52 protein-coding genes and 2 pseudogenes (1 of these 54 running past the window's edge) are annotated in these 56697 nt (G+C 66.0%); 41 read left to right on the top strand and 13 right to left on the bottom strand.

From position 1 onward, the window contains the following. Positions 1–290: 290 nt before the first annotated feature. From RS899_RS27925 to cls, 7 genes are all read left to right on the top strand, one after another. Positions 291–1100: an energy transducer TonB gene (locus tag RS899_RS27925; protein WP_315808567.1), complete on the top strand. Its 810-nt coding sequence runs from the start codon at positions 291–293 to the stop codon at positions 1098–1100. Between the two features lie 49 nt (positions 1101–1149). After that, a complete protein-coding gene (locus RS899_RS27920) occupies positions 1150–1866 on the top strand; it encodes a MotA/TolQ/ExbB proton channel family protein (RefSeq protein ID WP_024766993.1) in 717 nt (238 codons plus the stop codon). Position 1867: 1 nt separating this feature from the next. Beyond that, positions 1868–2269, top strand: coding sequence for an ExbD/TolR family protein (locus RS899_RS27915; protein WP_024766994.1), 402 nt, complete (start codon positions 1868–1870; stop codon positions 2267–2269). Between the two features lie 409 nt (positions 2270–2678). After that, a complete protein-coding gene (locus RS899_RS27910) occupies positions 2679–3332 on the top strand; it encodes a gamma-glutamylcyclotransferase (protein WP_024766995.1) in 654 nt (217 codons plus the stop codon). A 118-nt stretch (positions 3333–3450) separates the two neighbouring features. Next, the gene (locus RS899_RS27905) at positions 3451–4032 is read left to right on the top strand and encodes an alpha/beta hydrolase (RefSeq protein WP_045213435.1); all 582 of its coding nucleotides are present in this window, start codon (positions 3451–3453) and stop codon (positions 4030–4032) included. Between the two features lie 93 nt (positions 4033–4125). Continuing rightward, complete coding sequence (locus RS899_RS27900) at positions 4126–5523, top strand: amidase (RefSeq protein WP_315808566.1); 1398 nt, start codon at positions 4126–4128, stop codon at positions 5521–5523. A 42-nt stretch (positions 5524–5565) separates the two neighbouring features. Next, positions 5566–6999, top strand: coding sequence for a cardiolipin synthase (gene cls, locus RS899_RS27895; RefSeq protein ID WP_054910279.1), 1434 nt, complete (start codon positions 5566–5568; stop codon positions 6997–6999). A gap of 178 nt (positions 7000–7177) precedes the next feature. Here cls and ahpF read toward each other — a convergent pair whose 3' ends face one another. Together ahpF and ahpC are read right to left on the bottom strand one after the other, a co-directional pair. Further along, positions 7178–8743 (bottom strand): alkyl hydroperoxide reductase subunit F, encoded by a 1566-nt coding sequence (gene ahpF, locus RS899_RS27890; RefSeq protein ID WP_315808565.1) that lies wholly within the window; start codon positions 8741–8743, stop codon positions 7178–7180. Between the two features lie 197 nt (positions 8744–8940). Beyond that, complete coding sequence (gene ahpC, locus RS899_RS27885) at positions 8941–9504, bottom strand: alkyl hydroperoxide reductase subunit C (RefSeq protein ID WP_037016170.1); 564 nt, start codon at positions 9502–9504, stop codon at positions 8941–8943. Between the two features lie 468 nt (positions 9505–9972). Here ahpC and xdhA point away from each other — a divergent pair, with 468 nt between their 5' ends. The 5 genes and pseudogenes from xdhA to RS899_RS30915 all read left to right on the top strand — a co-directional run bounded on the left by xdhA (position 9973) and on the right by RS899_RS30915 (position 16623). Further along, positions 9973–11397, top strand: a complete 1425-nt coding sequence (gene xdhA / locus RS899_RS27880) for a xanthine dehydrogenase small subunit (protein WP_315808564.1) — start codon at positions 9973–9975, stop codon at positions 11395–11397. Further along, positions 11390–13729, top strand: a complete 2340-nt coding sequence (xdhB, locus tag RS899_RS27875) for a xanthine dehydrogenase molybdopterin binding subunit (protein ID WP_315808563.1) — start codon at positions 11390–11392, stop codon at positions 13727–13729. Before xdhA ends, xdhB begins: the two co-directional genes overlap by 8 nt. Next, on the top strand, positions 13726–14586 hold the full coding sequence (gene xdhC / locus RS899_RS27870; protein ID WP_315808562.1) for a xanthine dehydrogenase accessory protein XdhC: 861 nt from the start codon (positions 13726–13728) through the stop codon (positions 14584–14586). Before xdhB ends, xdhC begins: the two co-directional genes overlap by 4 nt. Before the next feature lie 108 nt (positions 14587–14694). After that, a pseudogene (locus RS899_RS30920) lies at positions 14695–15708 on the top strand (cache domain-containing protein); the annotation flags it as partial. A 177-nt stretch (positions 15709–15885) separates the two neighbouring features. Further along, positions 15886–16623 carry a methyl-accepting chemotaxis protein gene (locus RS899_RS30915; RefSeq protein WP_401236519.1) on the top strand — a complete coding sequence of 246 codons (738 nt, stop codon included), beginning with the start codon at positions 15886–15888 and terminating at the stop codon, positions 16621–16623. Positions 16624–17105: 482 nt separating this feature from the next. On the opposite strand, the gene RS899_RS27860 is transcribed toward RS899_RS30915, so the two are convergent. Both RS899_RS27860 and RS899_RS27855 read right to left on the bottom strand, forming a co-directional pair. Then, positions 17106–17696: an IMPACT family protein gene (locus RS899_RS27860; RefSeq protein WP_054910285.1), complete on the bottom strand. Its 591-nt coding sequence runs from the start codon at positions 17694–17696 to the stop codon at positions 17106–17108. Further along, positions 17693–18364 carry a TetR/AcrR family transcriptional regulator gene (locus RS899_RS27855; protein WP_054910286.1) on the bottom strand — a complete coding sequence of 224 codons (672 nt, stop codon included), beginning with the start codon at positions 18362–18364 and terminating at the stop codon, positions 17693–17695. The genes RS899_RS27860 and RS899_RS27855 overlap by 4 nt, the downstream gene beginning before the upstream one ends. A 198-nt stretch (positions 18365–18562) precedes the next feature. Between RS899_RS27855 and RS899_RS27850 the strand changes: the two genes are divergently transcribed. Further along, a complete protein-coding gene (locus RS899_RS27850; protein WP_315808560.1) occupies positions 18563–18922 on the top strand; it encodes a hypothetical protein in 360 nt (119 codons plus the stop codon). A 267-nt stretch (positions 18923–19189) separates the two neighbouring features. Here the strand turns inward: RS899_RS27850 and RS899_RS27845 are convergent, their stop codons facing one another. Next, on the bottom strand, positions 19190–20026 hold the full coding sequence (locus RS899_RS27845; protein WP_054910288.1) for an outer membrane protein OmpK: 837 nt from the start codon (positions 20024–20026) through the stop codon (positions 19190–19192). A gap of 573 nt (positions 20027–20599) precedes the next feature. Between RS899_RS27845 and RS899_RS27840 the strand changes: the two genes are divergently transcribed. The 18 genes and pseudogenes from RS899_RS27840 (at position 20600) to siaD (ending at position 40464) form a co-directional block, all read left to right on the top strand. Then, complete coding sequence (locus RS899_RS27840; RefSeq protein WP_054910289.1) at positions 20600–21391, top strand: AraC family transcriptional regulator; 792 nt, start codon at positions 20600–20602, stop codon at positions 21389–21391. Positions 21392–21803: 412 nt separating this feature from the next. Continuing rightward, complete coding sequence (locus RS899_RS27835) at positions 21804–23111, top strand: MFS transporter (protein ID WP_045213459.1); 1308 nt, start codon at positions 21804–21806, stop codon at positions 23109–23111. A gap of 143 nt (positions 23112–23254) precedes the next feature. Then, entirely contained in the window at positions 23255–23878 is a 624-nt protein-coding gene (locus RS899_RS27830; RefSeq protein WP_315808559.1) for an ABC transporter ATP-binding protein, read from the top strand. Then, positions 23875–24675, top strand: coding sequence for an ABC transporter permease (locus RS899_RS27825; RefSeq protein ID WP_054910291.1), 801 nt, complete (start codon positions 23875–23877; stop codon positions 24673–24675). Before RS899_RS27830 ends, RS899_RS27825 begins: the two co-directional genes overlap by 4 nt. A gap of 48 nt (positions 24676–24723) precedes the next feature. Beyond that, entirely contained in the window at positions 24724–25407 is a 684-nt protein-coding gene (locus RS899_RS27820) for an SDR family oxidoreductase (protein WP_315808558.1), read from the top strand. A gap of 278 nt (positions 25408–25685) precedes the next feature. Next, positions 25686–27044, top strand: coding sequence for an 8-oxoguanine deaminase (locus tag RS899_RS27815; RefSeq protein WP_233296943.1), 1359 nt, complete (start codon positions 25686–25688; stop codon positions 27042–27044). Between the two features lie 426 nt (positions 27045–27470). After that, a complete protein-coding gene (locus RS899_RS27810) occupies positions 27471–28673 on the top strand; it encodes a methyl-accepting chemotaxis protein (protein WP_315808557.1) in 1203 nt (400 codons plus the stop codon). Positions 28674–28857: 184 nt separating this feature from the next. After that, entirely contained in the window at positions 28858–29223 is a 366-nt protein-coding gene (locus RS899_RS27805; protein WP_054910295.1) for a response regulator, read from the top strand. 11 nt (positions 29224–29234) lie between these two features. Further along, a complete protein-coding gene (locus tag RS899_RS27800) occupies positions 29235–31136 on the top strand; it encodes a chemotaxis protein CheA (RefSeq protein ID WP_315808556.1) in 1902 nt (633 codons plus the stop codon). Continuing rightward, positions 31123–31608: a chemotaxis protein CheW gene (locus RS899_RS27795; protein WP_037012409.1), complete on the top strand. Its 486-nt coding sequence runs from the start codon at positions 31123–31125 to the stop codon at positions 31606–31608. Before RS899_RS27800 ends, RS899_RS27795 begins: the two co-directional genes overlap by 14 nt. A 21-nt stretch (positions 31609–31629) precedes the next feature. After that, the gene (locus RS899_RS27790; RefSeq protein ID WP_054910297.1) at positions 31630–33654 is read left to right on the top strand and encodes a methyl-accepting chemotaxis protein; all 2025 of its coding nucleotides are present in this window, start codon (positions 31630–31632) and stop codon (positions 33652–33654) included. 371 nt (positions 33655–34025) lie between these two features. After that, a complete protein-coding gene (locus RS899_RS27785; RefSeq protein ID WP_315808555.1) occupies positions 34026–34868 on the top strand; it encodes a CheR family methyltransferase in 843 nt (280 codons plus the stop codon). After that, positions 34868–35461 carry a chemoreceptor glutamine deamidase CheD gene (gene cheD / locus RS899_RS27780; RefSeq protein WP_054910299.1) on the top strand — a complete coding sequence of 198 codons (594 nt, stop codon included), beginning with the start codon at positions 34868–34870 and terminating at the stop codon, positions 35459–35461. Before RS899_RS27785 ends, cheD begins: the two co-directional genes overlap by 1 nt. Before the next feature lie 15 nt (positions 35462–35476). Then, the gene (locus tag RS899_RS27775; protein WP_233296939.1) at positions 35477–36532 is read left to right on the top strand and encodes a protein-glutamate methylesterase/protein-glutamine glutaminase; all 1056 of its coding nucleotides are present in this window, start codon (positions 35477–35479) and stop codon (positions 36530–36532) included. A 190-nt stretch (positions 36533–36722) separates the two neighbouring features. After that, positions 36723–38711: a biofilm regulation protein phosphatase SiaA gene (gene siaA, locus RS899_RS27770; RefSeq protein ID WP_315808554.1), complete on the top strand. Its 1989-nt coding sequence runs from the start codon at positions 36723–36725 to the stop codon at positions 38709–38711. A gap of 10 nt (positions 38712–38721) precedes the next feature. After that, positions 38722–39264, top strand: a pseudogene (siaB, locus tag RS899_RS27765) (biofilm regulation protein kinase SiaB). A 25-nt stretch (positions 39265–39289) separates the two neighbouring features. Next, positions 39290–39670, top strand: a complete 381-nt coding sequence (siaC, locus tag RS899_RS27760) for a biofilm regulation phosphoprotein SiaC (RefSeq protein ID WP_065348217.1) — start codon at positions 39290–39292, stop codon at positions 39668–39670. 5 nt (positions 39671–39675) lie between these two features. Further along, positions 39676–40464, top strand: coding sequence for a biofilm regulation diguanylate cyclase SiaD (gene siaD / locus RS899_RS27755; protein ID WP_054910626.1), 789 nt, complete (start codon positions 39676–39678; stop codon positions 40462–40464). 56 nt (positions 40465–40520) lie between these two features. On the opposite strand, the gene RS899_RS27750 is transcribed toward siaD, so the two are convergent. After that, complete coding sequence (locus tag RS899_RS27750; protein ID WP_315808553.1) at positions 40521–40766, bottom strand: hypothetical protein; 246 nt, start codon at positions 40764–40766, stop codon at positions 40521–40523. A 36-nt stretch (positions 40767–40802) separates the two neighbouring features. Then, entirely contained in the window at positions 40803–41078 is a 276-nt protein-coding gene (locus RS899_RS27745; RefSeq protein WP_315808552.1) for a hypothetical protein, read from the bottom strand. Positions 41079–41280: 202 nt separating this feature from the next. Here RS899_RS27745 and RS899_RS27740 point away from each other — a divergent pair, with 202 nt between their 5' ends. The 5 genes from RS899_RS27740 (at position 41281) to RS899_RS27720 (ending at position 45164) form a co-directional block, all read left to right on the top strand. Continuing rightward, positions 41281–42084, top strand: coding sequence for an NYN domain-containing protein (locus RS899_RS27740; RefSeq protein WP_024766246.1), 804 nt, complete (start codon positions 41281–41283; stop codon positions 42082–42084). An 87-nt stretch (positions 42085–42171) separates the two neighbouring features. Next, positions 42172–42486, top strand: a complete 315-nt coding sequence (locus tag RS899_RS27735) for a DUF2845 domain-containing protein (RefSeq protein ID WP_024766245.1) — start codon at positions 42172–42174, stop codon at positions 42484–42486. 105 nt (positions 42487–42591) lie between these two features. Next, positions 42592–43017, top strand: coding sequence for a GNAT family N-acetyltransferase (locus RS899_RS27730; protein WP_315808551.1), 426 nt, complete (start codon positions 42592–42594; stop codon positions 43015–43017). A 1033-nt stretch (positions 43018–44050) separates the two neighbouring features. Then, a complete protein-coding gene (locus RS899_RS27725; RefSeq protein WP_315808550.1) occupies positions 44051–44503 on the top strand; it encodes a BRO family protein in 453 nt (150 codons plus the stop codon). Between the two features lie 133 nt (positions 44504–44636). Then, positions 44637–45164: an REP-associated tyrosine transposase gene (locus RS899_RS27720; RefSeq protein ID WP_054910631.1), complete on the top strand. Its 528-nt coding sequence runs from the start codon at positions 44637–44639 to the stop codon at positions 45162–45164. A 128-nt stretch (positions 45165–45292) separates the two neighbouring features. Here RS899_RS27720 and RS899_RS27715 read toward each other — a convergent pair whose 3' ends face one another. The 3 genes from RS899_RS27715 to RS899_RS27705 form a co-directional block, all read right to left on the bottom strand. Beyond that, entirely contained in the window at positions 45293–46789 is a 1497-nt protein-coding gene (locus tag RS899_RS27715) for a CoA-acylating methylmalonate-semialdehyde dehydrogenase (protein WP_054910632.1), read from the bottom strand. 173 nt (positions 46790–46962) lie between these two features. Beyond that, a complete protein-coding gene (locus RS899_RS27710; protein WP_054910633.1) occupies positions 46963–47274 on the bottom strand; it encodes a cupin domain-containing protein in 312 nt (103 codons plus the stop codon). Further along, positions 47275–48621, bottom strand: a complete 1347-nt coding sequence (locus tag RS899_RS27705) for an aspartate aminotransferase family protein (protein ID WP_315808549.1) — start codon at positions 48619–48621, stop codon at positions 47275–47277. 137 nt (positions 48622–48758) lie between these two features. On the opposite strand from RS899_RS27705, the gene RS899_RS27700 reads away from it, so the two are divergent. The 5 genes from RS899_RS27700 to argE all read left to right on the top strand — a co-directional run bounded on the left by RS899_RS27700 (position 48759) and on the right by argE (position 53988). Further along, on the top strand, positions 48759–49679 hold the full coding sequence (locus RS899_RS27700; protein ID WP_024763735.1) for a LysR family transcriptional regulator: 921 nt from the start codon (positions 48759–48761) through the stop codon (positions 49677–49679). Positions 49680–50195: 516 nt separating this feature from the next. Further along, on the top strand, positions 50196–51527 hold the full coding sequence (locus RS899_RS27695) for an NAD(P)/FAD-dependent oxidoreductase (RefSeq protein WP_315808548.1): 1332 nt from the start codon (positions 50196–50198) through the stop codon (positions 51525–51527). 3 nt (positions 51528–51530) lie between these two features. Beyond that, positions 51531–51941 (top strand): RidA family protein, encoded by a 411-nt coding sequence (locus tag RS899_RS27690; RefSeq protein ID WP_015474916.1) that lies wholly within the window; start codon positions 51531–51533, stop codon positions 51939–51941. 107 nt (positions 51942–52048) lie between these two features. Further along, a complete protein-coding gene (locus RS899_RS27685) occupies positions 52049–52723 on the top strand; it encodes a DUF1028 domain-containing protein (RefSeq protein WP_169935217.1) in 675 nt (224 codons plus the stop codon). A gap of 113 nt (positions 52724–52836) precedes the next feature. Next, positions 52837–53988: an acetylornithine deacetylase gene (gene argE / locus RS899_RS27680; protein ID WP_139093097.1), complete on the top strand. Its 1152-nt coding sequence runs from the start codon at positions 52837–52839 to the stop codon at positions 53986–53988. A gap of 467 nt (positions 53989–54455) precedes the next feature. On the opposite strand, the gene RS899_RS27675 is transcribed toward argE, so the two are convergent. The 3 genes from RS899_RS27675 to RS899_RS27665 all read right to left on the bottom strand — a co-directional run. Next, positions 54456–55100: an HAD family hydrolase gene (locus RS899_RS27675; protein WP_054910637.1), complete on the bottom strand. Its 645-nt coding sequence runs from the start codon at positions 55098–55100 to the stop codon at positions 54456–54458. Positions 55101–55186: 86 nt separating this feature from the next. Then, the gene (locus tag RS899_RS27670; RefSeq protein WP_315808547.1) at positions 55187–56326 is read right to left on the bottom strand and encodes a hypothetical protein; all 1140 of its coding nucleotides are present in this window, start codon (positions 56324–56326) and stop codon (positions 55187–55189) included. 248 nt (positions 56327–56574) lie between these two features. Then, on the bottom strand, positions 56575–56697 hold the 3' end of the coding sequence (locus RS899_RS27665; protein ID WP_315808546.1) for a gamma carbonic anhydrase family protein. 420 nt of this gene lie beyond the right edge of the window; only the last 123 of its 543 coding nucleotides appear in the window; its start codon lies beyond the right edge, outside the window; it ends in the stop codon at positions 56575–56577.

Genomic DNA, 56697 nt, shown 5'->3' with positions numbered 1-56697 from the left:
CCCGTTCGCTAGCAAGCTCGCTCCTACAGGCAACCGTCTATTTCGGCGCTTCTGGACAAATTTTCGCCAACCTTCCCTGCATATTTTCCATGCCGCAAAGGCATCGGTTTTTTTCGATTTCGCTCAAAGGCGCGAATGGCGGGGCCTGCAGCGACCCAGCAAAACCATATAGTTCAGAAAGTTATTTCAATAACGAAAATAATCACTTCAAGAGCTAAGACGCTCCACCAATCATGCAGGTCCGTTTCAAGCGCGACGCAGAGCCGCGCAGACCTGCAAGGAGATCGTTCATGGCTCAACCCCAGCATGCCCTCGCGCCGGATGCGTTCCTGCGCCACGTGCCCGGCGGCGACCTGGTCGATCTCGGCCGCCCGCTGCGCCACGCGCTGGAACTGAGCCGCCACGTGCCGGCGAAAGCCCGCGCGCTGAGCCGCCGCGAAGGTGTGCTGCTCGGCCTGTTCGCCCTGACATTGCACGGCGCGGTGATCTACTGGCTGAGCCAGCAGCCTACGCCCAAGCTGCCGGAGGTACCGCCACAGGTGCCGCCGATGACCATCGAATTCACCGCGCCGACACCGCCGGTAGTTGAGCCACCACCGCCCGAGCCGATCCCCGAGCCAGTGGTGCAGGAGCCGCCACCCCCGGTGGTGGACGAAAACGCGGTGAAACCGCCGCCGCCCAAGCCGATCCCCAAACCCAAGCCGAAACCGGTTCCCAAGCCCGTGCCCAAGCCGGTCGAGCAACCGGCGCCGCCCAAGGCTGAAACTCCGCCGCCGCAACCGGCGCCACCTGCTCCGCCAGCGCCGGCTCCGGCCCCACTGACGCCGCCCTCGGCCAGCGCCGGTTACCTGAAGAACCCGGCGCCGGAATACCCGCCCCTGGCCCAGCGTCGCGGTTGGGAAGGCACCGTGCTGCTGCGTGTGCACGTGCTTGCCAGCGGTAGCCCGAGCGAGATCCAGGTGCAGAAGAGCAGCGGCCGCGACGCCCTGGACGATGCCGCGGTGCGCGCGGTGAAACGCTGGAGCTTCGTCCCCGCCAAGCGCGGTGATGTGGCCCAGGACGGCTGGGTCAGCGTACCCATCGACTTCAAATTGCATTGATTCCACTTGCCCAGATCAGCCGCACAAGAATCGCGGAAGGAGAACACCCATGAGTCTGCCCCTGAACCCCCTGGAATCCGTCGAAGGCGCAGTCATCTGGCTGCTGGTCGGCTTCTCCGTCGTCACCTGGGCGCTGGCCCTGGTGAAAGGCGTCCAGTTCACCCGCCAGAAGTCCCAGGACAAGCGCTTCCAGAAGCAGTTCTGGAGCGCCACCAGCCTCGAATCCGCCGGTGACCAGGCCGCCGGCAAGCCCGGCGCCGGCGCCCGTGTGGCCCAGGCTGGCTTTGCCGCCATCCAGGTACAGGACAACGGCCAGCCGGACCTGGCCCAGTCGATCAACCACCAGGACCGCCTTGAGCGCGCCCTGCGCCAGCAGATCCAGCGCGAGCGCCGCTCCCTGGAGTCCGGCCTTGCCGTGCTCGCCTCGATCGGCTCCACCTCGCCCTTCATCGGCCTGTTCGGCACCGTGTGGGGCATCATGGAAGCGCTCAAGGGCATCAGCGCGGCCGGCTCGGCCAGCCTGGAAACCGTCGCTGGCCCCATCGGCAGCGCGCTGATCGCCACCGGCGTGGGTATCGCCGTCGCCGTGCCGGCGGTGCTGGTCTACAACTACTTCCTCCGTCGCCTGAAGCTCACTGCGGCCGACCTCGACGACTTCGCCCACGACTTCTACAGCCTCGCGCAGAAGAGCGCCTTCCGCGTCGTCGCCTTGCCCACCGCTGCACGCAAGCCGGCTGCCGGCGCCAGCGTGAAGGAGGCGAGCTGACATGGCCTTCTCGACCCAGGACAGCGACGAGGTTCTCTCCGAGATCAACGTCACCCCGCTGGTAGACGTGATGCTGGTGCTGCTGGTGGTGTTCATCGTCACCGCGCCACTGCTGACCAACGCCATCCCGATCAACCTGCCCAAGACCGAGGCGGTCGCCCCGCCGGAGCAGAAGGACCCGTTGGTGGTGAGCATCGACGGCGCCGGCAAGTGGTTCATCAACAAGGACGAGATCCAGCCGGACCTGCTGCAAAGCAATCTGGCGGCAGCCAAGGCCAAGGACGCCGAAGTCCGCGTGCAACTGCAGGCCGACGAAACCGTGAACTACGGCCAGGTGGCCAAGGCGATGGCCTCCATCGAGAAGGCCGGCATCACCAAACTGGCGGTCATCACCGCGCGCTGAGGAACCTGTAAGACGCCTGAAACAGAGCGGGTGTAGAAAGGGACCTCCACAACGTACCGAGCTTCAAGGCCGCTCTCCCAATACTCAGGCAGGGGTGAGCGGCCTTTTTTTATTCGCGATTCCCAGGGGCCGAGCCGCCGGTAGCACCCTCTCCCGAACCCTGGCTGCGCGCCCCGCTCCGCAGGGAGAGGGGACTGAATGGCATCAAGCGGAACTCCGTACCTCCCGGCAACGCCAATCGGCTCCCTCTCCCTTAAGGGAGACGGGCTTTGGCGCTAACATCCACAGCCTCGCCGCCGCCGTTCGTCGTCATCCCCGCCTCGGCAATAAACCTATGCCTTTCAGGCCCTTCCGTGGCCGCCGCTCTTCCACTAAGTTGAAGACAGTTCGGAGACCTGAGGGGTACCGCATGACATCGTCTCCCGCTTCGGAAGGCCCGTTTTATCCGCCGACACTGGGGGTGCCGGAACGCTTCACACCACAACAGCTGCGCGCCTCGCTCGACATCACCATGAGCGAACATGGCGCTGGCCCTGTGTGGCTGTTCGCCTACGGCTCGCTGATCTGGCGCCCGGAGTTCCCGGTGGCCGAAGCTCGCCGCGCGCGGGTGCACGGCTATCATCGCGGGCTCTACCTGTGGTCCCTGACCCACCGCGGCACCCCGGAAGCACCCGGCCTGGTACTCGGCCTGGATCGCGGCGGCTCCTGCTCAGGCTTCGCCTTCCGCCTGCCGGAAGATCACCTCGACGCCAACCTCTACGCGCTCTGGGAAAGGGAGATGCCCTACGCCTCCTATCGCCCGGAATGGCTCAACTGCCGCCTCGACGACGGCACGCGCGTGCGCGCCCTGGGCTTCGTCCTCGAACGCCATCTGCCCAGCTACGCCGGCTCCCTGCCCGACAACATCGTCGAGCACGTGCTGGCCAGCGCCCAGGGCCACTTCGGCACCACCCGCGACTACGTCGAGCAGACCGCCCGCGCACTGCGTGAATACGCCATGCCCGACCTCAATCTGGAAGGCATCCTGGCGCGCTGCTGCCCGTTGCGCCGGGCGCAGGAATAACCGCTTATAGCCATTCGTTTAGCTTAAATACTGCATAAGCAAAGAATTTCTTATTCCTTAACGAATATTAAAACCCTCCCTAGAATGCCTTCTCATGACGATTCGAGAGGGCCGCTCCATGCGCAACGACCGCATCCGCTACCTGATCGTGCCGGGCTGGCACGGATCCGACGACGCCCATTGGCAGAGCCACTGGCAGCGCGCCCTGCCGAACGCCGCGCGGGTGCAGCAGCAGGACTGGATCACCCCGCAGCGTGCCGACTGGGTCGCCGAACTCGACCGCGAAATCCGCCGCGAGCCTGGCCGCGTGGTGCTGATCGCCCACAGCCTGGGCTGCGTCACCGTCGCCGCCTGGGCGGCCCGCGCCGACCGCCGCGCGCTGGCCCAGGTATCCGGCGCCCTGCTGGTTGCGCCAGCGGATGTGGAACGGGAAACCTGCCACGACGCGCTGCGCAACTTTGCCCCCATTGCCGCCCAGACGCTGCCGTTCCCGACGGTGCTGGTGGGCTCGGACAACGACGCCGCCTGCAGCCCGCAGCGCGCCATGGCGCTGGGTCGCACCTGGGGCGCCGAAACCGTGATCCTGCCTTCCGCCGGGCACATCAACGTGAAATCCGGCCACGGCGCCTGGGAAGCGGGCTACCGTCATCTGTATCGCCTGCAGTACCTGATCGACCAGCAGTCGCGTCAGCGCGCCTGAGCCACGCAAGCGGGTGCGGCATGAGTGCCGCACCCCATCCCCTCGGCGCGCGGATTCGGTTAGGGTGAGGCACAGCCCCCGCCGGAGACCGCCATGCCACCGTTGCACGATCTGTCCGCCGTCGAACTGCTTGCCCTCTACCGCTCGCACCAGCTTTCCCCGGTCGAGTACCTCGACTATCTGATCGCCCATATCGAACGCTGGGAACCGCAGCTCTGCGCCCTCTATGCCTTCGACCCGCAGCGCGCGATCGAGCAGGCACGGCGCTCCGAGGCGCGCTGGATCCGCTGCGCGCCCTGCGGCGAGCTGGACGGCGTACCGGTGACCATCAAGGAACTGATCGCCACCACCGGCGACCCGACTCCGCAGGGCAGCGCCGCCACCCTCCTGCAACCGGCGACCGGCAACGCCCCACCCGCCGCGCGGATGAACGAGGCCGGCGCCATCCTGCTGGGCAAGACCACGGTGCCGGACTTCGGCATGCTCTCCTCCGGGCTTTCCAGCTTCCACAAGCTGGCCCGCAACCCCTGGGACCTGCGCATGAATCCGGGCGGCTCCAGCGCCGGTGCAGCCTCGGCGGCCGCGGCCGGCTACGGGCCGCTGCACATCGGCACCGACATCGGCGGCTCGGTGCGCCTGCCGGCGGGCTGGTGCGGGCTGGTCGGCTTCAAGCCGAGCCTGGGGCGCATCCCCATCGATCCCTACTTTACAGGGCGCTGCGCCGGCCCCATGACCCGCACGCTGGACGACGCGGCGCTGATGATGAAGCACCTGGCACGCCCCGACTGGCGCGACGCCACGGCCCTGCCGCCAGCCGATCTCGACTGGCATATCGACTATGCCGAGGTGCGCGGACTGCGCATCGGCCTGCAGCTGGACCCCGGCTGCGGCCTGCGCCCCGAGCCCGAGGTGTGCGCTGCGGTGGAAGCCGCCGCGAGACAATTCGCCGATGCCGGCGCGGAAATCATCGAGGTTCGGCCGATCCTCGACCGCGAGCTGCTCGAGGGCCTGGACAGGTTCTGGCGCGCGCGCCTGTGGGCCGAGCTGGAGAACCTGCCGGCGGACCGCCAGGCCAAGGTGCTGCCCTACATCTTCCAGTGGGCCGAGGGCGGCGCGGCGGTGAGCGGTGCCGAAGCAGTACGCGGCTTCAACCAGACGTTCGAGATGCGCCGCCGGGCCGCCGAGCAATTCCACGAGATCGACTTCCTGCTCTCGCCGACCAACCAGGTCGCCGCCTTCCCCGCCGAGTGGGCCTCGCCCACCAACGACCCGGCGCAGCCCTTCGAGCACATCGGCTTTACCGTGCCATGGAACATGTCCGAGCAACCGGCACTCTCAATCAACTGCGGCTTCACTGCCGAAGGCATGCCCATCGGCCTGCAGATCGTCGGCCCGCGCTTCGCCGACGTCGAGGTGCTGCGCCTGGGCAAGGCCTACGAACATTGGCGCGGCCCCATCCACCGTTGGCCGCAGTATCCGGCAGCCAGCTAAGCTCAGCCCAATCGCCGACCACAAGGAACCGATCGCGCGCCCATGCATTACTCTGCCTACATCGCCCACTTCCTGGTGGTGGTCCAGCTACTCGGGATCATCGCTGCGGTCCATGCCGTGCTCAGCGTGCGCACCGCGCAGGGCGCCATTGCCTGGGCGACCTCGCTGGTATTCATGCCGCTGCTGACCCTGGTGCCCTACCTGGTCTTCGGCCGCAGCCGCTTCGACGCCTACATCGGCGCGCGCCGGCAAGCCAACGAGGAGATGCACGTGGCCGCCGCCGAACTGGACTGGCGCCCCTGGGTGGAAGAGGCCCTCGCCGCACGCCAGTACGATGGCTACAAGGCGCTCAAGGCGATGGTCGGGCTGGCGCGCATGCCAACGCTGGCGAACAACGAGGTGCGCCTGCTGGTGAACGGCAAGGCGTCCTTCGATGCGATGTTCGAAGCCATCTCGGCGGCGAAGAAAGTCGTGCTGGTGCAGTTCTTCATCATCCGCGACGACGCCCTCGGCCAGCGCCTGGCGCAGCTGCTGCTGGAGCGCGCGGCGAATGGCGTCGACGTGTTCCTGCTGTACGACGGCATTGGTAGCCACTCGCTGCCGCGCCGCTACATCGACAAGCTGCGCCAGGGCGGCGTGCAGGTGCATGCGTTCAGCACCGGCAGCGGGATGATCAATCGCTTCCAGGTGAACTTCCGCAACCATCGCAAGATAGTGGTCGTCGATGGCCTGCGCGGCTTCGTCGGCGGGCACAACGTCGGTGTCGAGTACCTGGGCGAGAAGCCGCCGCTGGCGCCCTGGCGCGACACTCACATCGAGCTGCGCGGGCCGGCGGTAGCCTGCCTGCAGGAGTGCTTCGCCGAGGACTGGTTCTGGGCCACCCATACCCTGCCGACACTGATCCTGCCCGATGGCTACGACGACGCCGGGATGCTTTGCCAGGTCGTTCCCAGCGGCCCGGCGGACACCCAGGAAACCTGCTCGCTGTTCTTCGTCGAATCGATCAACGCGGCGGTTGAGCGGGTGTGGATCACCACGCCCTACTTCGTCCCGGACGAAGCCGTCGCTGCTGCCTTGCGCCTGGCGGTACTGCGCGGCGTGGACGTGCGCATCCTGTTGCCCTCTCGGCCGGACCACAAGACGGTGTACGCCGCCTCCAGCCTTTATGCGCTGGAGGCCGTGCGTGCTGGCGTGCGGGTATTCCGCTACCAGCCAGGGTTCCTGCACCAGAAGGTGGTGCTGATCGACCACGACAGCGCCGCGGTGGGCAGCGCCAACCTGGACAACCGCTCGTTCCGCCTGAATTTCGAGATCATGGTGATCACCGTCGACGAAGGCTTCGCCCGCGACGTGGAAGCCATGCTGGAAGAGGACTTCGCCCAGTCGGTGGAGATGACCCTGGACGACCGCAGGCGCGTGCACCGGTTGCAGCAACTGGGGATGCGGGTGGCGCGACTGGTGTCGCCGATTCTCTAAAGGCTCTGGTGCGGGCCATGTTCGCGAGCAAGCTCGCTCCTACAGGCTCATGGTGGGCTCGCACTTCGCAGGACCGAGGGGGACGCCTAGTCCTTGCTCGCGAATGCTTTTGCCGCACAAAAGAAAACGCCCGACTCACTCTCGTGAGCCGGGCGTTTCTTTCTCTAGCGCGAGGTCATCAGGCTGGCGCGGAGGAGCGGATCAGGTGATCGAAGGCGGAAAGCGACGCCTTGGCGCCTTCGCCGACCGCGATCACGATCTGCTTGTACGGTACGGTGGTCACGTCGCCAGCGGCGAAGATGCCGGGCAGCGAGGTTTCACCACGGGCATCGACGATGATCTCGCCACGCGGGCTCAGCTCGATGGTGCCCTTGAGCCATTCGCTGTTGGGCAGCAGGCCGATCTGCACGAAGATGCCTTCCAGGTCGATGGACTTGAACTCTTCCGAGTTGCGGTCCTTGTAGACCAGGCCGGTGACCTTCTGGCCATCGCCTTTCACTTCGCTGGTCAGCGCGCTGGTGATCACGTCCACGTTCGGCAGGCTGAACAGCTTGCGCTGCAGCACGGCATCGGCGCGCAGCTTGCTGTCGAACTCCAGCAGGGTCACGTGGGACACGATACCGGCCAGGTCGATGGCCGCTTCGACGCCGGAGTTGCCGCCGCCGATCACCGCCACGCGCTTGCCCTTGAACAGCGGGCCATCACAGTGCGGGCAGAAGCACACGCCCTTGGCCTTGTACTCCTTCTCGCCCGGCACGCCCATTTCACGCCAGCGGGCGCCGGTGGCCAGGATCACGGACTTGGCCTTCAGGCTGCCGCCGCCCTCGAACTGCACTTCGTGCAGGCCGCCGACGCTCTTGGCCGGAATCAGCGCGCTGGCGCGCTGCAGGTTCATGATGTCGACTTCGTAGTGCTTGACGTGCTCTTCGAGCTGGCGCGCCAGTTTCGGGCCTTCGGTCTCGGTCACCGAGATGAAGTTCTCGATGGCCATGGTGTCCAGCACCTGGCCGCCGAAACGCTCGGCGGCAACGCCGGTGCGGATGCCCTTGCGGGCGGCATAGATGGCAGCCGCAGCGCCGGCCGGGCCACCGCCGACAACCAGTACGTCGAACTCTTCCTTGGCCGACAGCTTCTCGGCTTCGCGGGCCGCGGCGCCGGTGTCGATCTTGGCGAGGATTTCTTCCACGCCCATGCGGCCCTGACTGAACACTTCGCCGTTCAGGTAGATGCTCGGCACCGACATGATCTGGCGCTGCTCGACTTCATCCTGGAACAGCGCGCCGTCGATGGCGACGTGGCGGATGTTCGGGTTGAGCACGGCCATCAGGTTCAGCGCCTGCACCACGTCCGGGCAGTTCTGGCAGGACAGCGAGAAGTAGGTTTCGAACTCGAACTTGCCCTGCACGCCCTTGACCTGCTCGATCACATCGGCCTCGAGCTTGGACGGGTGGCCGCCGACCTGCAGCAGCGCCAGCACCAGGGAAGTGAATTCGTGGCCCATGGGGATACCGGCGAAAGTCAGGCCGATGTTCGCCCCCGGGCGGTTCAGCGAGAACGACGGCTTGCGGGCATCGCTGCCATCTTCTCGCAGGGTGATCTTGTCGGTCAGGCCGACGATGTCGTGCAGCAGTTCGCTCAGTTCGCGGGATTTGTCGCTGTCATCGAGGGAAGCGACGATCTCGAACGGCTGCTGAACCTTTTCCAGGTAGGCCTTCAACTGGGTTTTAAGAGTGGCGTCCAACATGATCCAGATCCTCGGAATTTGAGCAAAGGGGTTCCCCGGCGAGCCTTCTGGCCCACCCTACGCACGCTTTTGGCTTTAGGCAGGGAGGATGCCGGTAGGCATCCTCGGGGTACTGCAAAACGGTGGGGGAAGCGCTGTGGGCGGGCGCCCGGTGGTTGCGCGGCAGGAGCTGCCGCGCAACCGCTTCCCGGCCGTTCTTAGATCTTGCCGACCAGGTCCAGGGACGGAGCCAGGGTCTTCTCGCCTTCTTTCCACTTGGCCGGGCAGACTTCGCCCGGGTGAGCGGCGGTGTACTGGGCAGCTTTCAGCTTGCGCAGGGTCTCGCCGACGTCACGAGCGATCTCGTTGGAGTGGATTTCGACGGTCTTGATCACGCCTTCCGGGTTGATCACGAAGGTGCCGCGCAGGGCCAGGCCTTCTTCCGGGATGTGCACGCCGAAAGCGTTGGTCAGCTGGTGGGTCGGGTCGCCGATCAGCGGGAACTGAGCCTTGCCAACAGCCGGGGAGGTTTCGTGCCACACCTTGTGGGAGAAGTGGGTGTCGGTGGTCACGATGTAAACCTCGGTACCAGCGTCACGGAACGCAGCGTAGTTGTTGGCGGCGTCTTCGATCTCGGTCGGGCAGTTGAAGGTGAAGGCTGCCGGCATGAAGATCAGTACCGACCACTTGCCCTTCAGGGACTGCTCGGTGACTTCGATGAACTTGCCATTGTGGAAAGCGTTGACCTTGAACGGTTGGACTTGGGTGTTGATCAGGTTCATTAGGCAATTCCTCGTAGAGAGTTGTCGTTTAATCGAGTGGGTCGATCGTTAGAAATTCGACAGGTAGAAGATTATCGTCTGATGACAAAAAAGGCCCATTGATTTAGGGCATTAGGAATATTGAGTATTTCTATGAGGGTAGCTATAAAAGGAAGAAGTTTCCTATCGAGCGAACCGCGGGATCCTACACCTGAATACCCGCTTCAAGGGCTCTGCCTGGCGGCTTCAAGCCCTCCCCCCTGAGTCCGGCGGCTGGCGCCGGTCTTCACACCTTGGCGCGAAAGCCGCTCGAGGGCAACGGCAAACGCGACGTACGGTGCCTCACCCTGCCTTGCCAGCCCCTGCTTTTTTGCCCTGCCCGCCCACGCGCCTATGCTTGTTTGCGTGGGCCGCTAACGCAGGGTTCTCGCCCGTTCCGGTCAGCCTTCGCGAAGCGGCACGCCGCACGCATGACGACGAGGACTCCCGATGATCCAGTTCCTGCTCGGCGAAGAAGCAGTCCAGGCCGACGGATTCGCGCCCGAGACCAGCCTGCTCGACTACCTGCGCATCTACCGCGCCCGCACCGGCGCCAAGGAGGGCTGCGCCTCGGGCGACTGCGGCGCCTGCACCGTGGTGCTCGCCGAGCCCGAGGGCGAAGCCCTGCGCTACCGTGCGGTGAACGCCTGCATCACGTTGCTGGGGGCGGTCCACGGACGCCAGGTGCTGACCGTTGAGCACCTGGGCGAACCCGGCGCGCTGCACTCGGTTCAACAGGCCATGGTCGATTGCCACGGCTCGCAGTGCGGCTTCTGCACACCCGGCATCGTCATGTCGCTGTTCGCCTGGCGCCATTCACCGCCGCCACATAACCGCGAGACGGCGCTGACGGCACTTTCGGGCAACCTGTGCCGCTGCACCGGCTATCGGCCGATCCTCGATGCTGCCGCGCAGATCGCCGGGCAGCTGTGCCTGGACAGCTTCGAGCAGAACAGTGCCCTGACGGCAGCTCGCCTGCGGGACATCTCCACAGCCGGCGCCCTTTGCGAAGGCTCCGCGCAGGCCTGGTTGCCCGGCTCGCTTGATGAGCTGGACGACTTGCTTCAGCGCCACCCGCAGGCGCGGCTGATCGCCGGCGGCACCGACCTGGCGCTTGAAGCGACGCAGAACCTTAAAGCCTTCCCGGCGCTGATCCACCTCGACCGCGTCGACGAGCTGCAACGCCTGGAACGCCATGCCGACCACCTGCTGATCGGTGCCGCACGCCCCTATGCCGACTGCCTCGCTGCACTGGACGAATTCCCCGGCGTGAGCGCCTTGCTGGAACGCCTCGGCTCCCTGCAGATCCGCCAGCGCGGTACCCTGGGCGGCAACATCGCCAACGCCTCGCCCATCGGCGACATGCCGCCGGTATTGCTGGCCCTGGATGTGACGTTGCGCCTGCGCCAGTCGGGAGCCGTGCGCGAGGTGCCTGTCGATGGATTCTTCACCGGCTATCGCAAGACCGTCCTGCAGCCCGGCGAGTACATCGAAGCGGTGCTGATCCCGCGCCTGGGCAGCCACCAGCGGTTCCGTGTCGACAAGGTGTCCAAACGCCGCGACGACGACATTTCCGCCGTGTGCATGGCGCTGCGACTGGATCTCGATGACAACGCCATCGTCACCGACGTGCGCCTCGCCTGCGGCGGTATGGCGGCCACGCCCCTGCGCGGCGTGCGGACTGAAGCGGCGCTGCGCGGCAAGCCATTCGACACGGCGGCCATCGCTGCGGCGCAGGCCGCGATCCCGGAGGATTTCCAGCCCATCGACGACCTGCGCGCCAGCGCCGCCTATCGCCTGAAGGTGGCGCAGAACCTGCTGCAGCGCGCACTACTGGAATGGTCCGACAATGCCGCGGAGGTGCGCCATGCGTAGCCTGCCACCGCTGGCCAGCAATGGCGTCGCGGTCGCCATCCACAGCGCGGGCAAGCCCCGCGAACACGACAGCGCAGCGCTGCACGTCAGCGGCGCCGCACGCTACGTGGACGACCTGAAAGAGCCGCGCGACCTGCTGCACGCCGCCGTCGGCGTCACGGAAATCGCCTGCGGCGCTGTTCTTTCCCTCGACCTCGACGCGGTGCGAAGCGCCCCCGGCGTAGTGGCCGTGCTGACCCTGGACGACGTGCCCGGCCACACCGACATCGGCCCGGTGTTCCCCGGCGACCCGTTGCTGGCCGGCGAGCGGGTGAAGTACCACGGGCAGGCACTGTTCGCCGTCGCGGCGCACAGCCTGATCCAGGCACGCCGGGCGGTACGCCTGGCGAAGGTCGGATACGCGCCGGAAGACCCGCTGATCGATCCGCTCAAGGCCAAGGCCGAGGAACGCTTCGTGCGCCCGCCGCACCACATGCGCCGGGGCGATGCGCAAACGGCGCTGGAGAAAGCCCCGCACCTGCTGGAGGCCCGCCAGTTCATCGGCGGCCAGGAGCATTTCTACCTCGAAGGCCAGGCTTCGCTGGCGCTGCCCGGCGACGACGGCGGCATGCTGGTGCACACCTCCAGCCAGCACCCCAGCGAAGTACAGAAACTGGTGGCCGAAGTGCTGGCGATCCCGTTGGCCAAGGTCACCGTGGAGGTGCGGCGCATGGGCGGCGGTTTCGGCGGCAAGGAAACCCAGGCCGCGCCCTTCGCCTGCCTCGCTGCGCTGCTCGCACGCAAGACCGGACAAGCCGTGAAGCTGCGCCTGCCACGCGCCGACGACATGCGCCTGACCGGCAAGCGCCACCCCTTCCACAACCGCTACCGCGTCGGCTTCGACGATGAGGGCCGGTTGCTCGCCGCGCAACTGGAAGTGGTGGGCGACTGCGGCCATTCGCCGGACCTCTCCGACGCCATCGTCGACCGCGCGATGTTCCACGCCGACAACGCCTACTTCATCCCCGACGTGGCCATCTCCGGCTACCGCAGCTTCACCAACATCGTCTCGCACACCGCCTTCCGCGGCTTCGGCGGGCCGCAGGGGATGATGGTCATCGAGCGCGCCATGGACGACATCGCCCGCGCGGTGGGCAAGGACCCGCTCGATGTGCGCAAACTCAACCTCTACGGCGGAATGGGGCGCGAGCTGACGCCCTACCACCAGAAGGTCGAGCACAACCTGCTGGGCGAGCTGATCGCGCGCCTGGAAACGAGCAGCGACTACGCCGCGCGCCGCTCGGCGATCCATGACTTCAACGCGCGGAGCCCAGTGCTGAAGAAAGGCCTCGCCCTGACACCAGTGAAATTCGGCATCTCCTTCACCGCGCAGCACCTGAACCAGGCCGGCGCGCTGATCCACCTCTACACCGACGGCAGCATCCAGCTGAACCACGGCGGCACCGAGATGGGCCAGGGCCTGAACACCAAGGTCGCGCAGATCGTCGCCGAGGAATTCCAGGTGCCGCTGGAGCGCGTGGTGATCACCGCCACGCGCACCGACAAGGTGCCGAACACCTCGCCCACTGCCGCTTCCAGCGGCACCGACCTGAATGGCATGGCTGCCCGCGATGCGGCGCGGACGCTGAAGAAACGGCTGGTCGACTTCCTTGCCGAACGCGACGAGGTGAAGCCGCAGGAAGTACGTTTCGAACACGGCGGCATAACGGTGGGAACCCGGCACCTGGACTTCGTCGAGGCCATCCAGGCTGCCTACTTCGCGCGCATCCAGCTTTCCGCCACCGGTTTCTACCGCACGCCGAAAATCTTCTACGACCGCGAGAAGGGCCAGGGCCATCCGTTCTTCTACTTCGCCTACGGCGCGGCGGTGTCCGAGGTGGAAGTGGACACGCTGACCGGCGAGTACCGCGTACTGCGCGTGGACATCCTCCATGACGTCGGCCGCAGCGTTAACCCGGCCATCGACATCGGCCAGATCGAGGGCGGCTTCATCCAGGGCATGGGCTGGCTGACCACCGAGGAGCTGCGCTGGGATGACGCGGGCAAGCTACTCACAGTGGGGCCGGCGACCTACAAGATCCCAGCGGTGAGCGACACGCCAGAAGACTTCCGCGTGGCACTGTTCGAGCGCCCCAACGAGGAGGACAGCGTGTACCTGTCCAAGGCCGTGGGCGAGCCGCCGTTCATGCTGGCGATCTCGGCGTGGTCGGCGCTGCGCGATGCCATTGCCAGCCTCGCGGATTACCGCCTGAGCCCCGACCTGGATACGCCGGCGACGCCGGAGCGGGTACTCTGGGCCTGTGAGGCGATGCGCCAGGAGAACCGAGTATGACCCGCACCTGGATGGACGCCGTCGCCCGCCTGCGCGACAGCGCCGAGGGCTACGTGCTGATCACCGTGGTCGGCGTGCAGGGCTCCACGCCCCGCGAGTCCGGCAGCAAGATGCTGGTCACCGCCGGGGAAATCTTCGACACCATCGGCGGCGGTCACCTGGAGTTCGCTGCCATCGAGCACGCCCGCCAGTTGCTGCTGGCCGGCAAGGATCGCCAGGCGCTGGAACACTTCCCCCTCGGCGCGCGGCTGGGCCAGTGCTGTGGCGGGCGCGCCAGCCTGCTGTTCGAGTGTTTTGCCGCGCGAGGGCCACAGGTGGTGCTGTTCGGTGCGGGGCACGTCGGCCGCGCCCTCGCGCCATTGCTGGCAGGTTTGCCGTTGCGCCTGGAATGGGTGGACAGCCGCGCGGCGGAGTTTCCCCAGTCCGTCCCCGGGGGCGTGCGCATGCGCCTGCTGGAAGAGCCGGAAGACGCCGTGCACGAAGCGCCACCGGGCAGTTACTTCCTGGTCATGACCCACAACCATCCACTGGACTACGCCATTGCCGAAGCCGTGCTCAAGCGCGGCGACGCCGGCTTTCTCGGCATGATCGGCTCGCGCACCAAGGCGCGGCGCTTCCAGATGAGGCTGGAGCAGCACGGTTATCCACAGCAGGTGATCGAGCAGATGCATTGCCCCATCGGCCTCTCCGAAGTACCCGGCAAGCGCCCGCTGGAAGTGGCCATCTCGGTCGCCGCCCAAGTCATCGCCCGCTATCACCAGGACGCCCCCGCCCGGCAGACGCGTGACGGCGTGGAATGGGCCGCGCTGTGTAGCGAAGGTGCGTGCAATGACACGCCAGCGGGCGCAAAAACCTGACCAGTGGGACAACAGTTTTCCCCGCTACCGCCGATACACTCAACGACCCCGTCTCTTCGCCCGCCGCCCGGCGGGCGTTTCGTTGTGCGTTCGGAGGAAAACAAGAAAATGCGCCTGCGAAGTATCCAGACCCAGCTCATCCTCAGCATGGGCGCCGCCCTGCTCATCAGCCTGCTCATCGTCCTCGGCCTGTATGCCGTGCTGGTCAACCGCCTCAGCGAGCGTTACCTGCTCGAACAGGCGCTGCCCGCGAGCATCCAGGCGATTGCCAATGACTTCGAGAAGCGCCTCACCGGCCCCATCACCGCAGCGGCCGGCATCGCCGACAACACCCTGGTGCAGGACTGGCTGGCCGCCGGCGAAAGCCCCGCGCAACTGGCCGAGTTCACCCGCTACCTGGGCGGCATCCGCGCCTCGCAGAAGGCCTTCTCCGCGCTGATCACCTCCAACGCCAGCGGCGCCTACTACAGCGACAAGGGCAAGGAACGCACGCTGAGCCGCAGCGAGCCGAAGGACAGCTGGTACTTCCAGTTCATCGACAGCGGCAAGCCGCGCATGTGGAACATCGACACCGACGGCAGCACCGGCGAACTGGCGCTGTTCATCGACCAGCGCGTGGAGCGCGACGGCAAGCTGCTCGGCATTGCCGGCCTGGGCCTGGAGATGCGCGAACTGTCGACGCTGATCAGCGACTTCCGCTTCGGCCAGTCCGGGCGCGTGTACCTGGTGAAGAACGACGGCCAGGTGCAGATTCATCCCGACGCCACGCTGCCCAAAGGGCGCAGCCTGGGCGACCTGATCGGGCCCGTCGCGGCGAGCGCACTGCTCGGCCAGCAGGGTTTCCACAGCGCTCGCTTCGAACGCAACGGCGAGGCCTACCTCGCCGCCAGCCTGCCGCTGCATGACCTGGGCTGGACCCTGGTGAGCGAAGTGCCGGAGGCGGAAATCTATGCCGACGCCCGCGAGGCGCTGGCCTTCTCCGGCCTCGCCGGAGCAGTGGTCGCCCTGCTCTGCCTGGCGCTGGTGGTACTCATGGCGCGCAGCCTCGCCAGGCCGATCCGCCAGGTGACCAGTGCGCTGCTGGAGATCGGCGGTGGCGGCGGTGATCTCACCCGCCGCCTGGACGACAGCCGCGCGGACGAACTGGGCGACCTCGCACGCGGCTTCAACCGCTTCCTCGAAGGCCAGCGCGCGCTGATCAGTGCCGTGCTTGGCACCAGCCAGCAACTGCTGCGCACCGTCGGCGAAGTGGCGCAGGTGGTGGACAACACCGCCGACCGTGCCGGCCGCCAGCAGGAAATGACCGACATGGTCGCCACGGCAGTGAACGAGATGGGCAGCACGGTGCAGGAAATCGCCCGCAACGCCGAGCAGGCGGCCAGCGCATCGCAGCAGGCGCGCGACGAAGCCGGCGAAGCGCGGCGCGTGGTCGGCGGCTCGCTGCAGGTCGGCCAGCGCATGTCCGGGGAGATCGGCGAGGCGGCCGGCGCGGTAGGCGAACTGGCCGGGCAGGTGGCGAGCATCGACCAGGTGCTGGCAGTGATCCGCGGCGTCTCCGAGCAGACCAACCTGCTTGCCCTCAACGCCGCCATCGAGGCGGCGCGCGCCGGCGAACTGGGCCGTGGCTTCGCCGTGGTCGCCGATGAGGTACGCACGCTGGCCAGCCGAACCCAGGGCTCCACCGACGAAATCCTCACGATCATCCAGCGCCTGAAGGGCGGCGCGGAGGCCGCAGTGCGCTCGATGCAATCCAGCCAGCAGACCACCGGGCAGAGCCTGGCGGCCAGCGAACAGGCCGGCGCTTCCCTGGGCGCCATCGCCGACCAGGTGGAGCGCATCAGCGACATCAACCACCAGGTCGCCACGGCCACCGAGGAGCAGTCGGCGGTGACCGAAGAGATCAATCGCAACGTGCAGGGCATCGCCGATCTCGCCCACGCCACCACCCGCGAAGTGCAGCATGGCCGCGAGCAATGCCGCGAGCTGCGCACCCTGGCCGACGACCTGGCGCGGCAGATGGCGCAGTTCCGTCTTTGAAGACGTTGGCGCCGGCAATATGCCGGCGCCTTTTCCCCAGAGTTACCCACAGATTTTCAAAGCGAAGCGGCAGCCTTTCCGCCATGGCTGGCGGTGGATGACGACCGATCAGCGCACGACATGTCTCAAAGACGAGACACCTTGCCCATATGTTGCCCACATGTTGCCCACAGATTGTCCAGAGACTTGCCCCCAACCTGTCGGGTGCCGTCCGCCCATCCAGCCAAAAGCCCGGGCCCAGGCCCCGCAAGCCCTGCATCAATCCAGTGAATAATTTACCGAATGGCCAGGAGTGATCCCAAGCGGCGTTCCCGGCGCAATTCATCCACAACTTTTCCACAGCTTGTTCATATTTTGCTCAACAGGCTGGCAACGAATTGCTCAGAAAATGAGCGATGCCCTGCAGCCTCCGGACGACGTAGGCAGGAGCCGACCAGCCACAGGTTATCCACAGGTGGTTCCACGGGGATTGGGGAGAAGAATCAGGCGTCCAGCAAGCGCGCCTGGATGCGACCGCGGCTGAGGTCGCCGAGCAGCTTCTGCAACGGCTCGATCTGCGTGGTCGGCAGGACCGCCGTCACCTGCACGCCCTCGCCACCGAAGGATTCGCCCTCGATGCTGGCACCGAGCGCAAGGATTCGCGCCTTGAACAGCGCGTGCTCGGCAAAGGTGCAATCGAAGGCCACTCGCCTGCTGGGCACCAGTTCGATCCGCTCGGCGTCCTGCAGGCATTTCGCTGCGCAGCCCCCATAGGCGCGGGCCAGGCCGCCGGTACCGAGCTTGATGCCGCCGAACCAGCGGCTGACCACGACAACTACGCGGTCCATGTCCTGCCCCTCGATGGCCACCAGCATGGGCCGGCCGGCGGTGCCGCCGGGCTCACCGTCGTCGCTGAAGCGGTACTGGTTGCCCAGCTTCCACGCCCAGCAGTTGTGCCCGGCGCTGGCGTCCCGGTGCGCGGCGAGGAAGGCCTGGGCCTCGGCCTCGCTGGCAATCGGTGCGGCCACGCACTGGAAGCGGCTCTTGCGGATGTCTTCTTCGTAGCGGGCGAGGCCGGCCAGGGTGAAACTCATGCGGAGGTCGACGGCGGCGTCAGCCCGCAACCCTTGAGGATGATGCGGATGAGGTTGTCGCTGGCGTCGCTGAAATCCTGCCTGGACATGCGCTTGCGACCGGTGACGAAACCGATCTGGGTAGCGAAGTCGGCGTAGTGCTGGGTGCTGCTCCAGATCAGGAAGATCAGGTTCACCGGGTCTACGGCGTCCATCTTGCCGGCCTCGATCCAGGCCTGGAACACCGCGGCGCGGCCAGCGAACCAGGTGCGGTAGTCCTGGCTGAAGTGCTCGGAAAGGCATTCGCCGCCACTGATGATCTCCATGGCGAACACCCGCGAGGCCTGCGGGTAGCGACGGGAGAACTCCATCTTGGCGCGGATGTAGGTCGCCAGCGCAACCGCTGGATCATCATCCACCGTAAGGTGGTTGAAGGTGCTGTCCCACAGCTCGAGGATATTGCTCAGCACCGCCACATACAGCCCCAGCTTGTTGCTGAAGTAGTAATGCAGGTTGGCCTTGGGCAGGCCGACGCGCTGGGCGATGGTGTTCATGCTGGTGCCCTTGAAGCCGTGGCGGGCGAACTCCTCCTCGGCGGCGGCGAGGATGGCTTCCTCGTTCTTCTGGCGAATGCGGCCAGCGGGCTTCTCGCCGTTGGGCGCGGTATGGGCGGGTACCTGGAGGGTCATGCGGGATATCCGTGCATTGAGCGGTGGCGCTGCATGGATAACCCAGGCGGGTAGCGGGATTCAAGCAAAAGCAAGGAAAAAGCTGGGAACCGGCACCTGCGCGGCAACCGGCTCCAGCCTTCCGGAGACAACGCCCTCGGCGTAGACCGAGGGGCGTCGACGTTACCGGGTAGTGCCGGTGGTACCGGACGAGCCGTGGTGGCCACCACCGCCGCCGGAATTGCCGACGGCAGCGCCCGCCGCCACGACAGCTGCGCCAATGCCTACAGCGGCCCCAACAGTGAGCGAACCCACCAGCGGCGTAGCCAGGCTCAAGCCAGCGCCAGCACCCGGAACAGCTGCCGCCACTTCGCCTGCCGCCGCTGCACTACCAGCCCCAGCGGCGCCTGCGCCAATACCCGCGCCAGCATCGACGCCGGACTCGACAACTGTGCCCTCGGGAATCGGGCGCGTCACCGTGCCCTGGTAAAAGCCGCCCTGGTGAGTTTGCTCATACTGTTCGAGCGGTTTGATCTGGCCTGGGCGCTGCGAGTACTGCGAGTGCTGCGAGCGGTGTGACTGCTGGTGGCGGTCGGTCGCCAGAACGGGGGTACAAAGACTCGCGGCGATTGCCGCGATCAACAATTTCTTCATGGCTCACATCTCCTAGGTGAAGCGAAAGAGATGCAAAGCTAGAGGCTGGCGGAGGCGCGACCAATTGGCCGCTAGCCGGATTAAGCGTCGGCCATTTCCGAAAAATTTGCAGACATTGGAATGCAGCGCACGAAACCGATGTAAGCGCCCCAGAAAGACCGACCCCGCCAGGCGGCGGGGTCAGTCGGAACGTCAGAAGTGGTACTTGACCAGTGCGCTGACGGTGTTCTGGTCGGTGGTGAAGAACTGCGAGTCCTTGATGCCGTACTTGTCGGACCAGTAGTCGTACTCGATACCGACGTACAGGTGCTTGGCCTCGTAACCCATGGCCTTGCCCAGGTCGTACTTCACCTGCGGGTTGAAGTGCAGGTTGGCGTGGTAGTCCGACTGATTGCGCTCGCTGGAGCTGGCGCTCTTGTTGTTCACGACCCAGTCCATGAAACCGTCGAACAGGATGTCGGAGTTGCCCACCGGGATGGTGATGGCCCAGGCCGGGGTGATCTGCCAGGCGCCGGACGGCACACGGTTGCCGTCGGGCTTGCGGTAGTAGAAGTTCAGCTGGAAGTAATCGAAGCCCGGCAGCGCCAGGTCGAAGCCCGGGCCGAGCAGGTAGGACTCGACGTCGCCTTCGCCGAACTCGTAGGTGCTGGCCAGGAGCACGTCCTTGATCGGGCCGAAGGACAGGTCGGTGCCGGTGATCTTGCCGAACGACAGGCGCGGGCTGAACTCACCGTAGTAGGTGTTCTTGCCGTTGGTGGCGCTTTCCTTGCCGTTGTAGTTGATCTGGTCGACGAAGAACCAGATGTCACCCCAGGTCCAGGCGCTCGCGCTCTCGAAGGTGAAGGTCTGCTGGATCGGCGGGTCTACCTTGAAGTTCTTGCCCCACAGGTAGGTCAGGCTTTCGTTGTGCCAGATCAGCGGGCCGTCATTGGATGCCGGAGCCGGGGTCAGGTCTTCACCGCCAGCCATGGCCTGCCCGGCCGCGAGCAGCCCGCCGGCGAGCAGCAGGGATGCGAGAGTGCGAGTCATGCGTTGCTCCTAATCAGTGCAGTCGTGTTGCGTTTTTTAATTGTCGGTGGAACCTGTCCGGTCGGTCAGGCCTGGCGAGGAAAAGCAAGATTGGAGCCAATCCTGACCAGATGTTCCATTTTTATGACGAACCCCTCGGGATCCGCTCCTTTGGCAGAGAAGACGCGGGTGCACGGGCCGGGCCATTTCTTGACTCACAGGACAACTTCGCCTGATTGAAGGGCATCGCGCCATCGGGAAGCACAGGAATGGCAACCGCCATCCGGAAGATTGGATACATGACAAACCTGTGTTGAAACGAATCAACACAAATTGTGTATACAACTCCCTTGTGGGAAATCTACCCAACAGCCGTCGGAATACACCACGCGTTTTTCCGGGCGCGGATGATGCCAGACAAGGGCGGTGACTACACCTGTCAGGTTGACTCGGGCCGCCGGGCGGTCGCGCTTTGCGGCGCTGCCGGAGGCCATGGGCACAGCGGTTTCCCGGCACTGCCAAGGGCCACGCTTGAGGCTCCAGGGCAGGCCTGCCAGACTTTGGCCATCAGCGACACTTTCCGAAGATGTACCGATGAAGGGACAACCCCCCGAGCTGCAACGCCTGATTCCTGTACTCGACCGCCTGCCGCGGCCGGTCTACGCGCGGGCCGAGCGGCTACGCGCAGGCTCCTGGACCAGCCGGCACCACCACGCGTGGGTGCAGCTGTCCTATGCCATCACCGGCGTACTGGGCGTACACACCGCCGAGGGCAGCTTCTTCGCCCCGCCGCAGCGGGCCATCTGGATTCCGGCCTTCCTCGACCATGAGGTGGTGACCTCGACCCAGGCGGAAATGCGCAGCCTGTACATCCGCGACGACGCCTGCCGCTGGGCCCCGGACCGCTGCCGGGTGTTGGAGGTCACGCCGCTGGCGCGCGAGCTGATCAAGAGCTTCTGCGAGCTGCCGGTGGATTATCCACAAGGCGACAGCGCCGAATCGCGGCTGGTGGAAGTGCTGCTGGACCAGCTGCGCGATCTGCCGGAGGTCGCCTTCTCCCTGCCGATGCCGCAGGAGGGACGGCTGCTGCAACTGTGCCAGACGCTAATCGACCACCCCACCGACAGCCACACCCTGGGTGACTGGGCGCAGCGCATCGGCACGTCGGAGAAAACCCTGTCGCGGCTGTTCCAGCGTGAGACCGGCATGACCTTCCGCCTGTGGCGCCAGCGCCAGCGTCTGCTCGCCTCCCTCGGCTCGCTGGAGGCGGGCGACAGCGTCACGGCGGCGGCGCTGGATTGCGGCTACGACTCCACCTCGGCCTATATCGCCTCGTTCAAGGGGTTGTTCGGCTTTACGCCGGGGGATTTGTTCCGCCAGCGGTGACCGTGCCAGCGGGTGGCGATCGCGGACGAAGTCCGCTCCTACGCCAAGCCAGCCCCCGCGTGGGTGCGAACTCCCTCCGCGATTGGCTGAACCCCACACCACCGTCTCTGGTGTAGGAGCGAGCTTGCTCGCGAATCGCCCAACCTCGGTGTCGCCGGAAATTCGTTCGCGAGCAAGCTCGCTCCTACAGGTACATGCATCGGCGGATTTCCGCTCAACACCCTCGCCAATCGGCGCCGCTTCGCCTGCCGTCACCACCCCATGAATCGATCAAACCCTAGTGCCACGTGGCTTTCGCGCCTTGGCACGGTGCCTGCTATCGCCCTCGGCACTGCGCCGCCCTCGCGGCGCGCCGGCGTGACGTAACCCGTAGTCCGCACGCCTGACGACAACAACGACAAGAGGAATACCCATGGATAGCGCAAGCGCCGTCTCCGCTTCTGCCGCACCCCGCACGACTTCCCAGCGCATCAAGTCGATCTTCAGTGGTTCGGTCGGCAACCTGGTCGAGTGGTACGACTGGTACGTCTACGCCGCCTTCTCGCTGTACTTCGCCAAGGCATTCTTCCCCCAGGGCGACATGACCGCCCAGTTGCTGAACACCGCCGCGATCTTCGCCGTGGGCTTCCTGATGCGCCCGATCGGCGGCTGGCTGATGGGTATCTATGCCGACCGCAAGGGCCGCAAGGCTGCCCTGCTGGCGTCGGTCCTGCTGATGTGCTTCGGCTCGCTGATCATCGCCCTGACCCCCAGCTATGAAACCATCGGCGTCGGCGCACCGATCCTGCTGGTGCTCGCGCGCCTGCTGCAGGGCCTCTCGGTCGGCGGCGAATACGGCACTTCCGCGACCTACCTGAGCGAGATGGCCAACAAGGAGCAGCGCGGCTTCTTCTCCAGCTTCCAGTACGTGACCCTGATCTCCGGCCAGCTCATCGCCCTGGCGGTACTGATCGTGCTGCAGCAGACCCTGACCGTCGAGCAGTTGGAAAGCTGGGGCTGGCGTATTCCGTTCTTCATCGGCGCGCTGTGCGCGGTCGTAGCCATGTTCCTGCGTCGCGGCATGGAAGAGACCGAATCCTTCAGCACCAAGAAGGACGAGCCCAAGGAAAGCCTGATCCGCACCCTGTTCCGCCATCCCAAGGAAGTCCTGACCGTGGTCGGCCTGACCATGGGCGGTACGCTGGCCTTCTACACCTACACCACGTACATGCAGAAGTACCTGGTGAACACCGTGGGCATGAGCAAGAACGACTCGACCATGATCTCGGCGGCCACGCTGTTCCTGTTCATGCTGCTGCAGCCCATCGTCGGCGCGCTGTCGGACAAGATCGGCCGTCGCCCGATCCTGATCGCCTTCGGCGTGCTGGGCACCGTGTTCACCTACCCGATCCTCAGCACCCTGCACACCATCGACACCTGGTGGGGCGCGTTCTTCCTGATCATGGCCGCGCTGGTCATCGTCAGCGGCTACACCTCGATCAACGCCGTGGTGAAGGCCGAGCTGTTCCCCACCGAAATCCGCGCCCTGGGCGTGGGCCTGCCGTACGCACTGACCGTGTCCATCTTCGGCGGCACCGCCGAGTACGTGGCGCTGTGGTTCAAGAGCGTCGGCATGGAGAGCGGCTTCTACTGGTACGTCACCGCGTGCATCGCCTGCTCGCTGCTGGTCTACGTGACCATGAAGGACACCCAGAAGCACTCGAAGATCACCACCGACTGATTGGGCTCCTTGCCCAGGCCCCGGCGCACACTCGCCGGGGCTTTTTATCCACAAGGCCCGGCGCATGCCGGGCCTTGTCGTTTCTACGGTGACGCGCGACGCTGCGCTATCCTCGCCAGCGTCACGGTCGCGTAGCCAATCCCATGAGCCCTTCTCCCTTTCCCGCCGGCACGTTGAGCGCGCGCGCTCTGCGCGGTGCACTCAGCGGGCCATTCGATCTCGACCTGGAACCCGGCCACTGCACGGTGCTCAGCGGCCCTTCGGGGGTCGGCAAGAGCCTGCTGCTGCGCCTGCTTGCCGACCTCGACCCGAACCAGGGCGAGGTCAGCCTCGGCGGGGTGAACCGCGAGAGCCAGCCGGCCCATGTCTGGCGACGCTGGGTGACCTATGTGCCGGCCGAATCCGGCTGGTGGGAAGACGACGTTGCCACGCACTTCAGCGACCTCGACGGCGCCCGCCGGCTGCTCCCGCAGCTCAATCTCGACCCGGCGCGGCTGCAGGCGCAGGTCGCGCATCTGTCCAGCGGCGAACGGCAGCGCCTGGCCCTGCTGCGCGCCTTGCTGCAACGCCCGCATTTCCTGCTGCTGGACGAACCCACCGCCGCGCTGGACCCGGACAATCGCGAGCATGTCGAACGCCTGTTGCTGGCGGCCAAGGTGCAAGGCATGGGCCTGCTGGTGGTGACCCACGATGCCGAACAGGCGCGGCGCCTCGGCGAGCGGCAACTGCACCTGGACCACGACGGACTGACGGAGCTGCACCCATGACGCCGCTGCAATTGAGCGTGCCGGAGCTGGCCCTGGCGGGGCTGCTGATCGTCGCGGCGGCGGCGCTGTCCTGGGCGCTGCGCCTGGGCCTGCAACGCACGCTGCTGATCTCCGCCGCGCGCCTGGTAGTACAACTCGTGCTGGTGGGATTCTTCCTTCGCCAGGTGTTTGCACTGTCCTCGCCCTGGCTCACGGCGCTGGTAATCGCCGTGATGCTTGGCGCGGCGACCTTCGAGGTTGGCTCGCGGCAGCGCCGGCAGCTGACCGGCCTCTGGCACCTGGGCATCGGCGGCAGCGCGGTCGGCATCGCCACCCTGGGCATCGCCCTGTTCGCCCTGGCCGGTAGCCTGCGGCCAACCCCGTGGTACGACGCGCGCCACGCCATTCCGCTGGTGGGCATCATCCTCGGCACGGCGATGAACGCCGCCAGCCTGGCGCTGAACCAGGTGTTCGCCAACGTCACCCGCGAGCGCGCGGCCATCGAGGCGCGCCTGGCCCTGGGCGCCGACCGCCACACGGCACTCAGCGGGCCAATCCGCCGCGCGCTCTACACCGGGCTGATTCCCACGCTGAACCAGATGGCCGCCGCCGGCATCATCACCCTGCCGGGCATCATGACCGGCCAGATCCTCGCCGGCATGGACCCACTGGATGCCGCGCGCTACCAGATCCTGCTGATGTTCCTGCTCGCCGGCGCGGGGTTCATCGCCGCACTGGGCGCGGTGTACCTGTCGCTGTGGCGGCTGACCGACCCGCGCGAGCGCCTGCGCCTGGATCGCCTGCGTGCCGACGACTGAGCGGCGCTGGCGTATGCTGGGCACCTTTCCCCGCCACAGGAGCCTGCCATGACCACCCCGAAATCCGCCTTGATCATCGGCGCCTCGCGCGGCCTCGGCCTGGGCCTCGTGCGCGAGTTGCTGGACCGCGGCTGGGACGTCACCGCCACCGTGCGCGACGCCAACCAACCCGGCGAACTGGCCGCACTGCCGGTACGTGTCGAGTCACTCCTGCTGGACGACGTGCACTCCCAGGACCGCCTCGCCGAAACCCTTGCCGGCACACGCTTCGATCTCATCTACATCAACGCCGGCATCTACGGTCCGCCGCACCAATCGGCCATCGACGCCAATCTCGCCGATGTCGGCCAGCTGTTCATGGTCAACGCCATCGCCCCGCTGCGCCTGGCCGAACGCCTGCTGCCGCGCCTGGACGGCGACAACGGCGTGCTGGCCTTCATGACCTCCGAACTGGGCAGCGTCGCCGGCAATGAATCCGGCGGCATGGCGCTGTACCGCGCGAGCAAGGCGGCGCTCAATTCGCTGACCCGTAGCTTCGTCGCCGAACTGGGCGAAACCGGCATCACCGTGCTCAACCTGCATCCGGGCTGGGTGCGCACCGACATGGGCGGCGAGTCCGCGCCGCTGGACGTGCAGACCAGCGTGAAAGGCCTTGCCGACCAGGTCGAAGGCCACGCCGGCCGTGGCGGCCAGTTCTACCTGGACTACCAGGGAACGACGATCGACTGGTGACGACGGCATTCGAGCCCGTTACTATGAGCGTTCTCTTGACCCCCATGTCAGGTTCTGCGAGCTAGAGCCAGGCAAGGCGGCGGTTGGCGAGAAAGCGCAGTTGACTCCAGTCAATGAGCATTTCTCGACAATCGCCAACGCCGCATGGCCGACGCGCAGCGAACCGCTAGGGTGCGAGGGAACCTGGATCAGCAGACAGGGTGAACACTGAGCTGGCTTCCCATGAACCCATGGAGCCGGCTCGAACGAACGGCTCCGTCCGTTTGGAGAATTCATCCATGTCTTCCCCGCGTCTCTGGCTGCGCAACCCGCTGGCCATCTTCACCGCTAATGATCAGGACGCCCGAGGCGGCATCGTCGTCCAGGACGGCCGCATCGTCGAACTGGTCGCTGCCGGCCAGCAGCCCTCGGCTCCCGTCCAGCAGACCTTCGACGCCAGCCAGCATGTGCTGACGCCCGGCCTGATCAACACCCACCACCACTTCTACCAGACCCTCACCCGCGCCTGGGCGCCGGTGGTGAACCAGCCGCTGTTCCCCTGGCTGAAGACCCTGTACCCGGTATGGGCGCGCCTGACTCCTGACCAGCTCGGCGTGGCCACCAAGGTTGCCCTGGCTGAACTGCTGCTCTCGGGCTGCACCACCGCCGCCGACCACCACTACCTGTTCCCCGACGGCCTCGAGCAGGCCATCGACGTGCAGGCCGGCGTGGTCCAGGAACTGGGCATGCGCGCCATGCTCACCCGTGGCTCCATGAGCCTGGGCGAAGCCGACGGTGGCCTGCCGCCGCAACAGACCGTGCAGAGCGCCGAAGACATTCTCGACGACAGCCAGCGGCTGATCCGCGAGTACCACCAGCGCGGCGAAGGCGCCCAGGTGCAGATCGCCCTGGCGCCCTGCTCGCCCTTCTCGGTCACCCCGGAAATCATGCGCGCCAGCGCCGAACTGGCCGAGCGCGAAGACGTGCGCCTGCACACCCACCTCGCCGAAACCCTGGATGAAGAGGACTTCTGCCTGCAGCGCTTCGGCCAGCGCACCGTGGATTACCTGGACAGCGTCGGCTGGCTCGGCCCGCGCACCTGGCTGGCCCACGGCATCCACTTCAACGATGAGGAAATCCAGCGCCTGGGCGCCGCCGGTACCGGCGTCTGCCACTGCCCCAGCTCGAACATGCGCCTGGCCTCGGGCATCTGCCCGACCGTGGCGCTGGAAGCCGCCGGCGCGCCGGTGGGCATCGGCGTGGACGGCTCGGCCTCCAACGACGCCTCCAACATGATCCTTGAAGCCCGCCAGGCCCTGTACATCCAGCGCCTGCGCTACGGCGCCGAGCAGATCACCCCGGAACGCGCGCTGGGCTGGGCCACCAAAGGCTCGGCCAAGCTCATCGGCCGCAGCGACATCGGCGAACTGGCCGTGGGCAAGCAGGCGGACCTTGCGCTGTTCAAGCTCGACGAACTGCGCTTCTCCGGCAGCCACGACCCGCTCTCCGCGCTGCTGCTGTGCGGCGCCGACAAGGCCGACCGGATCATGATCGGCGGCACCTGGCGCGTCGTCGACGGTGAGGTCGAAGGCCTCGACCTCAAGCGCCTGATCGCCGACCACACCCAGGCGGCGCGCAAGCTGCTCGGTACGCTGTAAATACCTTCCGCGCCCATACGAGCGGAGCCCCTCACCCTAACCCTATGGGGGAGGGTTGGGGTGAGGGCAAGCCCCGAGCGAATATCGGCTCGCCTGTAATCCGCTCTACCCAGCCTGCCGACAAGCTTCCTGACCGAAGACCATCACGTGGCTCCGGATGCCATTCCCGCGGGCACGTTTTGCCATCGAAAAATCGCTACAGCCCGCGCCACACAAGGGCTGCGCACTACCGCCCGTCGCCATCCAAACAGCCGCGACAAGCGGTCATTCACTGAAAACCCCTCTAGATCAAGGGTCTATCCCTTGCGACGGGAATATGCCGTCAGTTTGACATCACCCATTGGCACTCTAGTTTTAAATCGCCGGGCCGAATTCCTGCTCAAGACGTTGTCAGCAGCCGTTTGGCCCGGTTACCGGCGCCCGGCAATGGAGTGCACTTCAATGCGCGATTCACAGTTGGACCCTCTGGCGGTTCAAGAAGCCGGCCAGGATTGGCCGCGGCGCCTCATCATCCAGACCCTGCCCTGGGCGGTGGTCGCCGCACTCTGCGCGGTCGGCGTGCCGTTCTGGTGGATGCTGCCGATCGGCTGGATCTCCAGCCTGGTGCTGAGCAGCCTGCTGTGCGGCACCGGCAAGGCCGCCGCCGAGGCGCAGGCAGTCACGCTGCACAGCGACGAGCTGCCTCAGTGGCGCCCGCTGCAGGAAGCCGTGGAAAGCCACCTGGCCCAGCTCAACGGCCATACCCACCAGATCGACAGCCTCCTGCACCAGGCGATCCGCCAGCTGACCGACAGCTTCCACGCCCTCGCTGATCGCATCGACACCCAGCGCGGCCTGTCCCACTCGCTGATCGAACGCTACGACGGCCGCGGCCACATGGACGGCGACATCGACTTCCAGCGCTTCATCCACGCCACCCAGGAAACCCTCGGGCTGTTCGTCGAAGCCACCCTGGAAACCAGCCGCACCTCGCAGCAACTGGTCGAGCGCATGGACCGCGTGACCCACAAGATCGCCGAGATCCTGCAGTCCACCCAGGACATGGACGCCATCGCCAAGCAGACCAACCTGCTGGCCCTCAACGCCGCCATCGAGGCCGCCCGCGCCGGCGAAAGCGGCCGTGGATTCGCCGTGGTGGCCGACGAGGTGCGCGCGCTGTCGACCCGCTCCACGCACTTCTCCCAGGCCATCCGCGAACACGTCGACGTGGTCTACCACGAGATCAAGGACGCCGAAGGCGCCATCAGCCAGCTGGCCGACAAGGACATGAGCTTCGCCCTGGATTCGCGCAGGAAGATCCAGCACATGCTCGACGACCTCGACGCCATGAACCAGCACACCGTGAAGGTGGTGCAGGAGCTGGACCGCATCTCCCTGGAAGTGGGCGACGGCGTCAACGCCGCGGTCACCGCCCTGCAATTCCAGGACATGAGCAGCCAGTTGCTCGGCCAGGTCGGCAAGCACAGCGCCCGCCTCGGCGCACTCGCCGTGGGCCTGGGCGCGCTGGACGGCCGCGAGCCCGGCGAGTGGGGCGAGCGCCTGCGCGGCGAAGTCGCCGAACTCGGTCGCCCCCTGAGCAATCCGGTCGCCCAGACCAGCCTCAGCGCTGGCGAGGTGGAACTGTTCTGAACTGAAGGCAAAGCAGGAGCCCCGACATGCTGCAGTCCGTCTTCGCCCGCTTTAACGAACGCTGGCTCGCCAACCTCGCCCTCATCGGCTGAGCCCCACACACCATTTCCGCGCGCCGGGATGGCGCGAGTTTCTGTGCGCCTGGCGACAACAAACGCATTGCAATCCGAGGAGAACCAACGCAATGGGAAAGCAGATTCTGATCGTCGATGACTCGGCCTCGATCCGGCAGATGCTGAGCTTCACGCTCAAGTCCGCCGGCTACGAGGTGGACGAGGCCGTGGACGGCAAGGACGGCCTGGGCAAGGCCCAGCGCAAGACCTACAACCTGGTCTTCACCGACCAGAACATGCCGAACATGGACGGCCTGTCGCTGATCCGCAGCCTGCGCGACATGGCCGGCTACCGCAGCACGCCGATCCTGATGCTCACCACCGAATCCAGCGACGCCATGAAACAGCAGGGCAAGAGCGCCGGCGCCACCGGCTGGCTGGTCAAGCCGTTCGACCCGCCGAAGCTGCTGGAAGTGACCCGCAAGGTCCTGCCCTAGGGGAATCCTGAATGGCTACCGGTATGGAGCAATTCCTCCAGGTGTTCTTCGAGGAAACCGACGAACACCTGGCGACCCTCGAACTCCTGCTGATCGGGCTCGACCTCGATCAGCCGGACGCCGAGACGCTCAATGGCATCTTCCGCGCGGCGCACTCGATCAAGGGCTCCAGCGGCATGTTCGGCTTCGACGACCTGACCGCCGTGACCCACGAGCTGGAGACGCTGCTCGACCGTATCCGTTGCGGGCAGACTGCCCTGCACGTGGACATGATCGGCGCGTTCCTCGAAGCCCGAGACGTATTGCAGCGCCTGCTCGACGCACACCGCAGCCAGGTGCCCGATCCGGACGTGCCCGTCGCCGCCACCGTGGAGCGCCTGCGCGCCTGGCTGGCAGCACCGGCTGCAGCAACCGCCGATAACCACTCCGGCCTGTTCGAAGACGCTCCTGCCGCGGCAGGGACCAGCGCCAGCGAAGAGGACTTCGGCTTCTTCGACGATGCGCCCGGCATGCCCGGCGCCAGCGCAGCGGTCGCCAGCAGTGACGACGATTTCGGTTTCTTCGACGACGCCCCCGGCGCGCCGGACGCCAGCCCCGTCGAGCCCTACGGCATCTTCGACAAGGCACCGGGCGCACCCGCCGCCGCTCCAGCCGCCGCCAGCGAAGCGCCAAAAGCCGCACCGACCGTGGCGAAGGCAGCCGCCGCGCCGCGCCCTGACAGCGAATCCAGCTCCATCCGCGTCAGCGTCGAGAAGATCGACAGCCTGATCAACCTGGTCGGCGAGCTGGTCATCACCCAGGCCATGCTCAGCCAGCTCAGCGAGGACCTCGATCCCGCGCACTTCGAGCGCCTGCAGCAGGCCCTGGCGCAGCTCGAGCACAACACCCGCGACCTGCAGGAATCGGTGATGTCGATCCGCATGCTGCCGATCAGCTTCATCTTCAGCCGCTTCCCGCGCCTGGTGCACGACACCTCCGCGCGCCTGGGCAAGCAGGTCGAACTGATCCTCCAGGGCGAGCACACCGAACTGGACAAGAGCGTCATCGAAAAACTCAGCGACCCGCTCACCCACATTGTCCGCAACAGCATCGACCACGGCATCGAGACGCCCGCCGAACGCCTGGCGGCCGGCAAGCCGGCGCAGGGCTCGGTGAAGCTCGCCGCCAGCCACCAGGGTGGCAGCGTGGTGGTGGAAATCTCCGATGACGGCCGCGGCCTGTCGCGCGAGCGCATCCTCGCCAAGGCCCGCGAAAAGGGCCTGCCGGTGCACGACGGGATGACCGACGCGGAAGTCTGGCAACTGATCTTCATGCCCGGCTTCTCCACCGCCGAAGCGGTTACCGAGCTGTCCGGCCGCGGCGTCGGCATGGACGTGGTGCGGCGCAACATCCAGGCCATGGGCGGGCGGATCGACATCGATTCGGCACCGGGCATGGGCACCCGCATGAGCATCCGCCTGCCGCTGACCCTGGCCATCCTCGACGGCCTGATCGTCGCCGTGGAGCAGGTCAACTACGTGGTGCCGCTGACCTACATCGTCGAGTCGCTGCAGGCCCGCGCCGACGACGTGCGCGGGCTGGCCGGCGAGGAGTCGACGGTGATCCGCGTGCGCGGCGAATACCTGCCGCTGTTCTCCCTCAACCAATTGCTGCGCATCGGCGCCGAGCCCATGCCGCCGGAGCAGGGGATCGTGGTGATTCTCGAATCCGAGGGCAAGAGCTTCGCCCTGCAGGTGGACGAACTGGTCGGCCAGCAGCAGGTGGTGATCAAGAGCCTGGAACAGAACTTCCGCCGGATCGACGGGATCGCCGGCGCCACCATCATGGGCGACGGCAGCGTCGCCCTGATCCTCGATGTCGATGCCCTGCCACGTCTGGCGGCACAAGGAGAACCCACCCATGAGCGCAGCTGAAGCCAGCGCGGCAAGCAGCCCGGTGCAGGAGTACCTGACCTTCACCCTGGGCCGCGAGGAATACGCCATCGACATCCTGCGCGTGCAGGAAATCCGTGGCTACGACCAGGTCACGGCGATCGCCAACGCTCCCGCCTTCATCAAGGGCGTGATCAACCTGCGCGGCGCCATCGTTCCCATCGTCGACCTGCGCATCAAGTTCAACCTGGCCGACATCAGCTACGACCAGTTCACCGTGGTGATCATCCTCAACGTCGGCCGGCGCATCGTCGGCGCGGTGGTGGATTCGGTCTCCGACGTGATCGCCCTGGCCGGCGAGGAGATCAAGCCGCGCCCCGAATTCGCTGCCAGCTTCGACACCGAGTATCTGCTGGGCCTGGCCACCGCGGGTGAGCGGATGCTCATCCTGGTGGACATCGAAAAACTCATGACCAGCCGTGAGATGGCGCTGGTCGACGAAACCGCCGCCTGATCGCGACCGAGGACAAACAGCATGGGTCTGTTCAACGCACACGCCGTGGCGCAGCAACGCGCCGACCGCATCACCGCCATCCTCCACAGCCTGGTGGACGGCAACCTCGACGTCGCCATCGGCGAAGCCCCCGCGCCCGGCTACGAGCGCCTGTACGACGGGCTGCGCAATGTCCAGCGCAGCCTGCGCGAGCAGCGCACGGAACTGGCCCAGGCCGAAGCCCTGGAGGCCGGGCTGGTGGAGATGACGCGCCAGCACGAGCTGGGCTGGATCGACGAGGTGATCCCGGTGGACAAGTTCGCCGGCCGCCCGGCGCGCATCGCCAAGGGCATCAACGACCTGGTCGCCGCGCACATCGCGGTGAAAATGAAGGTGGTTGCTACCGTGACCGCCTACGGCAAGGGTGACTACTCGGTGGAGATGGACCGCCTGCCGGGCAAGAAAGCCATCATCACCGAGGCCATCGACGGCGTGCGCGACAGCCTCAAGGCCAACGCCGACGCCGCCGAGTACAACGCGCGGATCAAGAGTGCGCTGGATAACGTCTCGGCCAACGTGATGATCGCCAACAACGATCTCGACATCATCTACATGAACCGCACCGTCACCGAGATGCTCGGCAATGCCGAGGCCGACATCCGCAAGCAGCTGCCGAACTTCAACGCCAGCCGCCTGATGGGCGCCAACATCGACATGTTCCACAAGAACCCGGCGCACCAGCGCGGCATGCTCGCGCACCTCACCGCGCGGCATAAGGCCGAGCTGAACCTGGGCGGCCGCCGCTTCGCCCTCGATGTGGTGCCGGTGTTCAACGATGCCGGCGAGCGCCTGGGTTCGGCGGTGCAGTGGACCGACCGCACCGAGGAATTCCGCGCCGAGCAGGAAGTCTCGCAACTGGTGGACGCCGCCGTCGCCGGCGACTTCAGCAAGCGCATCGAAGCCTCGAACAAGGAGGGCTTCTTCCTGAAGATCGCCACCGGCCTGAACAACCTGGTGGACACCGCCGACAAGGGCCTGCGCGACGTTACCCGCGTACTTGGCGCCCTGGCCCAGGGTGACCTGACCCAGCGCATCGACGCCGACTACCAGGGCACCTTCGGCGAGCTGAAGGACTATGCCAACGAGACCGCACAGAGCCTGTCGCGCATGCTCGGGCAGATCCGCGAGGCGGCCGACACCATCCACACCGCCGCCAGCGAGATCGCCAGCGGCAACGCCGAGCTCTCCACCCGCACCGAGCAGCAGGCTTCCAGCCTGGAAGAAACCGCCTCGAGCATGGAAGAGCTGACCAGCACCGTGAAGCTCAACGCCGAGAATGCGCGCCAGGCCAACTCGCTGGCGGTGAACGCTTCCGAAGTCGCCACCGAGGGCGGCAGCGTGGTGCAGAAGGTGGTGGGCACCATGTCCGCGATCAACGACTCCGCACGCAAGATCGCCGACATCATCGGCGTGATCGACGGCATCGCCTTCCAGACCAACATCCTCGCGCTCAACGCCGCGGTGGAAGCGGCGCGCGCCGGCGAGCAGGGCCGTGGCTTCGCCGTGGTGGCCGGTGAAGTACGCACCTTGGCGCAGCGCTCCGCCGCCGCCGCCAAGGAGATCAAGACGCTGATCAACGACTCGGTGGACAAGGTCGAGAGCGGCAACACCCTGGTCGCCCAGGCCGGCCAGACCATGAGCGACATCGTGGTGGCGATCAAGCGCGTCACCGACATCATGGCGGAGATCGCCGCCGCCTCTGCCGAGCAGAGCAGCGGCATCGAGGAAGTGAACGGCGCCGTGTCGCAGATGGACGAGATGACCCAGCAGAACGCTGCCCTGGTAGAAGAGGCCGCTGCGTCGGCCGAGGCCCTGCAGGAGCAGGCCGGCATGCTCAACCAGCAGGTCGGGGTGTTCAAGCTGGAGACCATCGCGGCCACCGTGGTGCCGCTGGCCTCTGCCCGCCCGGCCCGCGCCGAACCGACTGCGCACACCTCGCGCGCCGCCCGCGGCGTGGCCAAGGCAGTGCGCGCCAAGGGCAAGGAAGACGACTGGGAAGAGTTCTGATCGGGCGGGGCTGAAGGATGGCGGCGGCCGGAGCAATGGGAGGGTCGGCCGCCGCGGGCGGACCAGGGATGGTCACGGATGGGTTTCCCATGAGGGCTTGGCGCATGAAGAGTCCCTCTCCCCAGCCCTCTCCCTGAAGGGAGAGGGAGCCGATCGGCGTGGCCGGGAAGCACGGAGTTCCACTTGATGCCATTCAGTCCCCTCTCCCTTCAGGGAGAGGGTTAGGGAGAGGGCAACGCCCAGCGCAGAGCTATCCCGATCAGACGAATGAAGTAGGGCGCATAACCTCGAACGGGTTATCCGCCATCGCGGCGGATAACCCGTTCGAGGTTATGCGCCCAACGCAATCCGCTCACCTGCGAGACCAACCAATGCCCATCCACCTGCCCGCCCCCGAGCACGAATTCCACTACACCCGCCGGGACTTCCAGCAGGTGCGTGAGCGCCTGTATCGGCACGCCGGCATCAGCCTCTCGGAGAACAAGCAGCAACTGGTCTACAGCCGTCTCTCGCGGCGCCTGCGCAGCCTGCGCCTGGGCAGCTTCGCCGAGTACTTCGCCTACCTGGAAAGCCATGAGGACGAGTGGCAGCAGTTCGTCAACGCACTGACCACCAACCTCACCGCCTTCTTCCGCGAGAAGCATCATTTCGACCACCTGGGCCGCTTCGCCGCCGAGCAACTGCGCGACCACCAGCCGCTGCGCTTCTGGTCCACCGCCTCCAGCACCGGCGAGGAGCCCTACTCCATGGCCATGACCCTGGTGGACGCCCTGGGCAGCTTCAGCCCGCCGCTGGAGCTGATCGCCTCGGACATCGACACCGGCGTGCTCGGCCACGCGCGCCAGGGCATCTACCCGCTGGAGCGCCTCGAAGCGCTGACTCCGGCCCAGAAGAAGCGCTTCTTCCTCCGCGGCACCGGCGGCAACGCCGGCAAGGCGCGGGTGGTGCGCGAGCTGCGGCAGATGATCGATTACCGGCAGATCAACCTGCTGGACCGCGACTGGGGTATCCCCGGCAACCTGGACGCGATCTTCTGCCGCAACGTGATGATCTATTTCGACAAGCCGACCCAGACCCGCCTGCTCGAACGCATGGTGCGCCTGCTGCGGCCGGGCGGGCTGTTCTTCGCCGGGCACTCGGAAAACTTCGTCCACGCCAGCCACCTGGTCCGTTCGGTAGGGCGCACGACCTACCAGGCGGTGGGGAGCCACTGATGGGCGCAGCCCTGGACCAACCCAATCGCTACTACGACCCGCGCTTTGGCATGGAAGCGGTGAAGCTGCTGCCCGGCGAGTGCTACGTCACCGCCGAGCCGCTGATGCTGGTCACCGTGCTCGGCTCCTGCGTCTCGGTCTGCCTGCGCGACCGCAGCAGCGGGCTGGGCGGCATGAACCACTTCATGCTGCCCGGCGATACCGGCGTGCAGGGCCTGATGTCCAACTCCGGACGCTACGGCGTGCATGCCATGGACCTGCTGATCAACGGCCTGATGCGCCGCGGCGCCCAGCGCAGGCACTTCGAGGCCAAGGTGTTCGGCGGCGGCTCGGTGCTGAAGAACCTCAGCGCCGACGTCGGCCAGCGCAACGTCGAGTTCGTCCTGCAGTACCTGGAGAACGAGGGCATCCCCCTGCTCGCCCAGGACCTGCTCGACGTGCACCCGCGCAAGGTCTACTTCTTTCCCGGCAGCGGCCGGGTGCTGGTGCGCAAGCTGCGCACCCTGGCCAACGACACGGTGCTGCAGCGCGAGCGGCAGTACTGCCAGCAACTGTCCCGTCGGGAGCGCGGCGGGAGCATTGACCTGTTCTGAACGGAGGGACGCCCGATGGCCGTCAAGGTCCTGATCGTCGACGACTCGGCGCTGATTCGCAGCCTGCTCAAGGACATCATCCAGAACGACCCGGAGCTGCAACTGGTGGGCGCCGCGCCCGACGCCTTCGTCGCCCGCGATCTGATCAAGCAGCACTCGCCGGACGTCATCACCCTGGACGTGGAAATGCCGCGCATGGACGGCCTGACCTTCCTCGACAAGCTGATGAAGGGCCGGCCGACGCCCGTGCTGATGATTTCCTCGCTGACCGAGAAGGGCTCCGAAGCCACCCTGCGCGCCCTGGAGCTGGGCGCCATCGACTTCATCGCCAAGCCGCGCCTGGGCATCGCCGAAGGCATGCAGGCCTACGCCGAGGAAATCTGCGCCAAGCTCAAGGCCGCCGCCCGCGCCCGGCTGCCCCGCGCGCGCCCCGCCACCGTGTCGGGCGCACCGGCAACGAGCAGCGCGCCGCTGCTGAGCACCGAGAAGATTTTTGCCATCGGTGCCTCCACCGGTGGCACCGAGGCCATCAAGGAAGTCCTGCTCGGCTTGCCGCCGGACTGCCCCGGCACCGTCGTGACCCTGCACATGCCACCAGGCTTCACCAAGTCCTACGCCGAACGACTCGACCGACAGACGCGCCTGTCCGTGCGCGAAGCCCGCGATGGCGACCGCATCCTCCCCGGCCACGTGCTGGTCGCACCGGGCGATTTCCATATGGAAGTGCAGCGCAGCGGCGCCAACTACGTCGTGCGGCTGCACCGCGAGGCTGCGGTGAATGGCCACAGGCCGGCGGTGGACGTGATGTTCAACTCCCTCGCCCGCTGCGCCGGGCGCAACCTCATCGCCGCGCTGCTCACCGGCATGGGCAAGGATGGGGCCCGGGGCTTGCAGGCGATCCGCCAGGCCGGCGGCCATACCGTCGCCCAGGACGAGGCGACTTGCGTCGTCTACGGCATGCCCCGCGAGGCCGTGGAGCTGGGTGCGGCCAAGGAAGTCCTGCCGCTGGAGCGCATAGCCGGTTCGCTCCTACAGCAGGCGCGGCAGAGCGGAAGTGGGAATCGCGTCTAGTTCTGCGGGAATCGCCCCGCACTGCCGAGCGACTTTTCACACAGGGTCTAGACTCAGGCCAATTGACCGGCGCCAAATATATGGCGATCCGATATCAATTTGGTTTGATTGTGCCCGTATACAAAATGCACAATTGAGCTTTCGCCAAAAGACCGGCACACGGCGGGCGACACGGGGAAACGAGATAGCCATGGCGGCAAGATGGGGGTTGCGCGGCAAATCGGTGGTGGCATTGCTCATCGCCTGTCTCCTGGCGCTGGTACCGGCAGTCATGCTGGGCTGGAAGGCCATGGAAGACATCCGCACGCATTTCGGCCTCGCCTTCGCGAGAAACTTCACGCTGCTCAACCAGCAGAAGATCATCGCACCGGTGATCCGCGAGCTGGCGCTCTCACGGCGCCTGGCGGAGTCCGTGGTCACCCAGGACTGGCTGCTGGCCGAGAACGACCCGGCGCGCCGCTCGCTGTTCTTCCGCGAGGCCGAAGGCTTCCGCGCAGACCAGCACAACTACTCCTATTTCGTCGTGGTGGACTCCTCGCGCCACTACTACTTCAACGACTCCAGCTCGCCGCTCTCCAATTCCCCGCGCTACACCCTGAGCGACACCGACCCGCAGGACCGCTGGTACTTCGATACCCTGGCCCGCGACGAGACCTACAACATCAACGTCAACTACGACGCCAAGCTGAAGGTCACCAAGGTCTGGTTCAACATGGTGGTGCGCGCCGGCAACGAGAAGGTCGGCCTGGCCGGTGGCGGCCTGGACCTCACCGAGTTCCTCGACCAGTTCATCTCGCGCCGCGAGGCCGGGGTGACGCCGATGATCGTCGACCCGGACGGCGCCATCCAGGCGCACCCCGACACCAATCTGATCGCCTATTCCTCCGGCTCCAGTGGCCAGGCCAAGCACCACGTGTTCGACCTGCTGGGCAATGACCAGGAGCGTACCGCCCTGCGCCAGACCCTGCGCCAGGCCGAGGCCAACCCCGGCGAAGTGGAAACCATGTGGGGCACCATCGACGGCAAGGAACAGCTGATCGCCACCGCCTACATCCCACAGCTGCGCTGGCACGTGCTCAGCGCCATCGACCTGCACGCCGCCCAGGTGCTCGACAGCCGCTGGATCTGGCCGCTGGTGGGCACCCTCGCCGGGTTGCTGGCGATCCTGCTGATCGGCTTCGCCTACACCGTCGACCTGCTGGTACTGCGCCCGCTGCGCGGCCTCAAGCAGTCGGCCAAGGCGATTGCCGCCGGGCAGTACGACAGCCCACTGCCGCGCACCCGCCCGGACGAGATCGGCGAGCTTTCCAGCGCCTTCGCCAGCATGGCCGACCAGGTCCGCCGGCACACCGAGGAGCTGGAAGACAAGGTCCAGCAGCGCACCCAGGCACTGGAAAAGGCCAACCGCGAGATGGCCGCCGCGCAGAAGAAGATCGGCGATTCCATCGACTACGCCAGCCTGATCCAGCGCGCCATCCTCCCCGACCGCCAGCTGCAGGCGTCCCTGGGCGAGCACCACTTCGTCCTGTGGAAGCCGCGCGACGTGGTCGGTGGCGACTTCTACATCTACCGCGAAGGCCCCATGGACAGCCTGATAGGCGTCGTCGACTGCGCCGGCCACGGCGTGCCCGGCGCGTTGATGACCATGCTCGCCCTGGCGGCCATCGACCACGCCATCGACAGCGTGCAGAGCCATGACCCGGCGGCCATCCTGCGCGAGACCGACCACGTCATGCGCGGCATGCTCGGCCAGGAAGAGTTCACCAACTCGCTGGCCACCAACATGGACGCGGGCCTGGTACGAGTCGACCACCAGCGCAAGCTGCTGCATTTCTCCGGGGCGAAGATTTCCCTGTTCGCCAGCGACGGCAACGACGTGCGCGAGTACAAGGGCGCGCGCCGCGCCATCGGCGACAAGCGCCAAGGCGACTATCAGGACGTGGAAATCCCGATGGAAGCCGGCTGGACCTACTACCTGTGCACCGACGGCTTCCTCGACCAGGCCGGCGGCGAGCACGGCTTCGGCTTCGGCAACAGCCGCTTCGCCGACCTGCTGCGCAACCACGCGCGCAGGCCGCTGGCCGAGCAGGCTGACGTGTTCGCCGCTACCCTCGCCCAGTACCAGGGTGAGCAGCCGCAACGCGACGACATCACCATTCTTTCTTTCCGCTTCGACTAGGGGTTATTCCATGGAATCGCTAGATCTGTTGGCCATGCGCGAAAGCTACACCCGGCAACGCATATTGCTCTGCTTCAACGGGCCCATCTCGCGCAGCCTGATCGAAGAAATCGGCCACGCGCTGCGCAACTACATGCAGGCCGAGCAGGCACACCCCAGCGAAGCGATGGACGTATTCGCCGTCTACATCGAGATGACCCAGAACATCCGCCACTACGCTTCCCTGCGCGGCTACAACGACCAGGAAGCCTCGGCCACCGTGGCCATTGCCCGCGACGACGAAGGCCACTACGTGGTCTCCGCCGGCAACCTGGTGGAGCTGGCGGACGGCCAGGGCCTGGTGCGCAGCATCGAAGCCATCGCCGGGCTGGACAAGGCCCAGCTCAAGGCCGCCTAAAAGGAGCAGCTGCGCCGCCCGCGCGACGCTGAAGCCTCCACCGGCGCCGGCCTGGGCCTGCTGGACATTGCCCGCAAGTCCAGCGCGCCCCTGAAAACATCTCTCACCGAACAACCCGACGGCCGCGCCTTCTTCAGCCTGCGCGCCGTGATCTGATCTGCGAAATTCAGGAAGACCCGATATGAGCGATCTCCACGTCAACGGTACCCAATCCACCCCACAGATCCACGGCGACTGGCAGGCCGGCATCCTCGCGATGCAGGGCGACTCCTACCCGGAGAACTCCTATGAGCTGTTCGGCCAGGTCATCGAGTGGGTCGAACGCTTCCTCACCGAGGAACAGCGCCCGCTGGAACTCGATCTGCGCCTGCTGTACCTCAACACCAGCTCGATCAAGGCCATGATGGACATCTTCGACCTGCTCGAAGAAGCCCACGGCCAGGGCCGCACCACCCGAGTGGCGTGGCACTACGACCGACGCAACGAGCGTGTCGCCGAACTGGCCGAGGAATTCCGCGAGGACTGTACCTTCCCGTTCGTCATCCAAGCCTACGACGAGTAAGAGCCATGACTAGCGAGCGCGAGCTGGACCTGCTGATCGAAGACCTGCTGGCCGACCCACAGTACGAAGGGCACCCCCTGCGCGAGGCCCTGTACCAGAAGCACCAGCAGTCCCTCGACCAGCTCGCGCGCCTGGAGCGCATCGCGCGGATTTCCGACGGCTTCCAGTCCATGGCCCGGCAGCAGAACAGCACGCTGTCCGAGCGCTACCACAAGCAGCTGCGCCAGCTGGAAAAGGTCGCGCGCATCTCCGACCGCTACCAGGACATGATGCGCGACCTCAACGTCGCGCTGAAGGAAGCCTCGACCCACGACACCCTCACCGGCATCGCCAACCGGCGCCTGCTGATGGAGCGCCTCCGCGAAGAAAGCGAGCGCGCCCAGCGCCACGGCGAGTCCTACGTGCTGGCCATGCTCGACGTCGACCGTTTCAAGCAGGTCAACGACACCTGGGGCCACGAGGTCGGCGACCGCGTGCTGGTGGAGATCGGCCGCGCCATGGAATCCGCCCTGCGCCAGTACGACCTCTGCGGCCGCTGGGGCGGCGAGGAATTCCTGCTGATCCTGCCGGACACCCGCCTCACCGACGCCGCCGCGATCATCGAGCGCGTGCGCAACGACATCCGCTGCCTCGCCGTGCGCGTGGGCACCAACGCCCTGTCGGTCACCGCCAGCTTCGGCGTCGCCGAGCATCATCCGGGCGAGAGCTACTCCCAGACCCTCAGCCGCGCCGACGCCGCCCTGCTGGACGCCAAGCGCAGCGGGCGCGACAAGTGCGAGTTCGCCACGGCGTAACGGCGGCTCCATGAAAAAAGCCCGGCCATGGCCGGGCTTTTCCTTGTGGCGCGCAATCAGTTCTGCAGCGACACCTGACCGGCGCCCAGCTTCAGGCCACCCAGGCGTTGCAGCAGGGTGTTGATGTTGGCACGGGCCGAGCCCTCGTTGGCCAGGCGCAGCCGCGTCACGCCGTAGAACGCATCGCCCACGCCAGCGGTGAAGGGCTCCTTCACGGTTTCCTGCCAGACCACGCGGCCGCCGGCGTTTTCCACCAGGCTGTACTCGACGGTCGAGGTGACGGTGAAGTTGAAGCCGAACACCGGTTGGTCGAGGCTGACCAGCTTGGTACGCAGCGACTAGGCAGCCTTGTCGCCTTGGCCGAGCAGGCCGGCCTTGCCCAGGGATTGTTCCAGCGCAGCGCGGAAATCGGCGCCATCGATCTGCGAGGTCCACATCGGGTTGGTCTTCTTGCCACCCTCGACATCAGCAACCTGGAGGTTGTCGCGCAGTGCGGCGTCGTAGCTCTGGGTGTGCGCCTGCTGGTCATTGATCTGCATGTTCTCGACCTTCGCCGAAGAGGCGCAGCCGGTCAGCAGAACCGCGAAAAGGGAAACGCAGAGAAAGCGAAACATGGTCATTCCTTCGATGGCGAATAGGGTGCGCAGGCAGTTCGCGATCCAATGACGCCGCCGCGTCCCTCCCTGAACGGTGGCGGAGAATAAGCCCGCCACCATAGTGGCGCAATGACATCTTTCGCAAATCCGGACTTGCAGCAAGGTTGTGGTGAGCAGCCCGGCGCACTATGGTCGTGTGAATCACAGGAAAGGATGCAGCATGGCCACCAGATCCCCCACTCCGCGCCAGCAGACGCACCTCGCCGTCCTGATCGACGCCGACAACGCCCCCGCCGCCATTGTCGAGGGCCTGTTCGAGGAGATAGCCAAGTACGGCGTCGCCAGCGTCAAGCGCATCTACGGCGACTGGACCAAGCCCAACCTGGGCAAGTGGAAGCAGGTACTGCTGGACCACTCCATCCAGCCCATGCAGCAGTTCGCCTACACCAGCGGCAAGAACGCCACCGACAGCGCGCTGATCATCGACGCCATGGACCTGCTCTACACCCGCCGCTTCGACGGCTTCTGCCTGGTCTCCAGCGACAGCGACTTCACCCGCCTGGCCGCACGCCTGCGCGAGGAAGGGCTGACCGTCTACGGCTTCGGCGAGGAGAAGACGCCCAAGCCGTTCGTCTCCGCCTGCGACAAGTTCATCTACACCGAAATCCTCCGTGCCACGCCCGAAGCCCCCGTCGAGCCGGTGCCCGTCACCGACAAGACGGCCGCCCCGAGCGCCAACGACACGCCCAAACCCGCGGCCAAGCGCAAATCGCAAAAGGTCCCGCTGGACTTCATCGCCAAGGTGCTCGACGACATCGACGGCGACGATGACGACTGGGTCCAGTTGGGCGCCCTGGGGCAGAACATCGGCAAGCTGCAGCCTGCATTCGACCCGCGCCTTTACGGCTTCAAGAAGCTCAGCGACCTGATCAAGGGCCATCCCAAGCGCTTCGAGCTGCAGGCACGCGGCGGCGGTAGCGGCGGCAAGGACCTGTATGTGCGCAACGTGGGCACCGCGCGCTGAGAACGTCGCCCTGCACTGCCCCCGCTCAACGAACACGCCACGCCTGACGGTTAAAGTCGGGCGTGAGCATCTCTGCGGAGCAATCCCATGCGCTTCCTGCTGATCCCCCTGCTGGCCCTGCTCGCTGCGAGCGGCGCCCATGCCGGCACATTGCGCTGCGGCACCAGCCTGATCAACGAAGGCGACCCGATGGACGAAGTCCTCGCCAAGTGCGGCGAGCCTGCCAAACGCGTGATCGTCCCTCCCAGGCCTCCTCGGCGCGACTCGACCGGTAAGCTCATTCCTGGCGAAGCCCAACTGGAAACCTGGATGTACGGCCCCAGCGGCGGGGCCTATCGTTATCTGTTCTTCCGCGATACCAAGCTGCTGTCGATCAACATGTCGCGCAAGGAGCTACTCTGAGCTTCCCGCGCCACTCGTCCCAGCACGCCCGCCGCTACCAAAGACGCCTACCCATGGCAGCGGCATCTCCCTAGACTGGTCGCCTTCGCCAATCCGGAGGGCACCATGCAAACGCCATTCAACTTCACCCTCGGCATCGACCCGCAGGCACGCGACGTCGTGGTCAAGGGCCTGCTCACCTACAACCTCGGGCAGATGGGCCGCAGCAACACCTACGACGACTTCGAACTCTACGCCCGCAACGCGGAAGGCGAAGTGGTCGGCGGCATGTTCGGCCAATCCGGCATGGGCTGGCTCTACATCGACTACCTCTGGCTGCAGGACGACCAGCGCGGCAGCGGCCTGGGCAGCCAGCTCATCGCCCTGGCCGAAGACGAAGCCCGCCGCCGCGGCTGCGTCGGCCTGTTCCTCTACACCTACAGCTTCCAGGCTCCCGGTTTCTACGAGAAACAGGGCTTCGAGCGCATGGGCGTGCTCGAGGATTGCCCGCCGGGGCATCAGCGCATCTACCTGAAGAAACACCTGGGCTGATTGCCACTCTCCCGCTCTTGTAGGAGCGAGCTTGCTCGCGAACCCGCACAACGCCGGCCCTCTCGGCGCATTTCCGATAGCCAGCGCCCCGCATGACGCCCGGGCTCGGCCACCCCTCACCCTAACCCTCTCCCGGAGGGAGAGGGGACCGTTCGGTGCATAGCGAAACCACCGTGTCAGCCGGCACGAACAGCTCCCGTAGGGCGCATAACGGCCCCGGCGTTATCCGCCGTTTTGGCGAATAACCCGTTCCGGGTTATTCGCCCTACGTCCCGGCTCCGGCTCCGGCTCCGGCTCCTAAAGACTTCCAGAAAAACACCCACGCACGCCGAACCGCCCCTTTCAGGAGGCCCCGTTGAATCGGAGTTTCAGGGGTTGAGCGGCATGGATGCCGCGAGAGCGCTGCCGGGCCAGGGATGGCCCGTCAGCGCGTGCCCCTGAAACTTCGATTCAACGGGGGAATTTTTCACCTAAGCGAAAAACCGGATGGAGGGGCAAGCCCTTTGGTTACTTTCTGGCGTTTGAGAAAGTGACTCGCCCGAGGGGGCGAAACAGGAAGCCCACGCGCATGCCGAAGCGACGCTGATCATCCGGACGACACGCCAACAAAACTCAAGCACAGAAGCCAACCTGCGGGAGCGCTGTCCGCGCGATCGCGGACAAGGTCCGCTGCTACACGGGGAACTCCGGTGCTGCGCTGTTCGCGAGCAAGCTCGCTCCTACACGCACGCCGGAAACGGCTTCTTGTTGAGCACACCTGCCATTCCTATCCTCGCCCTGTCACATCCGTGACCTGGGTTTGGCGACCCAGAGACGTCAGGCGCGATAGCGCCCACAGGTGCTTACGAAAACAGCGAATGTTTTTGTAGGCCCCCGCGCACCCTGCAGAAATTTCTGCAACGCTTATGGCGGATCGCGCGGGGAGACCTCCGGGTCTGCCGGGACCTGACGTCCGGTTCGCCAACCCCGCGCGGTCCGCCTCCTATGTTTGGCGACATAGGTGCGGCTCCTTTAATCGTTAGGAGTTCCACTTATGCACGACACCTACACCCCAACCTTCTTCACCCGCAAAAAACGCTTCCTGCGCGGCCTGATAATCGACAACCAGGCCTGGTTCGTCTCCCGCGATATCGCCCGCCTGCTGTCCGTCCAATACCCCGACAGCTTCCACCACCGCTTCTTCCCCCACGAAGTCCAGACAGTCCACCTCACCTACCGCACCGGCAGCACAGAAGAAACCATCCTGGTCAGCGAAGCCGCCGCCTACAAAGCCCTCGTCCGCTTCGGCCACCCGGAACTCGAATCCCTCGACCATTGGCTGTCACAGGATGTGATCCCCACACTGCGCGACCAGCACACCCCGGAAACCAACGCACCGCGCCGCGTCCATCTCACCTGGGACACCCGCCGCCTCATGCTCCTGAACTGGCAAGGCGGCCTGTGGATGCGCTGGGAAGAAATCCCCCGGATGCTTGATCACGCCTGAGCCGCAGCATGGGTATCGCTACGCTCCACCCATCCTACAAAGGTTTCAGCCGGCTCCCGCAAAGCCGCAAGCGACCTCGAACGTAGGATGGCGTGGAGCGCAGCGATACCCATCAATTCCGACAGAGCGCACCATGACCTCATACCGCCGCGACAGAACAGAGGGTGCCACCTGGTTCTTCACCCTCACCCTGGCCGATCGTCGCTCACACTTGCTGGTGGAAAACGTCGATCTGCTCCGCGCAGCCTTCCGCTACACGCAACAACGTCATCCCTGGCAGATCGACGCTATCGTCATCCTGCCCGATCACCTGCATGCCATCTGCACCCTGCCCGAAGGCGACGCCGATTACGCCCTCCGCTGGAGGCTGATCAAGACCGAGTTCTCGCGGGCAATGCCAAAGCGCGAGGCTATTTCCGCCAGCCGCCACAAAAGCGCTGAACGCGGCATCTGGCAGCGCCGTTACTGGGAGCACCGGATTCGCGATGACGCCGATTTCGCACGGCACGTGGATTACATCCATTTCAATCCCTGCAAACACGGCCATGTCTTACGCGCAGAGGACTGGCGATGGTCTTCGCTTCATCGATATGTGCGCGATGGCCTGCTGGCGAAGGGCTGGGGCGGGAGCTCGATGGGAGAGATCGACGCAGGGGAATGATGGGTATCGCTGCGCTCCACGCCATCCTACGAATGCGTCCGCCGGAATGGCGAGTGGTCTGCCCAGCATCCTCTCAAATGAGAAAGGCCGGTCACTGGACCGGCCTTTCTCTTACCGCTTATTCACCATCAGCCATTGCTGGGGAAGGCGAACTGCGCCGCTTCGTGCGACTTGCGCTGCGGCCAGCGCTGGGTGATGGCCTTGCGCTTGGTGTAGAAGCGCACGCCATCCGGGCCGTAGGCGTGCAGGTCGCCGAACAGCGAACGCTTCCAGCCGCCGAAGCTGTGGTAGGCCACCGGTACCGGCAGCGGTACGTTGACGCCGACCATGCCGACTTCGATCTCGTCGCAGAACAGGCGGGCAGCCTCACCGTCACGGGTAAAGATGCAGGTGCCGTTACCGTATTCGTGGTCGTTGATCAGCTGCATGGCTTCTTCCAGGCTGTTCACGCGCACGATGCACAGCACCGGGCCGAAGATTTCTTCCTGGTAGATGGTCATGTCCGGGGTCACCTTGTCGAACAGGGTGCCGCCGACGAAGAAGCCGTTCTCGTGACCGGCCACCTTGAAGTTGCGGCCGTCGACCAGCAGCTGGGCGCCCTGCTCGACACCGGTATCGATGTAGCCGGTGACTTTCTGCTGGGCAGCGCCGGTGACCAGCGGGCCCATGTCCAGGCCGCAGGAGGTGCCGGCGCCGATTTTCAGGGCCTTGATCTGCGGGACGATCTTCTCGACCAGCGCGTCGCCGATCTGGTCGCCCACGCACACAGCCACGGAGATGGCCATGCAGCGCTCGCCGCAGGAGCCGTAGGCCGCACCCATCAGGGCGCTGACGGCGTTGTCCAGGTCGCAGTCGGGCATCAGCACGGCGTGGTTCTTGGCGCCGCCCAGGGCCTGTACGCGCTTGCCGCGCTTGGTGCCTTCGGAATAGATGTACTCGGCGATCGGGGTCGAACCGACGAAGCTCAGGGCTTTGACTTCCGGGGCCTCGATCAGCGCGTCCACGGCGGTCTTGTCGCCGTGCACGACGTTCAGCACGCCCTTGGGCAGGCCGGCTTCTTCGAACAGTTCGGCGATCAGCAGGGTGGAGCTCGGGTCACGCTCGGACGGCTTGAGGATGAAGGTGTTGCCGCAGGCGATGGCCAGCGGGTACATCCACAGCGGCACCATGGCCGGGAAGTTGAACGGGGTGATACCGGCGACCACGCCGATCGGCTGGAAGTCGCTCCAGGCGTCGATGTTCGGGCCGACGTTGCGGCTGTATTCGCCCTTGAGGATTTCCGGGGCGGCGCTGGCGTATTCGACGTTCTCGATGCCGCGCTTGAGTTCACCGGCGGCGTCTTCCAGGGTCTTGCCGTGTTCTTCGCTGATCAGCTGGCTGATGCGCGCTTCGTTGGCTTCGAGCAGTTGCTTGAAGCGGAACAGCACCTGGGCGCGCTTGGCCGGCGGGGTGTTGCGCCAGGCCGGGAAGGCGGCCTTGGCGGCGTCGATGGCCTGCTGCACGGTTTCGCGGCTGGCCAGCGGAACCTTGCGGATGGCTTCGCCGGTGGACGGGTTGAAGACGTCGGCGGTGCGGCCGGTGTCGGCGATCATTTCGCCGCCGATCAGGTGCTTGACGGTGGTCATGGGAAGTCTCTTCTCGCTGAAAGTATTGGGGCGGGGCTCGCGAGGAGCCCCTCTCCCTAGCCCTCTCCCTGAAGGGAGAGGGGATTGTTCGGTATGAAGCGTGGGCTGCAAGGCACGCCAGCAGTCACTCTAAGGTGACTCGTCGCGGCATGCCTTCTCGCGTGCCCGCGCGCTCAGTGGCTGTGCGGGTGGTCGTCGCTCTTGAGCTCGATCTCGATGAACGCCACTTCGTGATCGCACGGGTTGATCACGTTGTGCTCGGTACCGATCTGGCGGGTGTAGCTCGCCCCCAGGACCAGCGGCGCACGGCGCTCGCCCTCGGGGGTTTCGAGCAGCAGCTCGCCGTTGGTCACCGGGACCACGACGTATTCCATGCCGTGGCGGTGCCAGCCGGTCTCGGCACCGGGGGCGAAGCGCCACTCGGTGACCAGGACCTTGTCGTTGTCGATCTGTACCGTCGGGACGGCCTTCGGACGTTCGCTCACTTACGCCACCCCGTTGAGGGCGTCACCGACGGCGCTGAACAGGCGGTCCAGGTCTTCGGGCTTGGCGTTGAAGGTCGGGCCGAACTGCAGGGTGTCGCCGCCGAAGCGTACGTAGAAGCCTTCTTTCCACAGCTTCATGCTGGCTTCGAACGGGCGCACGATGGCGTCGCCGTCACGGGCGCCGATCTGGATGGCGCCGGCCAGGCCGCAGTTGCGGATGTCGACGACGTTCTTCGCGCCTTTCAGGCCGTGCAGGGCCTTCTCGAAGTGCGGAGCCAGTTCCAGCGACTGCTGGATCAGGTTTTCTTTCTCCAGCAGGTCCAGCGCGGCAAGACCGGCGGCGCAGGCGACCGGGTGCGCGGAGTAGGTGTAGCCATGGCCGAACTCGACGGCGTATTCCGGCAGGTTCTGGCCCATGAAGGTGTCGTAGATTTCGCTGCTGGCGATCACCGCGCCCATGGGGATGGCGCCGTTGGTGACCTGCTTGGCGACGTTCATGATGTCCGGCTTCACGCCGAAGAACTCGGCGCCGGTGGCCTTGCCCATGCGGCCGAAGGCGGTGATGACTTCGTCGAAGATCAGCAGGATGTTGTGCTGGTCGCAGATTTCGCGCAGGCGCTGCAGGTAGCCCTTCGGCGGTACCAGCACGCCGGCGGAGCCGGACATCGGCTCGACGATCACGGCGGCGATGTTGGAAGCGTCATGCAGCTCGATCAGCTTCAGCAGTTCGTTGGCCAGCTCGACGCCGCCAGTCTCGGCCATGCCCTTGGTGAAGGCCATGCCCGGCTGCAGGGTGTGCGGCAGGTGGTCGACGTCCATCAGCTGGCCGAACATCTTGCGGTTGCCACCGATGCCGCCCAGGGCGGTGCCGGCGACGTTCACGCCGTGGTAGCCACGGGCGCGGCCGATCAGCTTGGTCTTCTGCGCCTGGCCTTTCAGGCGCCAGTAGGCGCGGGCCATCTTGATCGAGGTGTCGGCACACTCGGAGCCCGAGCCGGTGAAGAACACATGGTCGAGGCCGGCCGGGGTCAGCTGGGTGATCTTCTCGGCCAGTTTGAAGGACAGCGGGTGGCCGTACTGGAACGCCGGGGAGTAGTCGAGGGTGGTCAGCTGCTTGGCGACCGCGTCGGCGATTTCCTTGCGCGAGTGACCGGCGCCGCAGGTCCACAGGCCCGACAGGCTGTCGTAGATCTTGCGGCCCTTGTCGTCCACCAGCCAGTTGCCTTCGGCGGCGACGATGATGCGCGGGTCTTTATGGAAGTTGCGGTTGGCGCTGAAGGGCATCCAGTGGGCCTTCAGGTTCAGTTCGCTGGCCACCGACGGGGTGACGTTCACTTGCTGGTTCATGCAGCTTGTCCTCGAAGACAGTCTTGTTGGGCGCGCAGGCCGCGGCGGGCCTGGTGCGATGGGACTAGATTGGGCCTGACTTAACGTGAGTTAAAGCTTATTCTTCTTACGTTCAGTTTCGGATTGGTAAAACTAAAATGGCGAAACAACGGGCGCCTTCCCTGGGCCAGGTCAGCGACTTCGAGATCCGCCTGCTGCGCATCTTCAAAACCATAGTCGAGTGCGGCAGCTTCTCGGCCGCCGAGAGCACGCTGGGCATCAGCCGTTCGGCGATCAGCCTGCACATGGGCGACCTGGAAAAGCGCCTGGGCATGCGCCTGTGCCAGCGCGGCCGGGCGGGTTTCGCACTGACCGACGAGGGCCGCGAGGTCTACCGCGCCACGCAATCGCTGCTGGCGGCGCTGGAGGGCTTCCGCGCCGAGGTCAACGAGCTGCACCAGCACCTGCGCGGCGAGCTGAACATCGGCATCATCAACAACCTGGTGACCCTGCCGCAGATGCGCATCACCCATGCCCTGCGCGCGCTGAAAGCCAGCGGGCCGGGCGTGCGGATCAATATCGGCATGACCACGCCCAACGAGATCGAGCTGGGAGTTCTCGACGGACGGTTGCATGTCGGCGTGGTGCCGCTCATCAGCCCGCTGTCGGGGCTGGAGTACTCCTCTTTATACGAGGAGCGTTCGCTGCTGTTCTGCAGCCAGGAGCACCCGCTGTTCGAGCGCGACGATGCGGGCATCACCGTGCAGGAAATCCACGCCTGCGACGCGGTGGCGCCGAGTTACCGCATCCCGGCCGAGGCGCAGGAGCGGCACCAGGAGCTCTCCGGCAGCGCCACCGCCTCGGACCGCGAGGGCATGGCCTTCCTGATCCTTACCGGCAGCTACATCGGCTACCTGCCCGACCACTACGCCGCCGACTGGGTCGCCCAGGGCCGCCTGCGCGCGCTGCGCCCGGAGCGCTTCCACTACGACATCCCGCTGACCGTGGTGACCCGCAAGGGCCGCCGGCCGAACCTGGTGCTGGAGCGGTTCCTCGAGGCGGTGGCGCAGAGCCGTTGAGCCTGACACTTTCAGGGGCACGGCAGGCCTGCGGCCCCTCACCCTAACCCTCTCCCGGAGGGAGAGGGGACTGATCGGCGTTTCGTGGCTCCTTTGGCGCTCGCCGGATAGCACCTCCATTCCGACCCTGCTCGGTCTGCCCCCTCTCCCCCTGGGAGAGGGCTGGGGTGAGGGCAGCCGCAACACGCCGAATTCCCCTGCAAGACCGTGCGGAACGCTTCGGCCTTACTCGCCGCTGCGGACTCTGTTCGCGAGCAAGCTCGCTCCTACGAAAAGCCGCACGCACGAAACAAAGCACCTCCTGCCTATCCAATTTGTCGCCCCAGCCACCAAAAATCCTATACCCCCTCCCCTGTAGCCCGCGGGCCGCGGGGTTTGCGTGGGTGCAGCTTTTCCCTAGCCTGCGACTACAAAAAACATAATTTCGCTATTCACAGCCTCTGAACAGAATGCGGCCAACACCTCCTCCCTAGCCGCAACAAGAACAAACGTGATCAGAGTCTGAGGAAGCAAGCCATGACCGACCTGAATCCAGGCGCCTTCGGCAAGAAGTCGCTTGATAACCTGGAAATCGACACGCTGGTCGTTGGCGCCGGACAAGCCGGCGTCGCCATGAGCGAGCACCTGACCCAACAGGGCGTGCCGCACATCGTGCTGGAAAAGAGCCGCATCGCCGAAGCCTGGCGCACCGGCCGCTGGGATTCGCTGGTAGCCAACGGCCCGGCCTGGCACGACCGCTTCCCGAACATGGAATTCCCGGTTGGCCCGGATGACTTCCCGCACAAGGAGCAGGTGGCGGACTACTTCGTCGCCTACGCCAAGCAGTTCAACGCGCCGATCCGCACCGGCGTGGAAGTGAAGAAGGTCACCCGCAACGAAGGCCGCCCCGGCTTCACCGTGGAAACCTCCGAAGGCACCCTCCAGGCGCTGCGCATCGTTTCCGCCACCGGCCCGTTCCAGCGCCCGGTGATCCCGGCCATCGCACCGAAGGACGAAGGCCTCTACCAGATCCACTCGGCCAAGTACTACAACCCGCAGCAACTGCCCGAAGGCGCCGTGCTGGTGATCGGCGCCGGCTCCTCCGGCGTGCAGATCGCCGACGAGCTGAACCGCGCTGGCAAGAAAGTCTTCCTGTCCGTGGGCGCCCATGACCGCCCGCCGCGCTCCTACCGCAACCGCGACTTCGTCTGGTGGCTGGGCGTGCTCGGCCTGTGGGACGCCGAGGAAGTGCAGCCGGGCCGCGAGCACGTGACCATCGCCGTGAGCGGTGCCCGTGGTGGCGAGACCATCGACTTCCGTCGCCTGGCCAACGAGGGCATCACCCTGACCGGCCTGACCAAGGCCTTCGCCGACGGCAAGGTGAGCTTCCAGGACGACCTGGTGGCCAACCTGAAGGCCGGCGATGACAACTACCTCGGCCTGCTCGACGCCGCCGACGCCTACATCGAGCGCAACGGCCTCGACCTGCCGCTGGAGCCGGAGGCCCGCAAGGTCTACGCGGACGCCGAGTGCATCCGCAATCCGATCCAGGAGCTGAACCTCGCCGACGCCGGCATCACCGCGATCATCTGGGCCACCGGCTACGCCGTGGACTTCAACTGGCTGCAGGTGAATGCCTTCGACGACAAGGGCAAGCCCAAGCACCAGCGCGGCGTATCCCGCGAGCCGGGCGTGTACTTCGTCGGCCTGCCGTGGCTGTCCCGTCGCGGCTCCACCTTCATCTGGGGCGTGTGGCACGACGCCAAGCATGTGGCCGGCCATATCGCCACCCAACGCCGTTATGTCGAATACCAGGACGCCTCGCAGCGCGAAGGCTCCTCCGTTCAGAAAGCCGCATCCTGGGAGTAAGAGATGCCTACCCATACTCGCATCCGCATGTTCAACACCAAGGACACCTACCCGAACCAGACCCTGGACAACGACCTCTGCCAGGCCGTGCGTGCCGGCAACACCGTGTACGTGCGCGGCCAGGTCGGTACCGACTTCGAGGGCAACCTGGTAGGGCTGGGCGATCCGCGTGCCCAGGCCGAACAGGCGATGAAGAACGTCAAGCAACTGCTGGAAGAAGCCGGCAGCGACCTGTCGCACATCGTCAAGACCACCACCTACCTGATCGACCCGCGCTACCGCGAGCCGGTGTACCAGGAAGTCGGCAAGTGGCTGAAGGGCGTGTTCCCGATCTCCACCGGCCTGGTGGTGTCGGCCCTCGGTCAGCCGCAGTGGTTGATGGAGATCGATGTCATCGCCGTCATTCCGGACTGATCGATGACCTGAAAAGCGATGCGGCGACGCGGGATTTCCTGCCTCGCCGCTTCGTCGTTTGTGCCTGATAGCGCTTGATCGACAAGAACAGCAAGCAAGGAGCCACCATGACCTTCTCCATCGTCGGCCGCTGCGCCGAAACCGGACAACTGGGTATCGCCATCAGCTCCTCGAGCATCGCCGTGGGCGCCCGCTGCCCCTGGGTACGCGCCGGCGTCGGCGCGGTGGCGACGCAGAACATCACCCTGCCGGCCCTCGGCCCGCAGATCCTCGACCAGCTCGAAGCCGGCCTCGAACCAAGCGCGGCGCTGGACAAGGCGCTCTCCAGCAACGGCTACAGCCAGTACCGCCAGGTGACGGTGATCGACCAGCACGGCAAGGTCGCGCTGTTCACCGGCAGCGAGGCGCTGGGCGTGTACAACGCCGTGGCGGGTGAGAACTGCGTGGCGGCCGGCAACCTGCTGTCGTCCACGGCGGTGATCGAGGCCATGACCCAGGCCTTCGAAGGCGCCAACGGCTGCCTGGCCGAGCGCCTGCTGGCCGCGATGCAGGCGGCGATGGCCGCCGGTGGCGAAGCCGGCCCGGTGCATTCGGCAGCGCTCAAGGTCGTCGGCGATCTGGTCTGGCCGATCGTCGACCTGCGCGTCGACTGGGCGGACGAAGCGCCCATCGATGAGCTGGAGAAACTCTGGGTGGCCTACAAGCCGCAGCTGGAGGACTACCTCGTGCGCGCCCTCGACCCGACCAAGGCGCCGAGCTACGGTGTGCCGGGCGACGAGTAACGCCATGCCTTACCTGCGAGAGCCCCTCTCCCTGATCCTGGCTGGGGAGAGGGTATTCGCCCAAATACCGAAACCGCGCATTGACAATGAAAGCCCCAATGCAGGACCCAACCATGCCTTCCAGCCGTGAAATCCTTGCCGACCTGATCGCCTTCGACACCGTCAGCCGCAATTCCAACCTGGCGCTGATCCACTACATCCGCGACTACCTCGCCGGCTTCGGCATCGCCTGCGAGCTGTTCCACGACGCCGAAGGCGGCAAGGCCAACCTCTACGCTACGCTGGGTCCGCAGGATCGCGGCGGCGTGTGCCTGTCCGGCCACACCGACGTGGTGCCGACCGACGGCCAGCCATGGACGGTCCCGCCGTTCGAATTGACCGAGCGCGACGGCCGCCTCTACGGGCGCGGCACCGCGGACATGAAGGGCTACATCGCCTGCGTGCTGGCAGCAGTACCGGCGTTTCTCGCCCAGCCGCTGCGCCTGCCGGTGCACCTGGCCTTCTCCTATGACGAGGAAGTCGGCTGCCTCGGCGTACGCTCGCTGCTTGCCGCGCTGGAACACCGCGAGCACAAGCCGATGGTCTGCATCATCGGCGAACCCACCGAACTCAAGCCGGTGCTCGGCCACAAGGGCAAGCTCGCCATGCGCTGCCAGGTGCACGGCGCACCGTGCCACTCGGCCTATGCGCCGCAGGGCGTGAACGCCATCGAGTACGCGGCGAAGCTGATCGGTCGCCTCGGCGAGATCGGCACCCGCCTGGCCGCGCCAGAGCGCCACGATCCACGCTTCGACCCTCCCTATTCCACCGTGCAGACGGGCGTGATCAGCGGCGGCCGCGCACTGAACATCGTGCCTGCCGAATGCCAGTTCGATTTCGAAGTACGCGCGCTGCCCAGCGACGATCCGCAACAGGTCGCCAATGACCTGCGCACCTTCGCCGAAACCGAGCTGCTGCCGAAGATGCGCGCGGTGAAGGCCGAGACGGATATTCGCTTCAGCGAACTCTCGGCCTATCCCGCCCTGGTCACCGACCAGCAGGCCCAGGCCGCCGAGCTGATCGCGCTGCTGAGCGGTTCGCGCGACTTCACCACCGTCGCCTACGGCACCGAGGGTGGGCTGTTCGACCAGGCCGGCATTCCCACCGTGGTCTGCGGCCCGGGCAGCATGGACCAGGGCCACAAGCCGGACGAATTCGTCAGCCTGGAGCAGTTGGCCAGGTGCGACGAGATGATGGGGCGGCTGGCGGAGTGGCTGCGCAGCTGACGCACCACGCGGTGTACCCGGTAGCGTAAGCGGACTGCGTCCGCGATGTGCAACCGGCTTGCTCGGAGCGGCCGGGAATCGATCTCGGATGAATCCGCTCCTACGAGATACCTCCGCACTTGGGCCATCCCCTCACCCTAGCCCTCTCCCAAGGGGAGAGGGGACCGTTCGGTGCAGGATGAAACCTTTGCGTCAGCCGGCTCGGACTGCCCCCTCTCCCTGAGGAGCGGGGCGCGCAGCCAGGGTTGGGGTGAGGGGGGAAGACGCAGCGACGGACTATCCAGAGAAGACGGTTGCTCCTACAACAGCCCCCCCACGCTGAGCCGGCCGCAAATCTGGTTGGGAACGCACGGGGGCATACCACGGTACGGGCTGTCACGTCGGTTCGCGAGCAAGCTCGCTCCTACAGGGAGCAATTGCTCTTCGTGGGAGCGAACTTGCTCGCGAACAGTCCCGGCACAGGAATATCAGGCAAACGCCGCGCGCAGCTCGTCCATGCTCGCGAAGTAGTGCGCCGGGCTTTCCGCCATCAGCTCTTCACGGCTGCCGAAGCCATAGCCGACACCGGCCGCGGACAGGCCATTGCGGTGCGCACCGATCAGGTCGTGCTTGCGGTCGCCGATCATCAGCGTTTGCGCCAAGTCCAGCTTCTCGATACCCAGCAGGTGCTCGATCAGCTCCACCTTGTTGGTGCGCGTGCCGTCCAGCTCGCTGCCGTAGATCACTTTGAAATGTTTGGCGAAGTCGAAGTGGCGAGCGATTTCCGCCGCGAACACGGTCGGCTTGCTGGTGCAGATATACAGCGTGCGGCCCTGGCCGCCGAGCAGTTGCAGCAGCTCGCCAACGCCGTCGAATACCTTGTTCTCGTACAGCCCGGTGTCCTTGAAGCGCACGCGGTAGTGGTTCACCGCCTCCCAGGCGCGCGCCTCGTCAAAGTCGTAGGTGCTCATGAAACACTGCAGCAACGGCGGGCCGATGAAGTGTTCGAGCTGGCGCAGGTCAGGCTCGTCGATGCCCAGTTGGGCGAGGGCGTACTGGATCGAACGGGTGATGCCCTCGCGCGGATCGGTGAGGGTGCCGTCGAGGTCGAAGAGGATGTTCTGGTAATGCATGGGATCAGCGTCCGGCCGCGAAAGTCGGGCGGGAAGGATACTGCGCATGAGCAGGCTCGCGAAGCATGAATCGCCGAACGACACCTTCAGGGAGCGGCGCCCTGCCCCTGGCGCAGTATGCGGAAGCTGCCGCTGACATTCACCGGCGGGTCACCACCGACGCCGTAGGTCTGCACGGTGGCATCCGACTGGGGCTCATCCTCCGGCTGCGCCAGCTGGCCGGCGAGCTTTTCCTGCACGCGGCCGCCGAGGTGATCGACGCCGGCCATCACGCCGCCGCCCGGGTCGCGCATCAGCGCCAGCCATTGTTCGTCGAACGCGGCGTTGATCTCCTTGCGCAGCTGGGTTTCCACCTCGGGCCGCGCATGGTCGTTGCCGGCCATGCTGAACAGCGTGAAGGCGACGGAGATTACCGACCCGGCGACCTTGCCAGCCGCGCCGGCCACCACGCCGACAATGCTGCGGTTCTTCAGTTCGTTGACCAGCTTGGCGCTGGTGCGCTGGGCGACCGGCGACACGCCGCTGACCCTGGTGCCGGCGCCAGCCTTGCCCGACGCCGTGCGGATTTCCTGCATCAACGCGGCGAAGGCCGGGAGCTTGCCGATGTCCTTGGCGTGCACCACGTCGTAGAGCGAGGCATCGCGACTGGACGGCGGCCCCAGGCTGATCGCCGGAATCCCCATCAGGTGTTCATCGAAAGCCTTCTGCGGGATGCCGCGGCGCTGGGGAATTTCCTTCAGCGCGACGGTCAGCAGTTCGACATAGTGCCGGGTAGCTTTCTCCATCACCGCGTCGGGGTCGACCTGCTTGGCGACCGGGACAAGCACCTGCTTGCGGTACTGCTCCTGCAGGTAGACGGCCAGCTTGTCGACGGTGGGGTCGAGGTCACCGTGGGAGCCCATCTTGTACCAGGCGACCTTCATACCGAGCCATTGCTGGGTCCAGTAGCTGGAGAACCAGGGAATGAATTTTTCGTCGGTGCGCTGGTAGACCAGGTCCATCCACTGCTGCATGGCTTCTTCGGCGTAGGCGCGGGCCTGGGAGGTGGCGGCCAGGGAGGCGGCGCCGATGTCGGCATCGACCTGGCGCCAGGTGGCCTCGGTGAGCGGAGCGGAGGGTGTGGCGGGGTGATGGGCACAGCCGCCCAGCGCCAGCAGAAGCAGCGCAACGACACCGCCACGCCGCCAGGGCGAAACGGTGGAGCAGAAAGAGCACAGACTGTTCATGGCCGCCCGCCGGCTCGGCGGCATCCCCGGCGCCGCCCGCTACTGACTTCGGCCGGGCACGCCCTGGCGTCCGGTCACCTTGGCTCAGTATAGGGTGCGAGGTCTGGCGCGGCGGGCCGTCTGGCGGTTTGGCCGGGGTTCGCGAGCAAGCTCGCTCCTACAAAGAGCGCATGGCGTCCTGTAGGAGCGAGCTTGCTCGCGAACCGCCCAACCGAATGAGCACGATCAGAACATGGGCGCAGGTGCGATCATCCGGCAAACCCCTCGGCAATATGCTGATCCTTCAGCTTCACGTAGTTGCCGGCGGTATAGCTGAAGAACGCGCGCTCCTTGTCCGTCAGCGGGCGGGCCTTCTTCACCGGGCTGCCGAC

Source organism: Pseudomonas sp. C9-3 (assembly GCF_032392015.1).
Classification (GTDB): domain Bacteria; phylum Pseudomonadota; class Gammaproteobacteria; order Pseudomonadales; family Pseudomonadaceae; genus Pseudomonas; species Pseudomonas nitroreducens.
The sequence above is the reverse complement of the archived record's forward strand: the minus strand, read 5'-3'. Positions and strand labels throughout refer to the sequence as shown.

Coding starts and splice junctions, on each gene's coding strand:
- RS899_RS27925 (WP_315808567.1), top strand. CDS start 291: ATGGCTCAACCCCAGCATGCCCTCGCGCCGGATGCGTTCCTGCGCCAC.
- RS899_RS27920 (WP_024766993.1), top strand. CDS start 1,150: ATGAGTCTGCCCCTGAACCCCCTGGAATCCGTCGAAGGCGCAGTCATC.
- RS899_RS27915 (WP_024766994.1), top strand. CDS start 1,868: ATGGCCTTCTCGACCCAGGACAGCGACGAGGTTCTCTCCGAGATCAAC.
- RS899_RS27910 (WP_024766995.1), top strand. CDS start 2,679: ATGACATCGTCTCCCGCTTCGGAAGGCCCGTTTTATCCGCCGACACTG.
- RS899_RS27905 (WP_045213435.1), top strand. CDS start 3,451: ATGCGCAACGACCGCATCCGCTACCTGATCGTGCCGGGCTGGCACGGA.
- RS899_RS27900 (WP_315808566.1), top strand. CDS start 4,126: ATGCCACCGTTGCACGATCTGTCCGCCGTCGAACTGCTTGCCCTCTAC.
- cls (WP_054910279.1), top strand. CDS start 5,566: ATGCATTACTCTGCCTACATCGCCCACTTCCTGGTGGTGGTCCAGCTA.
- ahpF (WP_315808565.1), bottom strand. CDS start 8,743: ATGTTGGACGCCACTCTTAAAACCCAGTTGAAGGCCTACCTGGAAAAG.
- ahpC (WP_037016170.1), bottom strand. CDS start 9,504: ATGAACCTGATCAACACCCAAGTCCAACCGTTCAAGGTCAACGCTTTC.
- xdhA (WP_315808564.1), top strand. CDS start 9,973: ATGATCCAGTTCCTGCTCGGCGAAGAAGCAGTCCAGGCCGACGGATTC.
- xdhB (WP_315808563.1), top strand. CDS start 11,390: ATGCGTAGCCTGCCACCGCTGGCCAGCAATGGCGTCGCGGTCGCCATC.
- xdhC (WP_315808562.1), top strand. CDS start 13,726: ATGACCCGCACCTGGATGGACGCCGTCGCCCGCCTGCGCGACAGCGCC.
- RS899_RS30915 (WP_401236519.1), top strand. CDS start 15,886: ATGACCGACATGGTCGCCACGGCAGTGAACGAGATGGGCAGCACGGTG.
- RS899_RS27860 (WP_054910285.1), bottom strand. CDS start 17,696: ATGAGTTTCACCCTGGCCGGCCTCGCCCGCTACGAAGAAGACATCCGC.
- RS899_RS27855 (WP_054910286.1), bottom strand. CDS start 18,364: ATGACCCTCCAGGTACCCGCCCATACCGCGCCCAACGGCGAGAAGCCC.
- RS899_RS27845 (WP_054910288.1), bottom strand. CDS start 20,026: ATGACTCGCACTCTCGCATCCCTGCTGCTCGCCGGCGGGCTGCTCGCG.
- RS899_RS27840 (WP_054910289.1), top strand. CDS start 20,600: ATGAAGGGACAACCCCCCGAGCTGCAACGCCTGATTCCTGTACTCGAC.
- RS899_RS27835 (WP_045213459.1), top strand. CDS start 21,804: ATGGATAGCGCAAGCGCCGTCTCCGCTTCTGCCGCACCCCGCACGACT.
- RS899_RS27830 (WP_315808559.1), top strand. CDS start 23,255: ATGAGCCCTTCTCCCTTTCCCGCCGGCACGTTGAGCGCGCGCGCTCTG.
- RS899_RS27825 (WP_054910291.1), top strand. CDS start 23,875: ATGACGCCGCTGCAATTGAGCGTGCCGGAGCTGGCCCTGGCGGGGCTG.
- RS899_RS27820 (WP_315808558.1), top strand. CDS start 24,724: ATGACCACCCCGAAATCCGCCTTGATCATCGGCGCCTCGCGCGGCCTC.
- RS899_RS27815 (WP_233296943.1), top strand. CDS start 25,686: ATGTCTTCCCCGCGTCTCTGGCTGCGCAACCCGCTGGCCATCTTCACC.
- RS899_RS27810 (WP_315808557.1), top strand. CDS start 27,471: ATGGAGTGCACTTCAATGCGCGATTCACAGTTGGACCCTCTGGCGGTT.
- RS899_RS27805 (WP_054910295.1), top strand. CDS start 28,858: ATGGGAAAGCAGATTCTGATCGTCGATGACTCGGCCTCGATCCGGCAG.
- RS899_RS27800 (WP_315808556.1), top strand. CDS start 29,235: ATGGCTACCGGTATGGAGCAATTCCTCCAGGTGTTCTTCGAGGAAACC.
- RS899_RS27795 (WP_037012409.1), top strand. CDS start 31,123: ATGAGCGCAGCTGAAGCCAGCGCGGCAAGCAGCCCGGTGCAGGAGTAC.
- RS899_RS27790 (WP_054910297.1), top strand. CDS start 31,630: ATGGGTCTGTTCAACGCACACGCCGTGGCGCAGCAACGCGCCGACCGC.
- RS899_RS27785 (WP_315808555.1), top strand. CDS start 34,026: ATGCCCATCCACCTGCCCGCCCCCGAGCACGAATTCCACTACACCCGC.
- cheD (WP_054910299.1), top strand. CDS start 34,868: ATGGGCGCAGCCCTGGACCAACCCAATCGCTACTACGACCCGCGCTTT.
- RS899_RS27775 (WP_233296939.1), top strand. CDS start 35,477: ATGGCCGTCAAGGTCCTGATCGTCGACGACTCGGCGCTGATTCGCAGC.
- siaA (WP_315808554.1), top strand. CDS start 36,723: ATGGCGGCAAGATGGGGGTTGCGCGGCAAATCGGTGGTGGCATTGCTC.
- siaC (WP_065348217.1), top strand. CDS start 39,290: ATGAGCGATCTCCACGTCAACGGTACCCAATCCACCCCACAGATCCAC.
- siaD (WP_054910626.1), top strand. CDS start 39,676: ATGACTAGCGAGCGCGAGCTGGACCTGCTGATCGAAGACCTGCTGGCC.
- RS899_RS27745 (WP_315808552.1), bottom strand. CDS start 41,078: ATGTTTCGCTTTCTCTGCGTTTCCCTTTTCGCGGTTCTGCTGACCGGC.
- RS899_RS27740 (WP_024766246.1), top strand. CDS start 41,281: ATGGCCACCAGATCCCCCACTCCGCGCCAGCAGACGCACCTCGCCGTC.
- RS899_RS27735 (WP_024766245.1), top strand. CDS start 42,172: ATGCGCTTCCTGCTGATCCCCCTGCTGGCCCTGCTCGCTGCGAGCGGC.
- RS899_RS27730 (WP_315808551.1), top strand. CDS start 42,592: ATGCAAACGCCATTCAACTTCACCCTCGGCATCGACCCGCAGGCACGC.
- RS899_RS27725 (WP_315808550.1), top strand. CDS start 44,051: ATGCACGACACCTACACCCCAACCTTCTTCACCCGCAAAAAACGCTTC.
- RS899_RS27720 (WP_054910631.1), top strand. CDS start 44,637: ATGACCTCATACCGCCGCGACAGAACAGAGGGTGCCACCTGGTTCTTC.
- RS899_RS27715 (WP_054910632.1), bottom strand. CDS start 46,789: ATGACCACCGTCAAGCACCTGATCGGCGGCGAAATGATCGCCGACACC.
- RS899_RS27705 (WP_315808549.1), bottom strand. CDS start 48,621: ATGAACCAGCAAGTGAACGTCACCCCGTCGGTGGCCAGCGAACTGAAC.
- RS899_RS27700 (WP_024763735.1), top strand. CDS start 48,759: ATGGCGAAACAACGGGCGCCTTCCCTGGGCCAGGTCAGCGACTTCGAG.
- RS899_RS27695 (WP_315808548.1), top strand. CDS start 50,196: ATGACCGACCTGAATCCAGGCGCCTTCGGCAAGAAGTCGCTTGATAAC.
- RS899_RS27690 (WP_015474916.1), top strand. CDS start 51,531: ATGCCTACCCATACTCGCATCCGCATGTTCAACACCAAGGACACCTAC.
- RS899_RS27685 (WP_169935217.1), top strand. CDS start 52,049: ATGACCTTCTCCATCGTCGGCCGCTGCGCCGAAACCGGACAACTGGGT.
- argE (WP_139093097.1), top strand. CDS start 52,837: ATGCCTTCCAGCCGTGAAATCCTTGCCGACCTGATCGCCTTCGACACC.
- RS899_RS27675 (WP_054910637.1), bottom strand. CDS start 55,100: ATGCATTACCAGAACATCCTCTTCGACCTCGACGGCACCCTCACCGAT.
- RS899_RS27670 (WP_315808547.1), bottom strand. CDS start 56,326: ATGAACAGTCTGTGCTCTTTCTGCTCCACCGTTTCGCCCTGGCGGCGT.